We start from the raw sequence: 49,221 nt of genomic DNA, 5'->3' as shown, positions 1-49,221 counted from the left end.
GAAACCGAAGCCAAACGCGGCGGCTCCCTGGTGCAGGTCGCCGGCGTGGTCCTGGTGCGTCAGAGGCCCGGCAAGGGCAACGCCGTCTTCGTCACTCTGGAGGACGAGACCGGCATCACCAACGTGGTCCTGTGGGCGCGGATGCTGGACCAGTTCCGGCGCGAGGTCATGGGCGCCCGCCTGATGCAGGTCGAAGGCGTCGTCGAGAAAAGTCCCGAAGGCGTGGTCCACGTCGTCGCCCGCCGCGTCATCGACCGCAGCGCCGAACTGTCCCGCCTGTCAGAGGACCATGAGACCGACATCCAGCTCGCCCGCGCCGATGTCGTCGCTAACCCGCAACCGCCGCGACGCCCGTCGCACCGGCATCCGCGGGACGTCCGCATCCTGCCGGGATCGCGGGATTTCCATTGAGTGATATAGCACGTAGAGGCGGGTACAGACTTTGGACTGGGCACAAAAACTCCACTGGAAACATCGCCCTGCAGGCGACCAGTGGAGAGACGTATGTGCGAGCCTCAAGCCCTAAATGGTCAGGCTAAGTTCTGACGGAACAGCAGCCCCTCAGTCGCCGTCGCCGTGCATTCGCGGCGCGGCGCCATGCGCGGAGCGCGTGCGGCTCCGACCAACGGCGGCCTTGCCGTTATTATGCGCTCAGCTTGTGAACCTCGATCCGGCGAGACGCCGCCTCGACGCTGATCTCGAAATGCTCCGCCTGCACGACTTCGGTGACGCCGACAGGACGATAGGCGACGATGTTGCATCCGCCGCGATGGCGCAGGCTGTCGTAAAGAAGCCCAGACGCCTGGGACGCCCGCACGCCTTCGCCGAACGCCTGCGCGGCCCCATAGCTGTTTGAGGCGTAGGCGTCGGGCAAGGCGGCCTGTCGGCCGCGAATGTCGCGATAGTCGCCGATCAAGACGGCGGTATAGTTGCGATAGGTCCGCCGCATTCCTTTTACCGATCGCGCCACGGATTCGCGGCGCAGATGATGGCCGACTTCGGCGGCTGCTGTGACGATCGACGCCGCCGCATACCAGGCGCCGAGGTCCGGACCATTGAATCGCATGCCGCCCGGCGCGACGTGGAGGAAAGACGCCATTACGACGCTGGCGTTGGCTCGGCCATACACCCACTGATCGCGCGGCAGGCGGTCGATCCGTTCAGCGACCAAACGGTCATTGGTCCAGCCTGACAGCTCCATCACCGCCGCGGCGTCGGCTGCTGTCGCCACGGTGTCGAACAGGCCGATCGGCGGAAAGCGCGATGGCACCAGCCGGTGGGCCGGACGGGGCGCAGCGACGAGCTTCTCCATCAGCTGAAGACGATCTCGCGGTCGTCATAGGCGTCAAACGCCGCATCAAGGGCGTTGGGGGCCATGTAGGCTCCGCCCCGCGCAGCGTCGAGGAAGCGACGCACCGTCATCAAGCCATCCTGGGTCCCGTTGGTCACGAAGTTGATGGGCGGATGCCCGCCGAACACCGCCGCATCGTGCGGTCGGAGCAGCCAATGGACGCCTTCATGCTCATCGGCGAACAGGACGCCCAGGGCCTGATGGATGCCCAGCAGCGCCGAAATGCGCGTCAGCACATCGACGTCGAGCGTGATATCGCCATGCTCGCGGGCCTGTTTGCACCAGCTCTGATAGGTCGAGCGCGACGGATAACCGAGGATCAGGCGGCGCTGCTCCTCGTTCAGGCCCCAGAGATCGGTGATGGCGGTGAATGTGCGAAGCGCGGGCGCGCTCAGACGGCGACGGTTCGCCGGAGCGAAGCGCGCCACATCGATGCGCGGCAGTTCCACTTGCGGATCGCGACCGGAAACGATGCCTATCGCCATGACCATCTCCTAACAAATCTGGACATAGTCCATATCCGGTCGATTATCAACCGCTGAGCCTCGGGTCACGCGCCGTTCACGACGACGAGCCGCCAAGGCCGATACGCTCATCACGCAGGATGACAGCGACGCTCTTGCGCCCCGCGCCCAGCTCTGGCGGAAAGCTTGGCCGCGGCCGACATCGACAACCGTTCGCTGGAGATCGGTGGCGCCGCGGCCGATCTTCAGGGCTAGATGGCCGCTACTCCTGCAAGGTCGGCGGTGGCACATCGCGCCATGTCCTCAGGGACCCAGCGCGAGCACGACCTGGCCTGGTCGGCAGGCTGATGTCAGGCGAGGCCCCCTTCTGTCGATCGCGGCCGCCGCCACTGTGAAAGCGGGCTGGACTGATCTTAGCGGCACAGGCTCCTGCTGGAGCTACCCCTACGAAGGGATGGGCCGCGCAATCGCGAGGCCGAAAAGCGCTCCACGGGCGCCGGACTCCACAACTGACTGAGGCCGTGAGAGGATTCGCCCATGTGCAACAACTACCGCCTGCACATCCCCGCCAATCAACTCGCTGCGCCGTTCCGCGACGCGGGGCGGACGCTCGTCTTTCCGGGCGGTCTGCCCAACCTGGAGCCAGCGGATTATAGCATCGGCGACGCCGCCCCCGTCGTCACCCAAGGCCCCGATGCCGCGCAATTGCTTATGACGCGCTGGGCATGGAAAAGCCCGACGGGCAAGCCGGTCTTCAACTTCCGGTCCGACGGCCGGTCTTTCGGCGACTCGATCCGCTGCCTGATCCCTGCCGACGGTTTTTACGAGTTCACCGAGCCAAAGGTGCAGGGAAAGAAAACGAAATGGCTCTTCACCATGGCAGGCCATCCGTGGTTCTGGATCGCCGGAGTCATCAAGAATGGAGCCTTCGCCATGTTGACGACTGCGCCAGGCCCGGACGTAGCGCCCTACCATGACCGCCAAATCATCCTGCTGCCGCCCAGCGCCGGTGCCCATTGGCTGAACCTGAGCGCCCCAGAGGATTTTATCCTCCAGCCCTGCCCTGCCGGGACGCTGGTCGTACAGAAAGTCTGGCCAGAAACCACATGACAGAAGCCGATCTCGACAGGGCCGCCCGTTTCGAAGCCGAAGCCAGGGAACTCCACCGCCGTTCCCGTGCGGCCGCCACCCTGCCGGGATCGATCTTGCTGCGTTTCCGGGCGCTGTGGAAGGAAGAGGCGGCCAGACTGCTGAGACAGCGCAACCGCTAAGCCGCAGGTTCGCCAGCGGAAGCCCGATTGTGGAATCTTTTCTGCACAGCACTTCGCCCTCAGGACGTCATGCAACCCTCCCGCCGGGGGCGCGGGGCGTCGAGGGGGTTGCGCCCAGATCGGCCGAGTCGCTTTTCCCGCCTGACGAACATGAGAAGGCTCAGCTGGGTCGCAGCGACAGCAGCCTCCGGCGCCAGCGTCGCCCCGTCGTCGGCACCGAGGGCCGATGACTGTTCGGCCACGTCAGTGCGGGCTTGCTCCCATTTGGCGATGACGCCGGCGGCTACGGCGTTGCCAACCACGTTGGTGGCGCTGCGGCCCATGCCGAGGAACTGGTCGACGCCCTGGACAGTGATTGAGGTTGGGCGCGCCAGCCCGGCTAGTCCGCCTCGCAACTTGTAGAAGAGACGACAAGTTGCGGGCTGCGCACAAAAACTCCGCTAGAAACATCGCCTTCCAGGCGACGGTAGAGAGACGAGCGCCCAGAGCCGAAAACCTAGGTTCTCACCGCAGAGTGTACATAACCGCTGAGCCATCGTGACGATACGGCTATTACGACAGCCAGCGGTCGCCTCTTTTCGAAATCGACGTTTTGTCTGTCCTGAGCACCTTCCAGTTCTGTCCGATATGCTTGGCGATCGCGTCTGGTCTGGGGTGACGATAGACATTGGCGTATCCTACGGAAATGATCGCCGGATCCTGGGGCGCCATCGGCGCCGGCGGCATCCCGTCGAAGTCCGCGCCATGATGGGTCACCACTAAGCCGTTTAAGGGCGCCGCTCGCAGTCGAAGCGGCACATGTTGATAGTCGGCGTCTCCGACCAGCAGTGCGCAGTTGCCGCTGGTCAGAGCGACCCTCATCGCGAGCCCGGTCTGATTGGGATTTCCTGCGGGGCCACGACAAATCCCAACCAAGGCGCCGGGGCGCGCGATTGAACGATTTAAACCAAGGAGCAGGCCCTTATCGTTAAGCTCATTGGCCACCTTCAATGCCCCAGGCCCAAGATCCTGCACCGGTGTGACCCAAGTGCATGACGCGAGGTCGTGAATCCGGTGATACGCGTGCAGATGATCCCAATCCCAGTGAGACAGGATCACGGGTGCCGTCGTGCCGATGTTTACGGGACCGGCAATCGGCGCACCTTTGTAGTTGAACCCGAGAGGCCAGCCTGCGTCGAAATGGGCGATAGGCGCGTCTTGATCATCCAGCAATGTTACGAAGCTGGCTTGGCCCACATCCCGCACTTGGATTTTGGATGCGGTCAGGTTTCCAAGGCGCTTACGGATTTGGTGGGGCGGCTTGATCGCACTTCTCGGAAAGCGCGTGAGGACCCTCACCCTGGCTCTCTTGGCCGCCTTGGGCGAACCCGCTCCTAGAGATGCCGGCATCGGCTCGCCCTGTCTGTCCACCAAATCCAGGCCAGCGACGTAGCCCCGGGACAGATCCGTATAGCCGCCTTCCGTCAGTTGGACCTGCCACGCCGGCAGGCTATCCCACGTCTTGATGACGTCACGCGAACGAGTTCTGAACAGGATCCAATCCCCCTCGCGTGGGTTGCTCCCCAGCACTTGCCTGAACCGGCGAGCGGTAGTGACGATCCTGACTATGGCATAGGCCTCGTTTCTGGGTGGAGAGGTCGCCTTCTGCACCAGAGCCACAGAAGCGCGCTCCTCAATCGCGTCAATTTCGTACGACGTCCGCCCGTTCTCGACTTTGCTCAGCCGTTCGATCCGTCCTATCCGCCCGAGCATAAGGCGCTCCGGCATGGCTAGGCCGATCTTGAACTCTCCGATACTCACGTCTTCTCCCGATGCTGCGGTCCTTTGCCGAAGGGCTAACCGCAAGAAATACCGCCGCTATGTCGGGCGCGTCAAAGGCTCTTATCTTACGGCTCGATACGAGCGAGGTGTGACGCCCGCGGATTCGTCCTGGAGGCTCAGCAGCCCCCATCCGGCCCTCAGCCTTCGTGCCGTCCCGTTTTCTCGCCGACCTTAACCAGTCGCCTTCGCAACGGTGCGCGACTACCGCAGTAACGCGCCTCTTTCGCCCAGACATATATCGCCGGTCGCTTTACGAACGCCACTTCGTGCGCTTACCTCTTTCGTGGAGGGGCGTTGTGGACGAATCTGAAATTACGGCAGAAATCGCTGCAGCAAAGCGCTCGGGCGACGCTGCTCGCTTGAGAACCATTGCGGCGGGCCTTGATGGCCGCACCGGAAGTTGGGTCACCTTGGCCAAGATCAAGGCGATCGCAGCCAGTCGTGCTCTCGAGGCTGCCCAAGCGGGCGGACAACCACCAACAACGAATATTCCGGATCAATCGCACTGGCTGAGCCGATACGGCCTGCCGCGACCGAATGGTCGCCCTCTTCACCGTTATGCCCTGAGTGACGCGGCGTTCGCGCAGATCGAGGTGGATCTGAGGGCCAGGGCGGACCGTATCAATGCGGAACGCTCCAGCGACCACGATGCGGCCCTCTTCGTCCTCTGGGCAGCCGAATGGTTTCGCCGCAACTATTCGGGCGGGCTACAGCGTTGGGCGGATGTCGGCCGTCCGATCGATGTAGGCTTGGAACAGTCCTCCTGGCGGAAGCTGGCGGATCGCGGCCTGAGGTACTGGCGTTTGCCCGAACTCCGACTGAACGGCATGCATCGTCGACTCGCCGCGATCGCCCGTCAGGGAGGATTTCCGGTCGCGGCGATCGGCGCTCAGGACGGATGGGCTGCAAACTTTCTGCAGAAACTCATCGTGCAGCTTCTGGAGCATCCGGCGCCGACGACTGGAGTGGCGGAGGAGCTCGCCCGAGAACATGAGCTCGCGATTCCCGGATTATGGCGACACGAAGAGATCTTTGCGGTCTCCGCGGAGCTCGCCATCGCCATCGTTGAACTGCGTCGTGAGGCCGAAGCAGGCGGCGTGACGGAAGGTGTCTTGATCTCAGCATGGCTGGACAAGACGCATCCCGACTGGCGCCGGAACCTGCCTCTGGCGGTCGATAGCGCGGGTGCCCGCCAGCTGGTCGACGGGCTGATAAGCGTCGAGCGCCTTAAGGGCGGAGCGGGAGGAATCCGCGCTCGTCGTTTTCTCTTGGCTCAAGGGAGCGTTTGGCGCGAACAGGTAGAGCTCCACCTGGATGGAAATCTCGTCAGCGCCGACCCGTCTGATGGCTTCAAGTCGCTTGCTGGGGACTGGAGCCGTCTACGGCTGTTCGCCTCGGACGAAGCAGCCCAATACATCTCGGGCGAACTGGCGGTCGTCGAGCCCTCTCAGGACGGTCGGTGGACCTGTATGGCGTCGCGTCCTTCGCTTCGATTTGATGTTCCTGCCCATGTGCCGCTGACGGCCGAACTCCGCGGCGAAGGCGTGCGTGTCATGGCCCCGTTCCTTCTTCCCGGGGGGGAAGCCGGCGGAAGAGAGCTCAGGGTCTGCACCGCTGAAGATGTCGCGCCGGATGGTTCACCAACCCGGCTTGAGCTCATCGGTTACGGCAGCGGCGGCTATCGCGCCGAGCCCATCTACCTGGAAGCTCCCGTAACATGGGTTGCGGAGCCGCACGGAACCGACAGCGCATGCCGCAATCTGAGCTCGGACGCTAATTCCGGCCGAAGACTCTGGGAAGTCTTCGGCGCCGTCGTCGTAGGAGGAGAGGACGGCGACCAATTCCTCGTAAGGGCGGGACAGACGGGTGATCAACGCGACCAGATTGTTTTAGACGGCGCAGCGCCGGAAGGCTGCGTTTCAGGCGATGGCCGCGCATTGTACTGCGGGGTCCCCACGATCCGTCTTCGCCAGGGGCCTCAAATGCGCATGCCGCGAGGCCGGGAAATCTGGTGGCGGCTGAAGGGCGAGAAGACATGGAGGTCACATACCCAAGGCCGCCCCTTGGGGCCCTGCGAGTTCGCGTGGAGGGACGAGGTCACGCTCCATGTCCGGTGCAAGGCCGAGGCGATAATTCTGCCTGCCGACTTCGGGGTTCGCCGAAGCTTGTCCGGCCCTTGGGTTATGATGACCATCGACGGCTGGCCCCACGACGTGACGGCGACCTGTGGAGAGCCGAACGGCCGGCTCGAGTGGCGTTTCCATCGCGAACACACGGCCTTCAGCCATTTCGAGTTCGACCTGCGGTTTCCTGGCGGAAGTGAAACGGCACGGATCCGCGCCCCGCTCAAGGGTCATGCTTGGATATATGAGTGGACCGGACGACGGCTGCCGCGGGATGGGCGGCTTTCATTGGCGACGCTGAACCAGTTCGTCGCCCGCACGCCGAGCCGTATCGAGCTGTGGGCCGAGTTGCTAGACGCCAACAGACGCCCGGTTCCTCAGGCCAAAGCCCGTTGGACCATCGACGACGAACTGCCCATGTCGGTGATCGCCGACGACCTGGCTTTCATGCTGCGATCCAGTGGCAGGTTGGACGCCAGGGTGCGTCTGGACTTCAACGACAGCCAGGACCATCAATGGTACGTCTCCGAGTTCGCCCATGAACTCGATAGCGATCCTCGAGGGCTGACGCCGCGCCCCGCGGTGTCGGATCTTCTGGCCCGCATAGTCGGTCGGCCTTTCGCCGATGCGGCCCGAGAGACCGATTTCGGTCCGTACGGCGAGTTCGAACAACTCAATCCTCGTCCTATAGATCTCAACCCCGGCCCGGGCGCTTGGTTGATCTATCTACGAGCCAATGACCGCGTTCTAAGCCGGCCCCGCGTCTTGAACGGATCGGAAGCCCCGCGGATGCCGCCGACCGCCTTAGGCCGGGCGATGTTGAGTGATCCGTCAGAGCGATCCGCCGTCCTGGCTGCGCTGGTGGACCACGCTCTGGCGGATCCGGGTCATGAGGACTCGCGTGAGATCATCCGATCCATCGCAAAGCTCGCAGTTTCGCTCAACGGCCTCCCGCCCAGCACGTTCGACGTCTTCAGGCTGCTGGAGACCTTCCCTCTCCTCGGTCCGATGATGCTCTACGGCGCCGCGGCCAATGAGATCGAACCGATCCTGCGCCTGGCCGATAACCTGAGAATGGCTTGGTGTCTGGTGCCCCAATCCTATTGGAAGGAGGCTTGGGAGGTCTGGGGTGAACATTTATCCGCGACCTTCCCCGACAATCTCGGTGACGTCGCGAAGCTGATGACAGGCAAGCGGGCCGCACTGCTCCACCATGAGCCCTCGCTGGCGCCACTTCTCGGCATGTCCGGCTCTTCCGAGCCGATCGCCGTCATCGCCAACAGCTTTCTCAACCGATCAGGAGATCGCATCCGCACGGACGTCTCCAATCCTTTCCGGCCGCGCTTCGAAGCGCTGCTGCCGAATTGGCCGTTCGGACGACAGTTCTGGCGCGCTGCGGATGCCCCGATCCTGGCCGCCCGCATCGCGCGCGGTGAAATGACCGAACCCTTGGGCGACGACGAGCTCACCGCCATCAAAGATATAGCCCGCGCTCATCCGCGGTACTTCACAGCCGCCTTCGCGGCCCAATTCGGAGCCTGGTGAATTGTCGTCCAGCTTGAGCCCTGCGTCTGTGCCTTCTCCCCTGGTGATTGACCGCCGTCTTCGTGAACGGATCGCCGATGCCGTGATCGCACAGGCGAACAGTCGTGATGCAGATCTGAATGCCTTTCTACGCGAACGGCTGTCGGGACGGGACATCAGCCGCGGCGCCTTGCTGTCAGAGCCCGTCTTCGAGGGGGCGGCCGGTTACCGGTCTTCCGGCCTCACGCCCCAAAGCCTGGCGGGAGAGTTGCTGCATTCCGACGTCGCCGCAGCCTTGGAGGCGGGTGCGCCGGGCGACGACTACCGTTTCGACTATCCGGCCTACGAGCACCAGCTCGCAGCTTGGAAGCTGCTGACCGCAGAGCGGAGGAACTCGGTGCTGGTTTCCAGTGGCACGGGTTCGGGCAAGACCGAATGCTTTCTGGTGCCTTTGCTCAACGATCTCGCCATTGAGAGCGCTCAATCGGGTCGGCTTTCAGGCGTGCGCGCACTCATGCTCTATCCGCTCAATGCGCTCATCGCGAGCCAGGAGGAGCGGCTTCGGCAATGGACCCGTCCGTTCAACGGCCGCATCCGTTTCGGTCTCTACAACGGGCTGATGCCCGACCGTCGGAAGTCGGATCGCGAGCGCGATGAGGCGTCCACGCCCGAGCAGGTGCTCTACCGGACGACTCTCCGCGCCGATCCGCCGCCGATCCTGGTCACGAACAGCACGATGCTGGAATACATGACCATCCGTCGGCAGGACAAACCTCTGGTTGATCGGTCCCGCGGAATGCTCCGCTGGATCATTATCGACGAAGCCCACAGCTACGTCGGGTCCGCCGCCGCTGAGGTCTCGCTTCTGCTCAGGCGGGTTCTGCAGACCTTCGGGGTGACAGCCTCCGACGTCCGGTTCGTCGCCACCTCAGCCACGATCGGCGGTTCGGATGATCAGGCGAAGCGTGACCTGCAACGGTACCTCGCCGATCTCGCCGGCGTCGATACCAATCGGGTTCATGTGGTCTTCGGCCACCGCGAAACCGTGGCTCTGCCGCCACCGGGTCCGCCATGCGAGCTGACGCTAACCGGAGGCTCGAGCGAGTTGGCGCGGAACCCTGCGGTGCAGGCCGTCGTCAGACAGGCGGAAGCGGGGGCTATCGCGTTGTCCGACGCCGTCCGACATGCCGGTTCCGCAGGAACAACGGCCGAGGCGCTCTTGGAAAGCATCGCCGCCAAGCCCGAGGATGAAAAGCGTCCTCTGCTGCCGATGCGGGTTCACAACTTCGTCCGCGCCGTTCCAGGGCTTTGGTCCTGCCTCGACACGGAGTGCCCGGGCGACAAACCTGTCGGCTGGCCCTTCGGCGGTATCCTGTTCGATCGATCCGATGTCTGTCCGCATTGTGCTGGAGCCGTTTTCGAGCTCCTGAACTGCACGGAATGCGGCGAGCCGTGGCTCAACGCCTATGACTACGGCGACCGCCTTTCGCCGCTCGCGACCTCGGTCGGCGAGGACGATTTCGCGACCGCCGGGGCAATGAGCACGGGCGCCTTCGAAACGGACGAGGACGGCGATGTTCCGGCGGCGGCCGAAGCCTCGATATCACTAGGGCGCAGACGGCTTCTGGGGCTTCGTCCTTTCACCGGATGCAGGGAGGTGGCGGTCGATCCGAAAACGGGAACATTGCTCGAGCGACGCACGGCAGGCAGCACCGTGTGGGCAAGCCAACAGTTGGTCGACGACGCCTGCCCGAGCTGCGGCGTGGGCGCGACCGCCGAGACCCGCTCTCCTCTGTGGCCCTTCCGCTTCGGAGCGCCCTTCCTGCTCCAGAACGCCACGCCCACGCTCCTGGAGGGCGTCGCTGCCCATCCGTCGGATCAGAAGCTGGTCCCGGGCGAGGGCCGCCAGCTGCTGTCGTTCACCGACAGCCGTCAGGGCACGGCGCGGTTTGCGGCCAATATCGAAACCCAGTCCGAGCGTGGATACGTGCGGGCGTTCGTCTATCACATGGCTCAGAAGGCGCTTGCCAACGATTCGGATCCACAAAAGCGCGCCGCACTCGAACTGAACATCGCTAAGCTCGCACCGTTTGCGGCGAACGATCCCGACTTTGCGCAGATGCTGCATCAAGCGCGCGAAGATCTCGCCGCTCTGGACAAGGTGCAACCCGTTGCCTGGAACAATGCTGTCCAGGGGCTCGCCGACGATCCGACGGTCAAGCAGTGGATTCGAAAAGTCTGGTCCGGGCGGGACGAGCGCTACCGGGACTCTCCCGAGGCGTTCGCTGAATTCCTCATGCTTCGCGAACTCGCCCGCCGACCGCGGCGCGCGAATGCGGTCGAGACCATGGGCCTGGCGCGATTGAGCTTCGCCTCGATCGAGGGGCTCTCGGAGCCCGCCCTTCCCTCTCAATTCCGAGAAAAAGGCCTCAACCTGCAGGATTGGCGGGACTTCCTCTATTTTCTGATCGACGTCTCCATCCGTAATCTCTTCGTCGTGCGCATGGACCGACGGGACGCACGTTGGCTGCTCCCGAGAAAGGCCTTCCTAAAGAACATCGTCGGGCCCAACGATCTTCCGGCAAACGCCTCGGATCGCTCATGGCCCACCGCGCGGGCGGGTTCCGCCAAGTCGAACGCCGTGAAGCTGTTGGAGCGCACGCTGAAGCTGGACGCCGCCGATCCGGCCGACAGAGCCGTCTTGAACGAAGTTCTGGAGCGGGCATGGCAGGGCGTGCGTCCGGTGCTCGAAAGCAATGCCAGCACCTATGCTCTCGACTTCTCACGAGCCTCGCTAGAACCTGTCCTGGACGCTTGGCTTTGTCCGGTGACCAACAGGGTTCTGCCCAGGCCGGCTCTCGGAATTTCGCCCTATGCTCTGCGGAGCACCCTGCCGGCCGCGCAGAGGACACCCGAGCCGATCAGGATGCCGATACTGCCGATCGCATTCCCGCGAAACGCCGAGGATCGGAGCCTGATCGCGGATTTCCTGCGGGAAGACCCAGTCACAGCCGAGCTTCGCGATCGCGGCGTCTGGAGCAACCTTCACACGCGTGCGGCGACCTTCGCGCCCTACATCCGGGCCGAAGAACACTCCGCCCAACAACCCCCCAGCCGACTTCGTGGATTTGAAGAGGAGTTCAAGCGTCATGAGATCAATCTGTTGGCCTGCTCGACGACCATGGAGATGGGCGTCGACATTGGCGCCGTCGAAGCGGTCCTGAACACGAACGTCCCGCCGTCCATCGCCAACTATCGTCAGCGGGTCGGCCGCGCCGGTCGCCGCGGGCAGAGCTTCTCCACATCACTCACCTTCGCTCGGGACACGCCCCTGGATCGAGAAGCCTTCCTCAAGCCGATCGACTACCTGAAGCGTGAGCTGCGCGCGCCGCTCGTGAAGCTCGATTCCGTCCGCATCGTGCAGCGTCACGTCAACGCGCTTCTCCTGGCGCGCTGGTTCGCCGAAGCTGACGGCCAACTGGTGAAAACAAAGAGCGGCGATTTCTTCGGCTGCCCCCCCATGCTGGCCGCGGAGAAAGTGGTCGATTCCCCGGTGGCGCTGTTCGCCCGCTGGCTCGATGAACCGAGCACCGAGCAGATCCTGCGGCCATCGATTGCCGCCCTTACCGTGGGCACGATCCTTGAGTTCCGGCGCGACCTTCTGGAAGTCGCCCGGGCCGCGTTTCTGGATGCCGCGACCGCGTTTGAGAAGAGCTGGACGACGCTCCAGGAGCAGGCCCGTGACGTTGCGCCGGAGGCCGTCGCCAGCTTGGAGAAGCGGATTCGCCGGATGTGCGGAGAATCGCTGCTCAAGGAGCTGGCCAACCGTTCGCTACTTCCCGGTCACGGTTTTCCCACCTCGGTGGTGCCGTTCGTTAACGACTGCGCAGAGACGCGGGATCAGGACCGTGCCGTGCAGGACGGCGACGACGATCGGCGTAATGACCGCCGCTACGACTATCCGAGCCGCAACGCGGATGTCGCCATCCGCGAGTATGCTCCCGGCGCCGAGGTCGTCATCGACGGACTTGTCTGGACATCAGCCGGCGTGACCCTGAACTGGCAGCGGCCCGCCACTGATCTGGAAGCGCGGGAGGTTCAGAGCCTCCGCTGCTTCTGGCGCTGCGAGAACTGCAAGGCTCCCGGCTCCGGCCATTCGCTTCCGGCTTCCTGCCCGGAATGCGGGACTGACGGTCTGACGTTCCGACGGTTCCTGGAGCCTTCAGGATTCCGCGTCGCCTGGTCGGACAAGCCTCATGCCCACACGGATTCGGCTCAGTACATCGAGCCAGAGCCGCCCTCGGTTTCAGCAGGCGGCGTGGCCTGGGCTCCGCTGCTGGACGCCGATCTGGGCCGATATCGGTCGAGCCACGAAGGAAGAGTCTTTCATCTGTCCAACGGCCCCGCGAAGGCGGGCTATCGCGTCTGTCTAGAATGCGGCCGCGCCGCTTCGGACTCCGGCCCCGGTCTGGCCGAGCATGATGCGCTCACGCCTCGTAAGGGAACCTTCGGACGCTGCTCCGGCAATGATCGCACCTACGCGATAACCGAACCGATAGCCCTGGGCCACGAGGTTCTGACGGACGTCGCCGAGCTACAGCCGTCGGGTCTGTCGGATGCAGGAACCGCTTGGGCGCTGGCTTCGGCATTGCGGGAATCCCTGGCTCGCTCGCTCGGCATCGAGACGCGGGAACTCGGGCTAGCCGTGGAGCCTCGGTCCGGACTCCTCGGCGATCGCACCCACTCCATCTTCCTGTTCGACCAATCATCGGGCGGGGCCGGCTATGCACCTCAGCTTTTCGCCGACATCCCGCGGCTCCTCGCCGCCGTGGCCCAACGGTTGGATTGTCCCGCCCGCTGCGAACGAGGGTGTTCGTCCTGCGTCCTCGCTTCCGACCTCTTCGCACAGCAGGAGATCGTCGATCGCAAGGCGGCACTGGAATTTATGAAGCAGCTGCGGGGAGAGCTGGCGGCGCCGAAGGACGACGACAAAGTCGCCGCGGACGCTGCGCTGAGCGCGCCCGTCGCAGACGCCATCGTGCGGAAACTGAAGAGCGACCAGATCATAACCCTGCTCATGCCAGAGGACCTCGACGTATCGGCGCTGTATCAGCCGCCGCTGTCGAGCTTGTTCGAGAAAGCTCACCGGCTCGGCGCGGAAATACGACTCGCATTGCCTCAGGCAGCGTTCAGCGCCATGGATGATGCGACCCGCCGCGGCCTGCGGAACGCTTCACACCGCTTCTGTTTCGTGCCGGTCATCCTGGATATGCAGCCGGCCGCCAACGGCGCCTGGTTGGTCGCCTCGACCGAGGATCGCGAGGGCGGTCTCGGCTACTATTGCCGCGATCCCCTGAGCCGCGTGGCCGGAGACCGATGGGGCGTCGGCATCGAACATCCGATCGTGACGGTGCGCATGCAACCCCCGTCAGGCGTTCCGATCGGAGAGGAGGATCTCGAGCGGACCGAAACGACAGGCGATCGCGTAAGGGAACTGAAGGCAGCGCTTTCGCGGCCAGCGTACCAGTTCGGCGAGGGGCTGGTGAAGAACCTTCTCAAGCCCGAGCTCGAAGCGGCCGACCTCTGGAAGCCAGGGCGGCTTACCTCCATCGAATACACCGACCGATACCTTGTCGCGCCTTTGCCGGCCCTGCTGATGGCCCGCACGCTTGCCGTGTTTAGCGATCAACTAGCCCCGAGAGACGCTTCGCCGGAAGTGACGATCATCACGGCGCCGATGCGCAAAAACAGCTTCCGGGGGCCGCCGACACAGTTGAACAACAACTGGCTCAATGAAGAGGATCGGGAACAGACCATCCGCGCGCTACTTGCGAACTTCAACCTCGATGCCCGCTACATGGGACAGGGGGCCGCTCATCACCGCCGGCTCATGCTCGAATACGACGACGGCTCCACGGCCGTCATCTTCTTCGACCAGGGTTTCGGCTACTGGCGGGCGGCCGGCGCCCGGCACGACTTCAACCGAAGTCCGGCTGCACAAGCTAAGGCGTTGAGGGAATGTTCGGCGTTCATCAGCGGTCAGGGGGAGAGTTTCGTCGCCGTCACCCGTCGTCGGTGACGGCGCCTCCCGTTTCATCTGGGCCTTACCGGACTGCTCCCCAAAGCCCGGTTCGCTCGGTCTTCCCGCGGGCGGCGCCGTCTATTCAGGCGGCCGCTGCTTGTCGGGGAGGCAACCTGAAGCGGCCCTCGCAGCCCCAGTCTGAGAGGCCGGGGAACGTCCTTTATCGCTCGTCCGGGCCGGTCGGACCTATGCGGTTTGCCGCTCGGGCGTTCCGAGCGCGAGGTCTTCGCCCCTTCGCCGACACCTCGGCGGCCAGGGCACAAAGGGTCCGGCGGCGCTATTCCGGATCTATCAGTCCCGCCCTGACGGCGACGGCAACCGCTTCGATCCTCGTTCTGACGCGAAGTTTGGCGCAGACCTTTTCAAGATAGCTATCCACCGTGCGCGGCGAGAGACCGACGATGGCGCCGACGTCGGAAGAGCTCTTCCCGCGACTGACCCATATCAGGCATTCGGCTTCACGCGGGCTCAGGCCCGGCGCATCAAGATAATCATCATTCGGACGGACGTTCATCTTCACCTCCCCGAGTACGTCAGTCCCGTAACGCGCGACTCATCCGAACGGCAACGACAGTGAATTGCGGATCGCCCGCCAGGTTTTTGCGGAGATCAGACTGCCTACGTGCAGGACTTGCGACGCCTGCTGGGCGATCGTAGACGCATTGATGTCGGGCGCCGTGAGATAGGCGTGCAGCGGGAGCCGGGGTCCGTCTTCAAGGCGGAGGCGGCGCCGCAGGCCGAAGCAGCGGGCCTCGCGAACGCAAAGGATTCCAACGCCCGACCCCTCCCGCTTGCGCACCGATTCAGTTTGATTCATGCTTGCCGCCGCCGACGCCAGCGTCGGGAGGGGCTTGGAATCCCCTGTGCGACACCCGACTTCGACCCGCCGCCCTGCGTGCGGGTTCTGAGGCCTTTTGCGGGGCTCCGAGCACGCGCGCGTGCTCGACGCTGCTCGTCCACGTCCCGGATTCCGAGGCTCTCGTTCTGAGGCCGGAGAGGCACGTGACCGAAACGGAGCATATGGGAGGAGACGCCGCCGACGGATTGAACCGTCTTTATCGGCGTTACGCGGCTTGGCTAAACCGACGCCTGCGGGCGCGTATCGGCTCCGATGCGGCCGAAGACGTGGTGCAGGAGACCTATCTCCGGATTGCGCCCCATGCTGCAGACTACATCCGGCACCCCAAGGCCTTCCTTCTCACAGTGGCCATGAATCTGGTGCGTGACGAGCATCGCCGAGAGGTGCGACGCAGCCGTGCGCTGGAGCTGAATCGTCCTGCGGAGTCGGAGAACGCGCCGCAGATCGACCAGATCATGCTGGGCGTCCCGACGTAGGCGTCCGCATCCTCGCCGCCGATCGGAAGGGCGTAGCGAAGGCTGACCGCATTGTAGAGATCGACGACGGCGCTCACCGGGGGAAGATTCCCATCCCGCTGCGCCCGCTTGCGCAAGGCCTCGACCGAGCAGGGCGTCCGCTGCGGCTTGCCGCCGAAGGCGCGGTAAGCGTCCCGCCAGGCGTCCAGGTGCGCCTCAGCCCACTCAGGCTCCTGCACCCGACACGCCAGACGCAACTGTTCTACGCCATAAGGATCGCTCGGCCCATTGCGCGCGCCAGCGACAAGGATGCTGAGCGCGGCGAAATCCGGGCGCAGGACGTAGATTTCCGGAGTGATGACTGGCGGGTCCATGGGGACCTCAATGTTCTGAAATGGGGTCAGGCGAAGACGCCGCGCACCAGGACCGCGGCGATGACGGTCATCATCAGGCCCGTGACGACATCCAGCACGCGCCAGGCGAGCGGGCGGGCGAAGAGCGGCGCCAGAAAGCGTGCGCCGAAACCGATGGACGCAAACCAGACAGCGGCGAAGGTTGAAGCTCCGATGATGAAGAACAGCCGCTCACTGTCAGGCAGACTGGACCCGACCGCTCCCATCAGCATGACGGTGTCGATGTAGACATGCGGGTTCAACAGCGTGAAGGCGGCGGTGGCTGCCAGCGCCGCCCCGAGCGAGAGACTTGCGCCGTCTTCGATGAACAAGGCCTCTGAGCGCATCGCCCGTCGAAAGGCCCCGACGGCGTACCAGGTGAGGAAGGCCGCGCCGCCCAGGCTCAACGCTATCGACAGGCCGGGAACCGCCGCCAGCAGCTGGCCCAGACCGTTCACGCCCGCGATGACGAGAACGGAATCCGCCACGGCGCAGAACAGGACGACCGGCAGGACATGCTCGCGCCGCACCCCCTGCCGCAGCACGAACATGTTCTGGGCGCCGATGGAGACGATCAGGCTGGCCGACAGGGCGAAACCCTTCGCCAGGGGCGGAAGAATGGAAACGATCATGGGGTGCTGATCGCATAGCGCGAGACCGTAGCCGAACTAATCATGCTTAGGCTAGATTAGCTGACCTAATGCTAGACTACCCCGCCCTCGCCGCACTGGCCGCCGTCGTCCGCACCGGTTCCTTCGATGCGGCCGCCGAAGCCCTGTCGGTCACGCCCTCGGCTGTGTCCCAGCGCGTGAAAGGATTGGAGGAGCGGTTAGGTCTGCCCTTGGTCATTCGCGCGACGCCGTGCCGACCGACCGAGGCAGGGGCGCGGCTGGCGGCCCACTTCGATCAGGTGGCTCTTCTGGAACACGACATGATGGCGGGCGATCCCGTCTGGGCCGCCGCGTTCGGCGGCGCGCGCCCGATCTTGAAGATCGCCCTCAACGCCGACAGCCTCGGCACTTGGTTTCCTGGCGCGGCCGCCCGCTTCGCCGCCGCCCAGCCGAACACCCTGTCTCTGGTGCTCGACGACGAAGCCGACACCGCAGAGCGCCTGCGCGCAGGCGAGGTGATCGCCGCCGTGACCACGGCGGGAAAGGCCATCGCAGGATGCCGCACCCTGCCGCTGGGCTCGCTTCGCTACGTAGCCGCAGCGACGCCGGACTATCGCGATCACTATTTCCCGAGCGGCGTGACGGCGGCGCTGCTGACGGAGGCGCCGGTGCTCCGCTTCAGCCGCCGTGATCGGCTGCAACTCCAGTGGGCCGAAAAGGTCGTTGGAAGTCCGGTCGAAGGCCCGACCCATTGGGTGCCGTCCACCCAGGGGTTTCTGGACTTCACTTTGGCGGGCGTCGCCTGGTCCCTGACGCCGGAACGCCTTGCCGCTCCGTTGATCGCGTCAGGCCGCCTAGTCGACCTTGTCCCCGGCATTATCGTCGACGTGCCGCTCTTCTGGCAGCATCTACGCATCACCACCCGCCTGATCGAAGACCTGACGAGTGCGGTTCGCGCCGGCGCGGCCGACTGGCTACAAACCGCCTGACGGCAATGCGCCGCCAGGAGCGGGCATCTGCTTCTCGACCGACAGCTGACATTCATCCTTGCGTGGCGCTCCCGGCTTGGTTGACGACACCATTGATTCTATTATTTTGGAATTATGGAATCAGCAGCCGCCATCCTCGCTCTCGCCGCCCTGGCCCAACCGACGCGCCTTGAGGCCTTTCGCCTGCTGGTACGACGCGAACCCGAGGGCCTGCCCGCCGGAGAGATCGCAGACACGCTGGCCGTACCCGCCAATACCATGTCCGCTCATCTCGGGGTTCTGTCCCGCGCCGGTCTGATCAGTTCGGAGCGTCGAAGCCGGTCGATCATCTACCGCGCCGATCTGGACCGCCTTCAGGCGCTGGTCTTGTTCCTGCTGAAGGACTGTTGCCAGGGCCGCGCCGAGTTGTGCGAGCCGCTGTTGGCCGAACTCTCACCCTGCCGCGCCTGAGCGCCATCATGGACGTCATCATCTATCACAACCCCGCCTGCGGGACGTCGCGCAACGCCCTAGCCCTGATCCGTCATGTCGGGCTCGAGCCGCACGTCATCGAGTATCTGAAAACGCCGCCCAGCCGCGCCATGATCATGGGACTGGTCGAGCGTATGGGCGTCCCGCTGCGCAGCCTTCTGCGAGAAAAGGGCACGCCCTTCGCGGAACTGGGCCTCAGCGATCCTGCCCTGACGGACGATCAACTGCTCGAGGCCGTCGAGGCGCACCCTGTCCTGCTGAACCGTCCCATCGTCGTCTCGCCGCTGGGCGTGCAACTGTGTCGTCCGTCCGAGGCGGTCCTCGATCTCCTGCCGCCCGAGAGCCTGAGACCCTTCACCAAGGAGGACGGCGAGGTCGTCATCGACGCCGAGGGCCGGAGGGTCTGCTGATGGTCGATGCCGTGATGACTGAACAGCCGCAGCGCCGCCTGTCCTTCCTGGATCGCTGGCTGACATTGTGGATTTTCGTGGCAATGGCGCTGGGCGTGCTGCTGGGCACGCTTGTGCCGGGGCTTCCCAGCTGGATCAACGGCCTGTCAGTCGGGACGACCAACATCCCCATCGCCATCGGTCTGATCCTGATGATGTATCCGCCGCTGGCGCGAGTGAAGTACGAGGAACTGCCGCGTGTTTTCGCAGACAAGCGGGTGCTGCTCCTATCCCTGTTCCAGAACTGGGTGCTGGGGCCGGTGCTGATGTTCGCCCTGGCGGTCGTCTTCCTGCGCGACCAGCCGGAGTACATGACCGGCGTCATCCTGATCGGCTTGGCCCGCTGCATCGCCATGGTGCTGGTCTGGAACCAGTTGGCGCGCGGCGACAACCAGTATGTGGCGGGTCTGGTCGCCTTCAATTCGATCTTCCAGATCGCCTTCTTCAGCCTCTACGCCTGGCTGTTCCTGACCGTACTGCCGCCCCTGTTCGGGCTGGAGAGCAGCGTGGTCGACGTCAGCATCTGGACCATCGCCGGGGCCGTTCTGGTCTATCTTGGGCTGCCCTTCCTCGGCGGCTTCCTGACCCGGCAGACGCTGGTCGCAAGGAAGGGGAACGACTGGTACGAGACGCGCTTCCTGCCGCGCATCGCCCCGATCACCCTGATCGCCCTGCTGTTCACCATCGTCGCCATGTTCAGCCTGAAGGGCGGCGAAGTGGTCGCCCTGCCGCTGGACGCCCTGCGCATCGCCATCCCGCTGACGATCTACTTCTTCGTCATGTTCGTGGTCAGTTTCCTGATGGGGCGGTTGATCGAGGCGGACTATCCGCGCACCACGGCCCTGGCCTTCACCGCCGCCTCCAACAACTTTGAACTGGCCATCGCCGTCGCCATCGCCGCCTTCGGGCTAGCCTCGCCGGTCGCCTTCGCAGCGGTTATAGGCCCGCTGGTCGAGGTGCCGCTCCTGATCTTGCTGGTGTCAGTCGCCCTGTGGCTGGGCCGACGCTACTTCCCCGCCACAGCCCCGAAGAAGGACGCCTGCTAATGAGCCGCCTTCGCGACCTGCCCGATCCGGACCACCTGCCCGCGCTCGACCCGGCCTATCTGTCCAGCCAGCCGGCGCTGGGCCTCGGCCCGAACGATCATCCGCCGCGCATCCTGCTGCTCTACGGCTCGCTGCGGGATCGGTCCTTCTCGCGCTTGGCCGTCGAGGAGGCCGCTCGCCTGCTGCGCTTCATGGGCTGCGAGACGCGCATCTTCGATCCGTCTGATCTCCCGCTGACGGATCAGGTCGACTACGACGATCACCCCGCCGTCCACGAACTGCGCGAGCACGCCCTGTGGTCGGAAGGCATGGTCTGGAGCAGCCCTGAGCGCCACGGCCAGATTTCCGGGATCATGAAGCTTCAGATCGACCACCTGCCGCTGAACATGGGCGGCATTCGCCCGACCCAGGGCCGCACCCTGGCGGTCATGCAGGTGTCGGGCGGCTCGCAGAGCTTCAACGCGGTCAACACCCTGCGCCTGCTCGGCCGCTGGATGCGGATGATCACCATCCCCAACCAGTCCAGCGTCGCCAAAGCCTTCATGGAGTTCGATGACGACGGCCGGATGAAGCCGTCCAGTTACTACGATCGTATCGTTGACGTCATGGAAGAACTGGTGCGTTTCACCGTCCTGACCCGCGCCCATGCAGGTCAGTTGGTGGATCGCTATTCAGAGCGGAAGACGTCAGGCGTGCCGATCGAGGCGGCCAATGATCTGTCAGCGATCGCGATCAGGTCTGCATAGCGTCAGACTGGATTGTTAGAAAATGGCCACGGAAATCAGCGGCGAATCCAATGAAGCCCACAGGCGCCCGAGCACGCCCTTGAAGGGCTCGCCGGCAGAGGTCTTCACTGCCTTCTTCAAGCTGGGCCTGACGTCGTTTGGCGGCCCCGTAGCGCACATCGGCTATTTCCGGGACGAGTTGGTCGTACGACGCGGTTGGATCGACGAAGCTGAATACGCCGAACTGGTCGCCATGTGCCAGTTTTTGCCAGGGCCAGCCTCCAGCCAAGTGGGCTACGCCTTGGGATTGTGGCGCGCCGGCCCATTGGGCGGCGTCGCGGCATGGTGTGCTTTCACATTGCCGTCCGCCGCACTTCTGGTCTTGTTCGCCATGGGCGCAGCCTCGCTCCACGGGCCGGTTGGAATGGGACTGCTTCACGGACTGAAGCTGGTGGCCGTGGCTGTGGTCGCTCAGGCGGTCTGCGCGATGGCCCGCACCCTGACCCCCGACTGGCAAAGAGCAGTCATCGGACTGGCTGCTGTTGTGATCCTGACATTGCTCGGCGGAGCGATAGGTCAGGTCGTCGCCATCGTCTTCGGCGGTTTGGCGGGGCTGCGCCTCTGCCGCACGACGACCGCCGCGTCAGCGTCAGCTCCAAGCTTCCCGATTTCACGGCGCGTCGGCGCAGGGGCTCTGCTTCTGTTCCTGCTGCTGCTGGCGGGCTTGCCGCTCGCCTCCATGGCGACAGGGCTCCACGGGGTCGCCTTGCTGGACGTCTTCTATCGAACCGGCGCCTTCGTTTTCGGAGGCGGTCACGTCGTTCTGCCCCTGCTCGAAGAAGGCGTAGTGCAGCCCGGCTGGATCGAAACCGATGGCTTTCTTGCGGGCTATGGCGCGGCCCAAGCCGTCCCGGGGCCGCTTTTCACTTTCGCCGCCTATCTGGGCGCCGTGATGGAGCCTTCTCCGAATGGATTGGCCGGGGCCGCCCTTTGTCTTGTAGCGATCTTCGCGCCGGGCCTGCTGCTGGTGACAGGCGTGCTGCCGTTCTGGAGCTTGTTTCGCGGCCGACCGGCGGCCCAAGCGGCGATGCGCGGCGCGAACGCGGCGGTCGTCGGCATTCTGGCTTTCGCCCTCTATACCCCAGTAGGAACCAGCGCGATCCTGAGTCCGATCGACTTCTTCGTGGCGTTGACGGGCTTCGTCCTGCTGACGGCGTGTAAATGCCCACCATGGATTGTCGTCGCGCTGACCGCCGCAAGCAGGGTTGTCTTCGCATTGATCTGAGTCCAGCCCGCGCCCGTCGCGATGTATCCAGGACTCCTGCATGTTGAACAAGGCAGACCTTGCATTCAGAGCCCTGTAGCGGCATGCATGCCGTCGTTCACCTTGGACTCGGCGCCCTTGGGCTGCCGGGTGGCTATCCCGTCCGCCCATCCGTCGGGAAACAGAGCCGCCGCACGCGGCTCGTCCAGATGAAATCCTGAATGTCCATCATTGCTTCCGCGCGCCAGCAATGGCTCGCCAACCCTCGCCGCGACTTGCTGGCGGGCACCGTCGTAGCGCTGGCCTTGATCCCGGAGGCCATTGCCTTCTCCATCATCGCCGGCGTCGATCCCGCCGTGGGCCTTTACGCCAGCTTCGTCATCGCCGTGAGCATCGCCTTCGTCGGAGGGCGACCCGCCATGATCTCGGCCGCGACCGGCGCCATGGCCCTGCTTATGGTTACGCTCGTCCATGACCATGGCCTGGAATATCTCTTCGCCGCTTCAATCCTGTGCGGCGTCTTCCAGATCATCATCGGCCTGATGAAGCTGGGTCGCTACATCCGGTTCGTCAGCCGCAGCGTCATGACCGGTTTCGTCAACTCTCTGGCCATCCTGATCTTCCTGGCTCAGATGCCGGAACTGATCGGCGCCAACTGGCAGACCTTCGCCCTGGTCGGCGCTGCCCTGGCCGTCATCTACGGCTTCCCGCGCCTGACAAAGGCCGTGCCGTCGCCTCTGGTCGCAATTGTCTTGATCAGCGGCTTCGTGATGATGACCGGTCTGGATGTCCGCACGGTCGGCGACATGGGGCAGATGCCTTCATCCCTCCCGATCTTCCATCTGCCGGTCGTCCCGCTGACCTGGGAGACCTTCGCGATCATCGCCCCGGTCTCGGCCACCCTGGCCTTCGTCGGTCTGCTGGAAAGCCTGCTGACGGCGAACCTGATCGACGACCTGACCGACACGCCTTCGGACAAGGGCCGCGAGACGCGCGGTCAGGGCATCGCCAACATCCTGTCGCCTCTGTTCGGCGGCATGGCGGGCTGCGCCATGATTGGCCAGTCGATCATCAATGTGACCTCCGGCGCGCGGGGCCGCCTGTCCACGCTATGGGCCGGCCTCTTCCTCTTGTTCCTGATCTTGGTGCTACAGGATTGGGTCGCGCAGATTCCCATGGCGGCTCTGGTGGCGGTGATGATCATGGTGTCCATCGGAACCTTCGACTGGGGCTCCGTGCTGAAACTGCGGTCAACGCCGTTCCAGTCATCCATCGTCATGATCACCACGACGGCGACTGTCCTAGCCACCCATGATCTGTCCAAGGGCGTCGTCCTGGGCGTGATCCTCTCGGCCGTCTTCTTCATGCGCAAGGTCGGTAAGACCGTGGTCGTCGAAGAGATTGAAACACCGGAAGACGGCGTGTTGCGCTACCGCGTATCTGGGCAATTGTTCTTCGCCTCGGCCGATGTCTTCGCCGCAGCCTTCGAACACCACGGGAGCCCCAGGCGCGTGCAGATCGATATGACCGACGCCCACTTGTGGGACCTGACAGGCGTCGCTGCTGTCGACAAGGTCGTTTTCCGTTACCGGAATCAGGGGGCCGAAGTCGAGGTCATAGGCATGAACGCTGCTGGAAAGACTCTGGTGGAGCGGGTGGGCCGTCACGACAAGAGCCATCTTCCCGTCGGGCTGTCGCACTGATGAGCCCTCCTAAGAGGGTTCGCCATTCTTGCCCCAGTGGAAGGCTTTTCGTCGGCCTATGGTTAGGTGTCCTCGCCTATCCGCGATGATGTCGGCGACGCGCCATGAACGGACATCGGCCGCCGTCCGCGAAGCGGACTTCCGAACAAGCCTGAGCCAAACTACGATAGACTTGAGCGATCAATAGCGTTTTGCTGCCGCTCTCGCGTCACAAAAGCCGTAGGATTGAATGTCTCTGAGTTCGGATCGGTCAACCGTTGCCCGCCTCCAGAAGGATTTGAATGACCTTCAGCGCAAGCAGGCTGACGAGATGCGAAAGGTCGCGCAAGCAACCAAGAACATGAACTCGGCCATAGGTTCAGCATCTCGGGCTAGCAGTCCGTCGTCGGCAAAGAGTTATCTCAGCACCGCTGATCGCGAGGCCAAGAATGTCGAGGGCGCTCAAGATAGGGCTGCTCGATACGGTATCGACATTTCTCGCAAGATGGCGGACCTCACAAGCGCGCAGGAACGCGTATTCCGCGGTGAAGAAAAGCAACGCAAGGATCAGGCAGTCACTCACGAGCGGCATCGGAAGGCCGATGAAGACGCCCGCCAGAAGCTGCGGGCCGCCAATGTGTCTCTGGCCAAGGATTTGGCCAGCCTGAAAGCGCAGCTAACGGCGGCCATTGAGCGTCAGGCCGAAGCCACTCAGCCGTTTGTCGTCGAAAACGCAGAAGGCCAGTCGACGCCCTACGATCTCTTTGTCTCGCATGCGACGGCAGACAAGAAAGACTTTGTCGATGGGCTGGTGAGCCGAGCGGAGGCCGCTGGCCTACAAGTTTGGTACGACAGTTCCGAGTTGGTTTGGGGCGACTCTATTCGCCAAAAGATCGACGATGGCCTACGGCGCTCATACTTCGGCGTCGTCGTGCTTTCTCCGAACTTCTTCGATAGGCCTTGGACGCAGTACGAACTCGACGCCATCGTACAGCGAGATTTGTCTGGTTCGGGTCGACTGCTCCCAATCTGGCACCGTCTTTCGCAAGACGATGTCGTCAGGATCGCGCCATCGCTGGCCGGTCGATTGGCCTTACCGACATCTACATACTCCACCGAGCAGATCGTAGGCGAACTGGTCGCCATGCGCGAGCGGATCAAGCCGCTCGCACGGTAGCGGCCGCTGAGCCCCAATGGATAGGTTGTCCGGCGCCACAAGCAGACATGGACGGCCCGTCCGAAAGGCGACCTTCTGATCCTCGCGCGTTTGTCCGGTTTCCGGCAGTGTGCCTAGGGCCCGGCTCGCCCGTTGCGGACCTTTGCTGCTTCACGCTTATGGTGTGTTCATGAACACCACTACCGTTCCGGCGCCACCCGATGATGGGGGCACCGACCGCAGAGGGATTTTGGTGAGCGCCGCAGCGCGCCTATTCCCTCGACGATGAGAAATGCCTTCGATAGGCGTGCTGGCCAAATCGGATTTCTTAAGCGGTCGCGCCCGTAGGAACTGCCGTGAAAGCCCGCCCGACCTGCTCACGAAGAGGCTGGAGACGGGTGAATCCCCGATTGGTAAGAATGACAAGCACGGCGTCCTGATCCGGCAGTTGCTCGAAGTCAGCGATATAGCCGTTAGTGCCGCCGCTGTGCCCGACCATGGTCTGACCAGCCGCCGAGGAAACTACCACGCCCAACCCATACCCCTTGGGGCCAACCACAGCCTTGCCGTCCCGGCTCACGACCGGCGCCGCGCGCATCTCGGCCAGGCTTTCCGGCTTCAGCAATCGGCCTTCCTCCAAGGCGCGGTCGAGCGCAAGCATGTCTGCAAGGTTGGCGCGAACCGCCCCCGCGCCAAGTTGAATAAAGGCCCAATTCTGGGCCTGGGTAAGAGCGCCGGGCGCGCCGTTATATCCGATGGCCAAACCTTCTTCCTGCACCCCCACCGGATGACCAGCGACCATATTTGGCACCTCGACGCTAGCGGTCGTCATACCTGCCGGTTTGAGGACTAGCTCTTCGAGGATGTGGCCGAAGGGCGCCCCACGGGTCGCAGCCGCTGCATGCGCGAGAAGCTCGAATCCGAAATTATTATACCGGAAGTTCTCGCCAGGTCCTTCCAGAGGATGAGTCGCGTCCTCCGGGAGATCCGTCAGAACCGCCTTCATCGCCGTCGGGTGATCGACGCTGAAACGCGCCAGTATGGCCTCCGTCAGGTCCGGCAGACCCGAGGTATGGTTCAGCAGGTTCCGCACGGTGACGCCGGCCCAGTTCGAAGGCGCATCGGCGAGATAGCGACCGATCGGCGCGTCGAGATCCATCTCGCCGTTTTCACACATGCGCAGGATGGCGATGGCCGTCAGATACTTGCTGGTCGAAAAGATCTTGAACCGGGTTTCGGGCGTGTTGGCGACGCCGTTGACGGGATCGGCTTGGCCACAGGCATGCTGGAACAGCATCTCGCCGCGCCGCGCCACAGCGAGCACCCCGGAAAATTCACCGGCCTCGCACGCCCTGACGAGTTGCGCTTCAAGAGGCGCGAAATCAGGCCGCTCTGCGGCAGAGACCGTCACGGGAGACAAGAGGACCAATGAGGCCAATGCGCCGGCGGTAAGACTATGCTTGATAGGGATCATGACCGCAGCCTATAGAGAGAGGCCCCTCCTCACCTCAAGTGAAGCTTGAGTCAGGTTGCGGCCATTCTCGTGACGAACGCCGCCCTCCAAAATGCGCTGCCGGATGCCCAGCCCCTTGCCGACTAATAATCCGCCCGCATGATCGAGATTTAACTGGCCGCTTGACGGATCTGCTGACTAACCAGGCCTGAACACTGATTTTGATCCGTCATGCTCCTTCCCCTTCTCGCCGCCCTCTCGCTGACGCAGCAGCTTCCGAACGTTTTGACGCCGAGACGCGCATCAAAGACGCCGTCGCTGTCGTTCGCCCCGTGGCCTATCGCAGCCGGCAGGTCGCCCAATCCAGCCGCCAAGGCCCAGGCCGGAAGCATGTCGATGTCGTCGCGGGCGCCTTCGGCGCGATGGCGCATATCCTCGGCCAGGGCGTCCCACCATTCCTTCGTCCAACCGACCCCCGAAGCGATCGCCGCCTGGGGCGAGCGATACGGCGACCGCCCGCTCAGGGTCGAAATCTCATCGCCCGCTTTAGGCGTGCACTCAGCATTCTCCAGCAGCACGTCTTGGTGGTAGCGAAGTGCTTCGCGGCGATAGACGTCTCGAGCTCGGCGTCGCCTCGCCGTTCGATGCGGAATCATCCACGATCGCTGGCTGGTCGGCGACGTCCGTACGGGCTTGCTCTCAATTGGCGATGACGCCGGTGGCCACGGCGTTGGGACGGACCACATGGCGGTGCTGAACGCTAGTTTGCGCCAGAGGCGTAAGTAGCGGTCCGGTGCGTCGCACGGGGTGCGTGGTTGCGCGCCGGACCGCCGGCATCACCTCAAAGGAATGCGCGGCTTTAAACCACCTAGGCGCCCTATCAGTTCCGACACAACCGCCGCGCGAGACCGGCTCAATGCATCCAGCCTGCGTAGAGGATTCCTATGAAGCCGACGAACAACAGCGTCACGACCAGGAGCGCCGCTTCCCATGCCGCCAGATGCCACCATCGGGGAACAGAGGACCTTTGTTTGCGCAAGAACGGCCCTCCAGCACTCGCCGGACGAGGCGCTGGTCGTCGTAACTATCCAATCTGGGCGTTGTTCCGCCTATCCGCGCTCTCGGCCGACAAAGGGGGATTATCGCCCTTCCGGCGCCAATGTTCCGCGCATTTCTCGCGTAGCTGTCGCCAGGTCGCCTTTCCCTCCAGTCCGTAGATTTCGGATTGGGTATAACCCTCTCTGACGAGGGCCTTTCGAACGTCACTGGGAATGCGAAAGCTCCCGCTTTCTGCAAGTTCGAGGGCCCTCTCAATCACCGGCTTCCTGTGCACGAGAACAACTCCCCTGTGAGGGGAGTCTAAACGCCGTTCATTCAGCGCAGGTTGCTCCCGAGACCGTTCGGGCGTCTCGCCACCGCCTTCTATGATAGATGAACGGTCCAGGCGGCCCCTGCAAAGCAGGACACGCTCAAAAAGACGAGGGTGATCTCAAAGGGCGACAGCCTCCAGATGGACGGCCCGCGACGGGATTTGGCAGACATGGCGGCCTCACAGTTTCCAGAATGATCTTGAGAGCCGCCTCGGTTGCGCCGCTGACGGTTAGCGGTTGGCCGTAGAGGCCACGCCAAAGCGCATCTAGCGTCTGATCTTCTTGTCCCAAGGGCTCCATTCGTGACCCTTGCACGAACGTGGGCCCCGGTCCCCCTCAATTGGCGCGCTTGTCGAACAATGATCGTTTTTCTGTTGCGCTTGAGCCGAGCGTCTCAAGCGGCGGGGCGGGCGCCCATCCTCTCTTTCGATTAGGGCGCCTGGGTGTACCGCTGACGGGCATCGGCGCTCGGTTCGAGAACCGCGGACATCGATCGCGAACCTATCGCTGTGTGTATCCGCCGCTCCGGTCAGGCCAGATCGCGTATGCGCATGACCCCGCTGCTGCTGGTCTGCACCTCAAACCGCCCGGTCGCCCGAATGAGATCGGACAGCTTGGCGTATCCGTAGGTCCGCTGGTCGAAATCCGGATAGGCGTTGCGGAGCCGGTTGCCGAGACCGCCCACGGCCACCCACCCGTCTCCGTCCTCGTCCATGTCGGCGATCACAGTGGCGATCAGCCGCGCAGCTTCCGCCGGTCTCCGCTTGCTGTCGCTAGAGCGGCGCACGGGTTTCGAGGGATCGACATCCCCTTCACCGGGAAGGCTCAGATTCTCGGTGTAGATGAAGCGGGTGCAAGCCTGACGGAAACTCTCGGGCGTCTTCTGCTCTCCGAAGCCATAAACGTCGACGCCCTCTTCGCGAATGCGTGATGCAAGGCGGGTGAAGTCAGCGTCCGAAGAGACCAGGCAAAAGCCGTCGAACCGGCCGGAATGCAGGAGGTCCATGGCGTCGATGACCAGCGCGATGTCCCCGGAATTCTTGCCCTTGGTGTTGGCGAAATTCTGCTGGGGCTGAATGGCGAACCGCGCCAACACCTTCGTCCAGCCGGAAATCTGAGGGCTGGCGAAATCGCCGTAGATGCGGCGCGCCGATGCTTCGCCTAAAGCGGCGATCTCGGTGAACAGGGCTTCAGCGATTTTCGGAGAGGCGTTCTCCGCGTCGATCAGCACCGCCAGCCGCGGCGCGCGGCCTTCAATCGCCATGCTGGGTCGTCGCCTGTGGCGTGGATTCGCGGGCACTCACGCCCTTGGCCGTCCGGCGGGCCGAAAGCCGATCTGGCGAATGCGATGGTGGAGGCGCGTTCAGGGCCTCGGCGACGCCTGAGAGGAAACGCAGGCGCTGTTCAGCCGCTGCCGCTGGATCCTCTCCATAGCGTATCGCACGGCCATCGACCCGGCTCGCCTCGTCCCGAACCCGACTGATCAGGGCGGCGAGATGGCCCTCGCTTTTACGGTCATCCATGACGAGCGCATGGATACGGGCCTCAGTCAGTCGTCGTTGCAGGGCGGCGTCGACGTCCTGGCCCAGACCCGATCTCACGGCCATCTGGACAAAATCCTGCGCGTACAGGCGCACGAAACTCTCTTCGATCATCAAGGGTCTTTCGAAAGCGACGGCAAGGCCGTCTGATGCCCCGACGCTGGCGAGGTCGCCCTTCTCCTGGGCGCACGGACGGGCTTGACCGCAGGCGGCCTGGGAAGAGCGGCTCGCCTGGCGGCCTCGGCGTCGATCAGCGGTAGGATGTCGGCCGCCGCAGCGATCTGCGGCGGCAGTCCATGCTGAACCAGCCGCTGAGCATTGACGCGTAAAGCCGTCAAATCCGCATCGCTCATCAGAGGGATTTTCTCAGCCAGAGGCGACATAGGCGCGTCCTTCGACCGGGGGGTCGGGGCGACGCGTCAAGCGCCACCCCCTCAACTGGTTGAAGCCGATCTCAACCCTGACCTCGTCCCCCAGAACGCTGGTCCTGAGCGGTCGATTAAGGCTGGGCAGGACCGTGATGACATGGCCGTTCTCCAACCTGACCCGGCGTGCTCCCAGAGGAAGCAGGCCGGTCACCACGCCATCGAACGAGATCCTGTCATCGCGAAAGGAGACGATGTCGCCCCTAGGCCGCCACCGCAAGGCGGGCTGCGGATTCCTTACCGCTGCGAGCGTCCAGTTCGACCTCGAAGTCGAGCTTCTGCCCCTCATTAAGAGAAGAAAACTCGGACGCTTCTATTGCGGAAGCGTGCACGAAGACGTCCTTGCCTCCGTCGTCGGGCGCGATAAAGCCGTAACCCTTGATCGAATTATACCATTTTACTGTGCCGGTAGCCACTTTCAGACCTCCATATAGCGTTGGCGGCAGAGAAGACCTCTGAAGCCTGTCGGGTCTGGATGGGATCGGCTTTTGAACCTCTGTGCGTCGTGCAGAAAAGGGCAGCAGCGTTACGCAAGAAGATCGACAGCTTTAATATGGGAGCGGATCATCATCGGCGCAAGGTCAGGAAAATAATAATCGCAACAGTTTCATGATGGAGGCCCGCCGTTGACCAGCGGGCCTGGAATTATTTTGACTGTTTCGATCCGGCGGCTGCCTTATCGATCAAGTTCTTCACGCTTGGATTGGAAGCATTGGTCTTGGGTTTGACCTTCTTCGGCTTTCCCTTGGATTCTTTCATCGTTCCTAGCCTCTCATGTGACCGGAGACCCTAACAGGCCGAGCCCCGGCAAATGAGGCCGCAACCCGCTATCGGCGGAATATGATTTGGCGGCACCGGATAGCGCTTATGGAATCTGCTGTGACGCTGGTTTTGTGCGCGGCATTCCTATTTGTCATAAGAGTCGCCTGCACGCCTTTTCCAGACGGGCGCCGAACCGAGCGGGAGACTTGACCTCTCCCCGTCCCCAATGCCACCTCAAGAAACCGATCTGGAGCGTCGCGTCCTCGCACACGAGCGCATTCTCCAATTTCTCCTGGCGGAGCTGACGCAGGCCGATCCCTCGCTTGCAGATCGCCTCACATCGGCCTTCTGGCCCAAAGGCCGAAACTCCCATCAGCATGACCACACCGATGCTGAGGATTACGCCGAAGCCTTTATCCGGCAGGTGCTCAAACTCAATGAACAGCGTGGCGGCTTCCTCTCTCGCCCTCCTCCTTCGGCCCCGACAACCTCTCGGACAGAACCGCCGATCGCAACCCATGAAATCCCGGTCATCGTCAAACCCCGCAGCGGGGTATGGGAAGTCAGCCGCGCGCGACGGCATATCGGCGACTACATGGATCGAAGCGCCGCCTTCGAAACCGCGCTCGCCATCGCACTCGAAGACATTCAGGCCGGAGTGAAGGCGACGCTCGTCGTCGACGGGGTCGCCGTTCCGATCGGCGCCGTCAGCGCCACGGCGGAGCCCGAAGGACAAGCGAATGACTAGAGTCCACATCACGGCGATGCGGCAACCCCCTCGGGCCTACCTCTCAATAACCATGGCGGCCCATGTGATTGCGCTCCTCCCCCGAGGCGGTCGCCGGGTGCGGCTCGCGAACAATCATGAATTGGATGTTTCGGCCGCTGCCGGCAGACAGGCTATCAGCCTGCTTGGCGATGTCGTTTTCATCGAACGGGTCCCGGGTCAGTTGCACGGCTGGCGGTTAGGCTCAAGGGAATCAACACCCAGCGCACCACACCTCTTTAACGCCTTGCGTGATCAAGCTTGACCTCGGGGCGGACGACTGGATGAACGGCCCACGCTGAGCTTTTCGACGATTATCGGGAGACAAGGCGCATCAACTTGACACACAGCTGGAATGAAAGACGATTTTTTCGCTCCCGCGCCCGAGGAAACTCTCGCGAGTTTAGCGCTATATGACCCCTGGCTACACATGTTTGCTCGAAACAGACGGGCGGCCGCTAGAGGTCGACTTCTGCGCGATCGACGACAACAGCGCTCGCGTAGAGGCTGTTCTTTCCGCAGCCGAAGCTCTGAAAGACTCCGCGATCCGCGGCCAGGTGGTGACACAGCTTCGGGTAAAGGCTTTCAACCCTCTGGGCGTGATGATCCTCGAAACCCATATCCAGATAATGCGCCGGTCAAGCGGGGGAGTGGCGTTTCCACAGCTGACGCCGGCATTTGGACCCACCTAGCGTCCCAAGGCTGGACGGAAGCAAAGCTGGCGACTTTCAGGCGCATCGAATGGTCAATAGATAGGCGGCCGTGGCGCCGTTCGAATACTCAGCATCTCTTTAGATTGTTCGACGGCGCTCACGCCGCCCCTACCGCTTAAGGGGCCGCTCGCCGTCTCACACCGAGGCCCTACCGACACGACGCGAGTTTCAATCCCAGGCCAGATGGATTGGGCGCCGCGCGCCGCGCGCGTCGACGGCGGCCAACTCCCTCGACATTATTAAAGCACAGATGGGCCTTACACACTCGCGACGCACCTGACCCCGGGACCAAGAAAACAACCGCCAATCCGGCCAGTCGCAGGGCCGCGCTGCTGGCGCATCATCACACATCATATCGAGATTGGCCGGCAACGCCGCCGAGAGCTACCATTGCATTTCACTCCGGACTAATCGCGGCAGTGCTCTCCTCGAGCCGGGCATCGCCGTCAGCCCTCAACATCAGCCAAGGGGGACAGTTCGCGCTCAGGCCCGACCGGCCGATGCTGCGTCATGCGCCTTCTACCGGGAAAGGACGGAGCGTTGGCAACCGCCAAACCGGGCCGGCGGGAAGGCTATGCGGCGGCGATAGTCCACCGTCGCACGCGCCCTTCCTAGAGCAGACTTTCCGAATGCCAGGCCTGAGTCAGGTTTGACAGCATCATGACGTCACCGATGCGCCAAATGCCGTACTGAAATGGCTCCCGAGTCCCATCCAGTTCCGTACTTGCGATTTGTTGCGAAAGTACAGGGTTCCTGGCCTTGGCCGGTGCCGAATGGCAAGCCTGTATCGTTGGCGTTTCGGCCAAGCCCGCGCACGCCGATCATCGGCCGTGCAACCGTCACATACTGCGCCCGCCAATCCCTCGCCGCGCAGACGTCAACGCAATATGGTCGGAGCCTTGGATTGGACGCACGGCGTTAGCGACAACGGGCCGCAATCAAGCTGCGCGGCTGACCAGCGAGCGACGGTTGCGCCCTGTCTCAATAGACAGGCAAGCTGAGTGCTTCTTCTGGTGGGAATGGGCGAATGCGCAAACACGTCAGCGATTTGTTCGGAACACTCCTGCTGATTGCAGGCGCCATCGTCCTCTGGCGCGCGGCGATGATGCTGAGCCCTATAGCGCCCTTTCCATTTGCACATGGAGAACGATTGACCTTCGCGCTGATCGTAGCGGGGGGTGTCGTGGGATTCACCGCCGTCATGGCGCGCCTTCAATCATGGCAGGTCCCGTTTGCTCCGTTGAACAGGGTAGCCGTCGTCCAGACCGGCCTTGGCTTGGCGGCATATGCGGGCGTCGCTCTCGTGGCGGTCGGGGCGCTGCTAGTGACAGGCCTTGTCGACATCACCTTCACCAACTCGCCGGATGCAGCGCTCGGCATCGCCTACCTGGTGCTCCTCGTTTTCCTCAGCGAAGCCCTTCCGGAAGAACTCCTGTTCCGAGGCTGGTTGATGCAGGTGTTTGAAGCCCGCCGTTCGCCATGGACGCCGGTTTTAGGTCAAACGGCGATCTTCACCCTCTTCGCCTGGGCCGTAGGCGCCGTGGGGTCGTTGAACGATGCCAGCTTCATCGCTTGTTTTGGCCTGGTGCTTGGAATCGTCCGCGCCGTCACAAGCACGATCTGGGCGTCCGTCGGACTGCACCTCGCCTTCATAATGGCGCAACAGTCCGCATTGCCCCACTGGGCGATCTGGACAGGCGATCCTCAGATGCTGGTTCAGGCTACGGGGCTCACGATTGTCCCCTTTTCGGTGATCATCGCCGTGCTGTTCGGGCGGGTCCGCAGGAGGTCGAGCCTGCCGTCCACGGCCTGACGCGCCTCCCGACGGACAGGCAACCTTGCGCGGGCTCGGATGACGCAAGGGTCGCAAATGTGGTGCGAAGGATGTCGGATCGATTGGTCTCGCCGTTGGCGCGTAGGGTTTGCTCGTTGATCCATGCGCAGGCGACTGAGGCGGAAACCATGCCGGTTCTGCGTTGATCGAAGAGCCCCTTCGAGTAGCCGCTCGAACGCTATATCGGCCGTGATATCGTCCGACCGTCCAGAACGCGCCGCCGTTCAACCTGCCGTCATTGTCTACCGCCAACCGCCATCTCGCGCCTTCGCCTCAATCGTCGCATCCGCAGTCTCTCCAACGATTGCAGCGTCCACGGCCGCCAGCACGGCCTCTGGGGTATCAGAAGCGGCCGTGCGCACCTCGCCGACGACCGAGCCTAGCGGCGCCAGCACCTGGACCTTCCAGTCGTCCTGTTCGCGGCAGGCCAGCCCGGCCATGCCTTCGCTCCGCGCCTGAAAAGTCCGGCACCACCGTCCCTCGCCATCCCGGAAGGTCAGTCCGACGGCGCGTCCGGCGTCATCGACGCCCTCGGCCGCCAATCGTTCGTCGAGCACCCTGACCAGCCTCGCCTCCTGCAGCGTCCCGTCGGCCGCCACGCGCAGACCGCCCCCGCCGCCGCCGAGGTTCGGTCCGATGAGCACCCCCGCCACGAAGGCTGCGGTCGCCAGAGCTCCCCAGGCCGCGACGCGACGCGGCGTAAAAACCTCGACGAGCCGTCGCGCCGGTCCCGCCAACGGCGACGGGCGACGTTCAGGGGCGTCCGCAATGAGCCGGGCCAGATCCCGATCGCGCGGATCGACCGCCGCCGGAAACGCCTCTCGCGTCGCCTTGCGCAAACGCCGCAGGTCCGACATGCGAGCGGCCAGATCCGTATCCGCCAGAGCCGCAGCCTCCAGACGAGCGGCCTCCTCCTGGGGCAACTCGCCGTCGCTCCAGCGCATCAGGGTTTCGTCGTCGGGGCGGATCATCCCGTCACTCCTTGGGCGGCGAGGGTCTGCATAAGGGATTGCCGCCCGCGCACCAGACGACTGGTCAAGGTGCCGGCGGGCACGCCCAGCACCTGGGCCGCCTCGGCGTAGGACAAGCCCTCGATCAGGACCAGGGCCACCGCATGCTTCTGATCATCCGGCAGGGCGTGAATGGCGTCGCGCACCGCCAGGGCGTCCGCGCGCAAGGCCTCATCGGCCTGGGCGGCGTCGGGCGCTAGCGCCGTGCTTTCATCCTCGGGCGAAAGCACGCGGCCCCAGCGGCGGGCCGAACGGGCCTCATCAATGGCGATCCGTCTCATGATGGTGAAGGCCCAGCTGTCGAGTCGCGTCCCCGTTCGGAAGCTGCGCCGCGACGCCAACGCCCGCTCGATCGTTTGCTGGACGAGGTCCTGCGCATCCGCATCACGGGGCCGCAGCACCCGTGCAAAGCGGCGAAGCCGCGGCAGAAGCTCGACCAGCCCCGTCTGAAAACCGTCCAAGCGTTTTCCTCGTCCATACGGGATGAAACGACCGGACCCAGGCGTTTCATCCATGGCATATCGATAGCGGAACGCTCGCGAAGGCAAGGGCGGATCGGAGAAACGCACATGGCGCGGCTGAAGCGAATGACGGCATGGGCGGGTGTGGCGTTCCTGGCGACCGCCGCGCCCGCCTGGGCTCAGATCGGGCCGATTCAGACGCCTGCTCTGCCGGGTCTGCCGGGCGGGGTCGCCGACCGCCTGCCCGCCCTGGACGACGTCGAACGCCTGGCCCGGCCGACCGTGCGCCGCGTGCTTGAGGCGCCGGCGCGCCTCCGCGAACTGATCCGCCGGTCAGGCGGCGCGCTGGAACGGGATCCTTCGGGCTGGCCGGTCGTGACCGGCGAGGTTCTGGCCATGGACCTGTCCGACGCCGCTCGCGCGCAAGCCCAGGGGATCGGCTTCATCCTCCTCCGGGAGGAGCGAATGGAAGCCCTGGACCTGACGATCACGGTCCTGGCTCCGCCGCCAAGGATGTCTCTGGCCCGAGCCGCGGAGCGCTTACGGCGGATCGATCCAGCGGCAGAAATCACCTTCAACCATATCCACGCGCCTGCAGGCGTGGCCGAAGCCGCGACGGTCCGTCGTGGGCCGACGTCAACCGTCCAGGCGTCCGAAGGGTCGGCGACCGGCGCCCGGCTTGGCCTAATCGATACAGGGGTCGACGCGACCCATCCCGCCCTGGCCGGATCGAGGATCATCCAGCGCGGCTTCGCCGGACCCTCTCGGACAAGCCCGCATGGACTGGCGGTGGCGTCCCTGATGATCGGGCGGAGCGGCCCCTTCTCGGGCGGCGCGCCAGGCGCGACTCTGCTGGCGGCCGACATCTATGGCGGACAGGCGGCTGGCGGCTCCTCCACCGCCCTGGCTCAGGCCCTGGCGTGGATGGTCGAACAGCGCGCCGCAGTGGTCAACGTGAGCCTTGTCGGGCCGCGCAACGCCCTGGTCGAGCGCGCGGTCGCGCGGGCCCGCGCGCGCGGCGTCATGATTGTGGCGGCCGTGGGCAACGACGGTCCCGCCGCCCCCGCCCTTTATCCCGCCGCCTACGACGGCGTCATCGGCGTGACGGCGGTGAACGGCCGCAACCGGGTCCTGCCCGAGGCCGGTCGCGGCGCCCAGGTCGACTTTGCGGCGCCCGGAGCCGACATGGCCGCGGCGGCGCAGGGCGGGGGCTGGACCTCCGTACGGGGCACGTCCTTCGCAGCCCCCATCGTCGCCGGCCTGCTGGCGCGCCGGGGCGTCGCCGCCCTGGAGCGTGAGGCGATCGATCTGGGCGCGCGCGGACCGGACCCCGTCTATGGCGCGGGATTGGTCGGCGTCGCCTCCCGTGTCGCGCCCCGCGACATGGGCGCGAGGGGCCGGTTGGCTCGCTGACGTTTTTTTGCGCGCGCCGGGATGAATCGCCGGCGCCGGGTCGTTGGATCCTGCAAGGGCGACAAGCCCGCGACTTGCAGGAGACAGACGATGAAGAAGACCCCAATTACGGCGACCGCCCTAGCCCTGACTCTGACCCTGGCCGGCGCGGCGAACGCCCAGATACTCGGAGGCTCCGGCGGCCTGATCGGCGGGCTGGGCGGCAACCTGGGCGGTCAGGTCGGCGGCCTCACCGGCGGGATCGGCGGCCGCGGCGCGATGACCGGCGGCCTGACGGGCGCGGTAGACGGTTCGCGTCTGCGAGACCGCACGGCCGACACTCTGTCCCGCGCGGAACGCCGCGCCCAACGCGCCCAGGCGCGCGCGACCGCCGCTGCAAGACGCGCCGAGGCTCGCGGTCAAGGCCTTGCCGAAACGGCCCGCGACGCCGTCGGCTCGGCCGTCTTCACCGCACAGGGTCAAGCCTCCGGCGCCCTGGATGGCGGCGCTTCCGGTTCATCGGGTTCGTTCGGAGGCCAGGGCTCGGGGCTGGTGGACGGCGCTATGAATTCCGGCGGCGGGACAGTCTCCGGCTCAGCAGACGGCGGCGCTTCCACTTTCGCCTCGCAGGAGACGGATCAGCCGACCGCCTCGACGGAGCAGCCGCGCCGGAGTCGCGGCGAAGCTCACGCGACCGCCGGCGTCACAAGCTCGGCTTCCGCCGACCGCCAAGGCGCTTCTGCCGCCATCGGCGTTTCGGGGAGCGCAAGCGCCCGTCGCGACGACTGATTAGCGTGTGTGACCTCAGCAAGGCCGCGCCGGCGCGATCGGCGGGCCTCTGCTGTCCCAGGCGATCATAACGCCTTCGCGAACCGGTCCTTGCGGCTCGGTTGGGCTCAAAGATACTTCATCCACCACTGCGAGCTGCGCCGCTTGACCGCGCCGAACCAGCGGCAGGCGAACCAGCTGGGAACCGCGACGGCTAAAGCCAGAAGCCAGATCCAGCCGACCCCCGACAGGCTGAAGACTTCACCCTGATTGGGACCGAACAGCGCCAGCGCGCCCAGATTGAGCAGGTGTAGGCCGTAGAGGTGGATTAGATAGAAGAACAACGGCGCGCCGCCGAAAACGGCGAGGAGGCCGACCAATCTCTGCGGCGCCCGCTCCAGACCCGCCAGCAACAGACAGCCCGCGCCGAGCGTCACAAGAAGGAAGTCGGCCGACGGCGGGTACTTAGTCAGATTCAGCACGCTCATCATGGTACGCACAAGGTCAGCCTGCACTGTCCATGGATGATCGCCATAGAAGTTGAGCGTCCTCAGGACGGCGAATAGCCCCAGCATGAGGAGACCCAGCACGACCAGGCGACGGCGACGCTGTGCCCCGTTCGCGACGAACCAGGGCCCGATCGCGTAGCCCAGGGCGATGACGCCGATCCAGGGCAACAGCGGATAAGAGGTCCGCGCCTGTCCGCCCCAGGGAAGATCGATATAGCTGCGATCATGGAGCACGGCCCAGACCGCATGGCCGGGCGAGCCGTCGACCACAGTGATCGGGTCCAGTAGGTTATGACCCAGCACGATGATGAGGCCCAGAGCGACAAGCACGCCGCGCGGGAGGTGAACAAGAGCCGCAAGGACGATCATCGACAGGCCGATGACCCAGATGACCTGCAGGAAGATGGTTGTCGGCGTCAGGGAGAAGGTCCAGGCGAAACTGACCAGGGTCAGCTCCAGCACGATCAGGAACAGGCCGCGTTTGAACAGGAAGGCCGAGGCCGCCGGTGCGCCGCCCTTCTTCGAGGCGTAGAGCCAGGCGCTCAACCCCGTCAGAGCCACGAAAATCGGGGCGCACAGGTGGGCGGTCAGCCGGGTGAAGAAGAGCGCCGGAGAGGTCGCCGTCACATCCATCGGATCCGAGACCTGGGCGTGGATGAAGAAGAACTCTCGCGCATGGTCGACCAGCATCAGCAAGATCACCAGACCGCGCAGGGCGTCTATGGATTCTATGCGCCCCGAGGCGGCGACGGGGCGGGCAGCCGCAGGATGCCCGGCGGCGGTAATGGTTGACATCGACATGCGCCGGGGACTAGCCGATATGTAATAACATTACAAACGGAGTCGCCGTGCCCCTGCTTTCGAGTTGCGCCAGTCTGTGTCTTCTGGCGGCGGCTGACGCGACATCCCGCGATCAAACACACGGCCAGGCGAACGAGGCCACGACAGTGGGCGAAATCGTGGTTCTGGGTCGCCGGACGCCGCGCGACCTGACCCTGGGCGCGGGGCCTGCGACCGAGCGGATGTCACCGTCCAGCCGCTCTATCGAAAGCGATCTTCTGCACGCCGTCGGCGCGGTCCGCCTCGCCGATGCGCTCGAACTGGTCAGCGGCGTCAGTCAGCAGAACAATCGCGGCGGCGTCATGGACAACTTCGCCATTCGCGGCTTCCTGGGCACGCCGGACGGCGGCGCCGAATACTACGTCGACGGCTTCCTCGCTAACCGGGGCATGGCGCCTCCGCGCGATCCGGCGACGGCGGAAAGGGTGGAGGTCCTCAAGGGGCCGGCCGGCGCCCTGTTCGGCGACATCGATCCTGCCGGTCGGGTCAACATCGTCTCCCGCACGCCGCGCTTCGTCGCGGACGCCGCCTTCATCGCGACCGTGGGGTCGTTCAGCCTGCGACGCGGCGAACTGGATCTGACAGGGCCGCTGTCCGAGACGCTTGCCGGCCGTCTGGTGGTCGCTGGCGAAACCAGCAGCGGCTGGCGCGATTACGTCGGGCTTGATCGGACGACCGTGGCGCCCTCGCTGACCTGGAGGCCGAACGACGACCTACGGGTGACCTATGTGGGGGAGTTCACCATCTTCACCACCCTGTTCGACCGCGGACAGCCGGCCGTCAACGGCGATGCCCTGGCCTTGCCCCCGTCGCGCTACTTCGGGGAGCCCGGCGACGGCCCGACGCGCTTTCGCAATGAGCGCCATCAAGTCACAGGCGATTATCGCCTGAACGACGACTGGACGCTGAAGGGCGGTTTGGCCTGGCGCGGAGGTTCCCTGCGCGGGTTGTCCAGCGATCACTCCCGTCTAGTCGGCGACACCCTGTGGCGTCAGCGACGCGGTCGGGACTTCTCGGTCGAAGACCTCTCCGGCCGGCTGGAGCTCAGCGGCGCGATCCGCGCCTTCGCGGGCGTGCACAACCTCGAGGTCGGCGCCAAGGCCTACAGCCTGACCTATGGCGAGCGCTGGCTGCGCATCAACCCGACGTCGGACAGTCCCTATCCGATTGACGTGCATAATCCGGTCTACGGCGGCTCGGCGCCCACGCCCCTGCCCTTCACCGACAATCTCGAGACGCGAGAAGTCGTCACCCTTTACGTCCAGGACCTGTGGGAGGTGAACGACCGCCTGAGCTTGCTGGCCGGTGTTCGATACGATGACTATCGCCAGACCATCCTCAACAACCGCACCGGCGCTGCGGGCGAGAACGCCGACGCGCCGATCGACTACCGCATCGCGGCCCGCTATCGCCTAAGCGAGGCCCTGACGGCGCACGCAAGCTACGGCCGCTCGTTTGTTCTAAACTCCGGCACAGGGCGCGACGGCGCCGGTTTCGCGCCGGAGGAGGGCCAAGGTTATGAGATTGGTCTTTCCGGCGCCTGGGAAGGGCTGGATCTTGCGGCGACCTTCTTCGACATTGAGAAGAACAACATCCTGACCAATGACCCCGTGGACCCGAACTACCTCGCCCCTGTCGGGCGGTTGACCACGCGCGGCGTCGAACTGGACGGATCAGTTCGCTTCGGGGAGGCTTGGCAGGTCGTGGCGAATTACGCATGGACGGACGCGAAGACCGATGACGCGGCCTTCGCTGGCGAAGATGTCCTCAACGTGCCCGAACAGTCCGGCTCTGTGTTCGTCATCGGCCGTTTCCGTACGCCTCACGGGACGGACTGGTCTCTTACCGCCGGCGCCGCCTATGCCGGCGACCGGGCGGCGGCAATCGACGGCAGCGGGGTTCGCCTCCCCGCCTACTGGAAGGCCAAGGCGGCGGTCGAATATGGACTGACGGAGAGAGTCAGCACCCGCCTGGAAATCGATAACCTCTTCGACGAGCGCTACGCCCAGAGCTCCTACAGTCCGCTCTGGATCTTCCCAGGCGCCCCGCGCAGCATTAAGGCATCGATCACACTGGCTCTGTAGACGTGCGCGAATGATGGAAACGGCCCCGCCTGACGTCGGAGTTGCGCCAATAGCTGCCGTTGGACCAGCTCCAGAAAGACGACCTAGAGGGGCAGATGCACCGAGGGATCGCCATCAAGCGACGCGCAGTTCTGGGGCCGATCTACAAATCTATGGCGTTGGCAAAGCCGCTTCCATCTCCTTCACGAGGATAAAGAGGTCGGCCGGCCAGAGATCGACGTTGATGATCGGATTGCCGTTGTCGGCGTCCGAGTAAGTCAGGTTTCGCCAATGGACTACGGAACTATCATCGATCCGAATGCGCCCACCGTGTGACATCGCATTCCGCACGACACGACCGAAATTCCAAATCGGCGGCCAATTAGTCACCTTGCCATAGGTGGATCTCAGGACCGCCTTACGCCCCTCAACGAAGTTGGTGAGCAACTGCTGGCCAAGCCCGAAGATGAAATGCTCGAAGACGCCTAGATTAAGCACCGACCCCGGCGGGATCGGATCAGCCGAAAATGACTGAAACTCCACGGTCACGGGCCACGCATTCAGGAGCATAGGCACAACGACGTGATGGGGTGACCAAACCAGCCTCACGTCGCAGGCTGCGCCATCAAAGATCGCAACGTCGGTTGGGCGCCACGGCGCAGGTCCTTCAGGACCGGGCTTGTAGATATCGAGCAGACTTACAAACCCATGCAGAGCAGTTAGGTAGGTCGCCATCGGTTCGAACGCCAGTTCGCTCGCTGCGAACACCAGCTGCGATGGTGAGGTAAGGTCCACGTTGCGGCTGCTATCGCCGACAATCATGCGGTTCATCGGGAAAGCCCAACTTAGGTCTCTTAGCAGGAGCAGCTTGAAACGCTCTTTGTCAATGATGAGCGCGTGTCAGAATGCGCCAGGAGCAGAACTTGGGCCCCCAGCCTAGAGCGGGCGTTCCAACTCAAGATGGTTCACTCTTTTGGCGGATCGCCAAGATCCACCTTGTGAAGTACGCGCTTTTCATCGCCCCGGCCGACGACAACCTGCCATCTTGTGAAAGCCGCAGCCCCTTTCCCATCGGGGAGCCCTGACGCCACGGTGACGGGCACGGTACGGCCAAACGAGTGTTGCGCCGTACCGCGAATGGTGAGCTTGGGCCCTTCCCTAACGAGCACTCCCGGGTGATTGCCGTGGACGTCCGGATTGAAGAGACTCGCCTCATCGACCTCGACGCGAATGTTCGGAACGATCATTCCGCCCCACCGATCTGTCCCTTTCGCCTCGAAGAACCGGAACCCGTCCTGCGGTCCGAGGAATACTGCGACCGGTGCCTCCTCACCCTCACAGATCAGCACAACTGACTCGTATTTGCTCCGAGGAAGCACGATACTCCCCGGCGGTGCGTCCTCGACAGTTCCGACAGCAAATTCTTCAGGAGAGAGCATCTCACCAGCCTTGTTGGAGTGGACGGATCAGCATGTCCCAGAAGAACTCCGCACCGCCTTCGAGAGACAGCTTCGGATCGCGCTCTCCGCCCATGAAAGCCATCCCCATCGGGCGGAGATACATAGCTTGGTCATCAGCATGAACGGAGAGTGACTCGTTGAGGGAGTGGCTGTCTGAGGAATGGCCTTGAAGGTAGTTGATGCCGCCGCCGAACGCGCCGCCTCCCATGTAGATGGTGCAGCGAGCGACATCCCGGCCCTCTTTGTAGATGGTAGCAAAAAAGCGGTTCGCATCCACCCGCCGGAATGAGCCCTCTACGCCTTCGTTGCGCCGCCCAAGTTCGTTGAGGGAGTTCTCGAAGAACCGGGCGATGAAATCGAACGCCTCGGCCTGAAACTGGTCTTTGTCCTTCTGGGTGAACGCCTTCGCCAGCCGCAGATTGCTGGAACGAGGAACTGCGAGATCAGCGACCACTCCTGCAGCAGGCGCTGCTGGATTCAGCGTTGGTGGGGCTCGGTCGCCGGCTTTTTTGGTGAGGCTTTCGACCGCACCTCTTACTGCTTGAGCAACTTGTAGGAAGGCGTCGTCGATGTCCGGCCATTGGGTGATCGGTCTACCGTCGCGAGGAGTGGCATTGAGCTTGCCGAATGGCGCGTGATGCCAGTCGCAGGCACGCAGAATCACCGGAATGACGATGGCTTCGCCGGCGTCGTGGCGCTCCATCGCCCGCTTCATCTCGATCTCGTAGCAATAGTCGGATGCGATGAAATCGGGACTGACGAGAAGAAGGATTATCTTGTCGCCGTTGATGTGCTCGTCGATGACGTGGTCGATGTTCCGGCCTGCGCCGATCCGACGATCATGCCAGGTCTCGATCACGCCTTGACGCTTGAGCATAGCCAGCTGCTTTTCGAGCTGATCCCTCAGGCCTTCATCAGCGTGCGAATAGGAAAAGAATAGGCTGGGCAAGGTCGCTCCTGTCTGGCTCGCCAATGTGATGCAGGCGACAGACTACGCAAGCCTAATAGATACCTTCTGACGGCGGCACCGCGCCAGCAGCGGAAATTCAAATCCTGCCCAGATGCCGACATTCACCCGCGCACCCGCAGTAGTTTTGATCCCCGAACGCTGATTGCACTGCAGCGTCTCCGAAGGTCCGCCGGCAACGCAAAGCCGCTCCGTTGCGATGCGCTAATCGTTGAAAATCGGCCGGCGATCACCGACATTAAGGCCAAGCTCAACCTCGGGTTGGTCAAGCAAACCAGAAAACAGGAAATCTTATGGCCGGTCTGGTCCCCATTAAATCCAACGAACTCATCGATCCCCAGGCCCAGCTGCTGGTTAGTTTCCTCGAGGAAATGGGGCTGCCGTCCGAAAACATCATCGCCGATCAAAGTCAGCGCGCCATCATCGGGACCAATCTCGGCGAACTCATCGCCTCGATTCCGGCCGAGCATCGCAAGGATGCGCGGTATCTTTCCAAGTTCGTGATCGGTGCTGGCTTCGGTCTATTCGATTACTCGCTCAACGCCATCTGGAACGAGGTCGTTCTTAAGCTGCGCGCAAAAGCGGTCATGTATGGGCTGGACATCTTCTTCGATGCAGCCGTTGGCGGCAGCAAGGCCCGCGAACTGTATTCGACCGAGGAACATCTGTCAGCGCTCAAGGACTCGGTCCTGCTCGATAGCTGCCGCAAACTCGAGCTGATTTCCGATACCACCTACAAGAAGCTCAAGCACATCCTCGACATGCGGAATGACAACGGCATTTCGCACCCTACGACCTACTCGATCAACGCGTTTGAGTTGCTCGGCTACCTGCAGAACTGCGTCCAGGATGTCCTGAACGAAAATCCAACGGCGGCGGCACTCCAGCTGCAGAGCTTCGTCTCCAATCTAAAGACCTTGAACGGCCCGCTCGACCCGACTGCGAAGGCTTCGATCGAGGCCAAGATTATCGAACTGCCGACCCATCTGTGCGGAAACCTCATCCGCACGGTGTTCGGCCTGTACGTCGCGCCTGACACAGACCCGGCAGTCCGCAAGAACATCACGCTGTTTGCGCCCAAGCTTTGGGCTGCGTGCGATGACGACACCAAGTTCAAACTCGGGATCGTGCTCGAGGGCTACAACGTCAATCTGTACAAGGACAAGCATGCGCTTGGCGCGCAGTTCTTCGAGGTGGTCGGCGGTCAGGCGTTCCGCTCGCCCTCCGAACGCGCCATCATTATCGATGGGTTGATCACTAATCTTCTCAATACTCATAATGCCTGGGATAACTTCCATCACGAACCGTCGGTGGCGCTCGAGCTTGCCTCCTACGTTCCAGACCAAGGGGCGGTTATCGAGCACCTGGCCAACCGGATGTTCACGGTCGTGATGACCTGTCGTCTCGGCAACGGCGTGGCCTACAATTCCGGTGTTTCGCCCGGCGCGAAGGGGTTCTACGACCAGATTCTCGCTATCGCGGGAGATAAATACGCCCCGCATGTAATGGCTTCGCTGTCGTCGTCCTACGAAATCAAGGCGCGGCTGAGCAATGAGCGATGCCGTGCGCAAGCTCACAAAGCTCTCCAAGTTGTTCGAGGCGTCGTCATCAATCAGCGGATCGCCGAATGCCTTGATTACCTGATCGCCCGGATCGAGACGGACGCTTCCTGTGTGAATTCGATCGAGTTCCAGAAGCTCTCCGCCGGCTACATCAAGTGGGGATAGGAGCGGGTTTAAGCGGTCCGACAGTTCGAGTTGGTCCGCCGGAGAGTGATCTGTCCAAAAGCGGCGGCTGTGAACCCAACTGGCGGTTCGCAGTGTGAACCTGACTAGACTGGGTTGAACTGATTCGGCGGCGACATGTATCGGGACACCATCTTCATCTGCCACGCTACTCCGGACGATAACGATTTCGTCCGGTGGCTCGGCGCGAGGCTCACAGGCCACGGCTATAAGGTGTGGGCCGACATGTTCGGCTTGAAGGGTGGAACGCCGTTCTGGAGCACCATCGAGGAAGCGCTTCGAGAACACGCCTGCAAGGTCATCTTCGTGGCGTCGCAGGCCAGCGTCGATCCCCAACGTCAGGGTGTGAGAAACGAGCTCTCCGTAGCCGACGCGATTCGTAAGGCGCTCGCTGATCCCGCCTTCATCATCCCTGTTCGGATCGACGACGTCGGCTTCGCCGATTTCCCCATCCTCGTGCATCAGCTCAACGCGATCGACTTCAGCAAAGGCTGGGGCCCAAAGCTCGTTGAGCTGCTCGACACGCTCGAAACCGCCAACGTGCCGCGCATCGAGCACGACCAGACCGCCGAGTTCGAACTATGGCGGCAGGATGCGGCCAAGACCTCGGCCCTAGTCAACGTCGAGCCGGAGCCCGTGCTGACCAGCCTGTCTCCTGTCAACGCCCTGCCCTCGACCCTGCGCTACCTGAAGGTCAACGCGGACGCCGCTGTCGTCGCGCAGTCGCTGCGCACGAGCGGGATCCCGTTTTCGGTCTTCTACCAACTGCTTCTGACCTTCGCCGATCTGGATGAGGTCAATTCGGCCTTGCCGACCCCGTTTGTCGCCGAGCCCCGAGCCGAGCGTCGGTTGCAGGATTTTCTGAAAGGCCCCTCAGTCGACGTCACGAGCCCTAAGCGCGGCGACGCCCACAATATCGCCACGGCTCTTCTCCGGCAGCATGTTGAGCGGCATCTGTTGAACCGAGGCCTCAAGACTCTGGAGCAGCGGGCCGGATCGGCCTTCTATTTCCCGGCTGATCTCCTCGCCAGCAACAAAGTCACCTACACGGCCGCGTCCGGGAAACGGACCTACAAAAAGGTCGTCGGTCGCAGCGAGCGGAACCGTGTCTTCTGGCATCTGGCGATGAAGGTCACCGTCGTCCTCGGGCCGCCGGCGTTCGTTCGGTTCAAGCCCTATGTCGCCTTCTCCGACGACGGGCAGGTTGCGATCTCGGACCCGAAGCGAACCACGCCGATACGCCGGCGCTTCTGTAAAAACTGGTGGAACCAGCACTGGCGTCAGCTGCAGGAGGCATTTGTCGCGTGGCTGGCGGATGGACAGACGGACTGCGTCATCCCCTTGGACGGCGGCCAGAAATTGATCCTCGCCGGCCGGCTGTTGCAGCTGACCGCTCAGAGACACATCGTCGGAGATCTGCAGTTCCAAGACGACGCCGACGATCCGGACGAACCGGAGGATGATGAGGACGACGGCGTATTCGAGGCCGACGCGGAGGGCGAAGAATGAGCGATTGGACGGTGACCCACATCGACGAACCGCTGCTCAGCTTCGGCTTCAACCAGAAGACCGAGCATCCAAAGGATGGTCTGTTTCTGTTCGGCCCGCCGGCGTCCAACCAGAACCCCGCGCGCATGGATGTGGGCGTGATAGGGACATCGGACGGCATCAGGCGGTATGAAACCTGGGTCAGGGCCTTGGCTTCGACGATCGCAGCTCCGGTCAGCGGCCGCGAAGAGAACAAGACGATGTGGCCAGGGTTTCAGGCCGCGTTCGGCGTGCCTTGGCCCGCGACGCCCTTCGCCAAGATCAAGATCGACGGCGACCTTCTGAGCCGCAGTATCCGCAGCGAGGATCGGCATGACGGGATTTTCCGGGCGGTCGATGTCTATGGCGACGCTTTGCGGAAGTATCTGCGCGAGCAGGAAGGCCGACCGCAGTTCTGGTTCGCGGTCATACCCGAAGAGGTGCATCGCTTTGGTCGTCCAAAATCCGTCGTGCCCCGCGATCAGAGGGAGAAGGCGTCAGGCACCATCGGTCGTCGCGCGGCGAAATCCATCCTGTCCGCAGGCTCACTGTTCATCGAAGAGATGGAGGCCGCCGCGCTCTATGAGTACGAGCTCAACTTCCACAATCAGCTGAAGGCTCGTCTGCTCGACACGGGACAGGTGTTGCAGGTGGTTCGGGAAACGACCCTGACGCCGTCCGAGTTCGAGGAGGGGGCCCGCAGGTCGCTGCAAGATCCGGCCTCGGTGGCCTGGAATCTCGCCACCACCAGCTTTTACAAGGCGGGGGGCCGTCCGTGGCGGGTAGCGGAAGTCCGGGAGGGGGTCTGCTATGTCGGGCTGGTGTTCAAGCACATCGAGAGCGCCAAGGGCCGCGACAACGCCTGTTGCGGAGCTCAGATGTTTCTGGATTCCGGCGAAGGCGTGGTTTTCAAGGGCGCCGTCGGGCCCTGGTTCTCATCCACCGATCACAGCTTCCACCTGAGCCGCGAGAAGGCCGCGGAACTGATGGGCATGGTGATTGCCTCCTACACCGAGATGCACGGCCGCCCGCCATCCAAATTGTTCATTCACGGCAAGACCTGGTTCGAGACGGCGGAATGGGAGGGTTTCCAATCGACGGTGCCGCCGGAGACCAAACTGATCGGCATACGCATCCGCCGTCAGAATGAGCTGAAGCTGTTTCGCTACGGCAGTCGGCCGGTCTTGAGGGGGACCGCCATCCTCGCTTCGGATCGTCGCGCCTATCTCTGGACAACCGGCTTCACGCCTCGGCTTAACACCTATCCGGGCCGGGAGGTGCCGAACCCCATCACTGTGGACATCGTCCATGGCGAGGCGGACATCCGCCAAGTGCTCACTGACCTGATGGGGCTGACCAAGCTAAACTTCAACAACGCCAGTTTCGCGGATGGATTGCCAGTCACGCTGCGTTTTGCCGACCTAACGGGTGAGATACTCACAGCTGGGCCGACAGACGCCACCGCTCCATTGCCCTTCCGATTTTATATCTGATGGCAATCACACCCGGGGAGTCGCGGGCCCGCATGCGCCAGAGGCCGCCCGAAAGCAGAGCTTCCAAAGTTCGCCTTTGAGTCAAAAGCCGTACTGGAATGGGCTCCCGGGCCCCAGGCCCCGACGTCGCGCCACACCACGACCGCCAGATCGTCCTCTTGCCGCCGGGCGCTGGCGTCCACTGGCTGGACGTCAGCGCGGCTGAAGACCTCATGCTGCAGCCCTGCCCGGCCGGATCGCTGACGGTGCAGAAAGTCTGGCCGGAATCGCCATGACAGCCGAGACCGATCTGCACAAGGCGGCCCGCTTCGAAGCCGAGGCCCGTGACCTTCACCGCCGATCGCGCGCGGCGGCCAACCTGCCCGCGTCCATCATCCTGCGCTTTCGGGCGCTGTGGAAGGAAGAGGCGGCGCGCCTGCTGCGGCGCCAACGCTAGGCCCCGACAGGGCGACTCAGCTACACGCGGAGCCATGACGCCCGACGAACTGAACGACACTCTCGACGCTATGGCCGCAGCGGCTGGCGATGACCCCAACCTTCTGCCGGGCCTGATCACGGTCGAGACTGACCACTGGGTCAACGTGCTGTCTGCTGTGCGGGCCAAGTGCACGGCTCTGCACGACGGCCTGCGCCATCGGGACATCGTCATCCACGTCGGATCGCAGCAGGAAACCAAGGTGCTGACCAGAGCCGAGGCAGGCGATCGAGGCGAACCCTATCGAGATCTTCTGCCGGCGGGTTGAGCGCCACTCCGCCGCCAGGATAACAGCGGAGGGCGCTCGTCTCCCCGGAGCGCCGCACGGGGCCAGCAAGCGCGACGCTGTGTGCCAACCGGCCCCGCGCGGAAGAGTTCCGTCCGCGGGAACCGTCTATCGCCTCCCGAGCTTTATCGGCTCGCTCAGGAGGTCGATCATGGTCGTCAGTTCACGCGCCCCCCTGCGCGATCAGGCCGGAGTGAAACTCGTTCGGATAGAGCGCCTGGCCAAGCAGCAGCGCAAGATTTCCTTTCGTCTCTCGTCGCATCGGGACGGCAGCAAGCGCCTGATCATGGATGAGGCAGAGACGCACCGCGCATTCGCGCGCGAAGTCGCCGCCTCCCTTCAGGACCCCGTCGTCCTCGCTCTGATCGAGCGCGGCGTCCTGCAGAACTGAAAACCCCTCGCCGGCGCTTGGGGCATCCGGCGAGGGGCTCGGCGGTTCTACAGAGGGCAGCCCCGAGGATGGGGTAGGCTGCGAAAGGCCAACTGGCGGGCGCTTGCCGGGTTCCAAATGATCGCCAATGGACGTCGCTGCAAAGTCGAATAGCACGGTTCCAGCCCCTCGGAACGCTCAAGCCTCCGATACGTTGGCCGACGGGTGGAGCGATCGAGGCGGAGGCGTCGACGTT

At 63.7% G+C, this 49,221-nt stretch carries 44 protein-coding genes, 1 pseudogene and 1 other annotated feature; of the genes and pseudogenes, 25 read left to right on the top strand and 20 right to left on the bottom strand.

The window, feature by feature from the left end:
- The coding region (locus ACWGL1_RS05515) for an OB-fold nucleic acid binding domain-containing protein (protein ID WP_452111399.1) at positions 1 to 411 on the top strand (411 nt) is incomplete at its 5' end.
- A gap of 232 nt (positions 412 to 643) precedes the next feature.
- Here ACWGL1_RS05515 and ACWGL1_RS05510 read toward each other — a convergent pair.
- Together ACWGL1_RS05510 and ACWGL1_RS05505 are read right to left on the bottom strand one after the other, a co-directional pair.
- A complete protein-coding gene (locus tag ACWGL1_RS05510; protein WP_452111398.1) occupies positions 644 to 1,312 on the bottom strand; it encodes an RES family NAD+ phosphorylase in 669 nt (222 codons plus the stop codon).
- Positions 1,312 to 1,836 carry an MbcA/ParS/Xre antitoxin family protein gene (locus ACWGL1_RS05505; RefSeq protein ID WP_452111397.1) on the bottom strand — a complete coding sequence of 175 codons (525 nt, stop codon included), beginning with the start codon at positions 1,834 to 1,836 and terminating at the stop codon, positions 1,312 to 1,314. Before ACWGL1_RS05505 ends, ACWGL1_RS05510 begins: the two co-directional genes overlap by 1 nt.
- Positions 1,837 to 2,352: 516 nt before the next feature.
- On the opposite strand from ACWGL1_RS05505, the gene ACWGL1_RS05500 reads away from it, so the two are divergent.
- Together ACWGL1_RS05500 and ACWGL1_RS05495 are read left to right on the top strand one after the other, a co-directional pair.
- Entirely contained in the window at positions 2,353 to 2,925 is a 573-nt protein-coding gene (locus ACWGL1_RS05500; protein ID WP_452111396.1) for an SOS response-associated peptidase family protein, read from the top strand.
- Positions 2,922 to 3,086, top strand: a complete 165-nt coding sequence (locus ACWGL1_RS05495) for a hypothetical protein (protein WP_452111395.1) — start codon at positions 2,922 to 2,924, stop codon at positions 3,084 to 3,086. The genes ACWGL1_RS05500 and ACWGL1_RS05495 overlap by 4 nt, the downstream gene beginning before the upstream one ends.
- A gap of 552 nt (positions 3,087 to 3,638) precedes the next feature.
- Here ACWGL1_RS05495 and ACWGL1_RS05490 read toward each other — a convergent pair.
- A complete protein-coding gene (locus ACWGL1_RS05490; protein ID WP_452111394.1) occupies positions 3,639 to 4,886 on the bottom strand; it encodes a hypothetical protein in 1,248 nt (415 codons plus the stop codon).
- A gap of 317 nt (positions 4,887 to 5,203) precedes the next feature.
- Between ACWGL1_RS05490 and ACWGL1_RS05485 the strand changes: the two genes are divergently transcribed.
- Both ACWGL1_RS05485 and ACWGL1_RS05480 read left to right on the top strand, forming a co-directional pair.
- Positions 5,204 to 8,575, top strand: a complete 3,372-nt coding sequence (locus ACWGL1_RS05485) for an STY4851/ECs_5259 family protein (RefSeq protein ID WP_452111393.1) — start codon at positions 5,204 to 5,206, stop codon at positions 8,573 to 8,575.
- A 28-nt stretch (positions 8,576 to 8,603) separates the two neighbouring features.
- Positions 8,604 to 14,633 (top strand): DEAD/DEAH box helicase, encoded by a 6,030-nt coding sequence (locus ACWGL1_RS05480; protein WP_452111392.1) that lies wholly within the window; start codon positions 8,604 to 8,606, stop codon positions 14,631 to 14,633.
- A 280-nt stretch (positions 14,634 to 14,913) separates the two neighbouring features.
- Here ACWGL1_RS05480 and ACWGL1_RS05475 read toward each other — a convergent pair whose 3' ends face one another.
- A complete protein-coding gene (locus ACWGL1_RS05475; protein WP_452111391.1) occupies positions 14,914 to 15,150 on the bottom strand; it encodes a helix-turn-helix transcriptional regulator in 237 nt (78 codons plus the stop codon).
- 39 nt (positions 15,151 to 15,189) lie between these two features.
- Entirely contained in the window at positions 15,190 to 15,453 is a 264-nt protein-coding gene (locus tag ACWGL1_RS05470) for a hypothetical protein (protein WP_452111390.1), read from the bottom strand.
- Positions 15,454 to 15,656: 203 nt separating this feature from the next.
- On the opposite strand from ACWGL1_RS05470, the pseudogene ACWGL1_RS05465 reads away from it, so the two are divergent.
- Positions 15,657 to 15,824, top strand: a pseudogene (locus ACWGL1_RS05465) (RNA polymerase sigma factor); the annotation flags it as partial.
- Here ACWGL1_RS05465 and ACWGL1_RS05460 read toward each other — a convergent pair.
- Positions 15,806 to 16,324 carry a B3/B4 domain-containing protein gene (locus tag ACWGL1_RS05460; protein WP_452111389.1) on the bottom strand — a complete coding sequence of 173 codons (519 nt, stop codon included), beginning with the start codon at positions 16,322 to 16,324 and terminating at the stop codon, positions 15,806 to 15,808. The pseudogene ACWGL1_RS05465 and the gene ACWGL1_RS05460 overlap by 19 nt on opposite strands.
- Before the next feature lie 26 nt (positions 16,325 to 16,350).
- Positions 16,351 to 16,974: a LysE/ArgO family amino acid transporter gene (locus tag ACWGL1_RS05455; protein ID WP_452111388.1), complete on the bottom strand. Its 624-nt coding sequence runs from the start codon at positions 16,972 to 16,974 to the stop codon at positions 16,351 to 16,353.
- A gap of 68 nt (positions 16,975 to 17,042) precedes the next feature.
- Here ACWGL1_RS05455 and ACWGL1_RS05450 point away from each other — a divergent pair, with 68 nt between their 5' ends.
- From ACWGL1_RS05450 to ACWGL1_RS05415, 8 genes are all read left to right on the top strand, one after another.
- Positions 17,043 to 17,942, top strand: coding sequence for a LysR family transcriptional regulator ArgP (locus ACWGL1_RS05450; RefSeq protein ID WP_452111387.1), 900 nt, complete (start codon positions 17,043 to 17,045; stop codon positions 17,940 to 17,942).
- Between the two features lie 114 nt (positions 17,943 to 18,056).
- The gene (locus ACWGL1_RS05445) at positions 18,057 to 18,392 is read left to right on the top strand and encodes an ArsR/SmtB family transcription factor (protein WP_291775379.1); all 336 of its coding nucleotides are present in this window, start codon (positions 18,057 to 18,059) and stop codon (positions 18,390 to 18,392) included.
- A gap of 8 nt (positions 18,393 to 18,400) precedes the next feature.
- Positions 18,401 to 18,823 (top strand): arsenate reductase (glutaredoxin), encoded by a 423-nt coding sequence (gene arsC, locus ACWGL1_RS05440; RefSeq protein WP_291775376.1) that lies wholly within the window; start codon positions 18,401 to 18,403, stop codon positions 18,821 to 18,823.
- The gene (arsB, locus tag ACWGL1_RS05435) at positions 18,823 to 19,908 is read left to right on the top strand and encodes an ACR3 family arsenite efflux transporter (protein ID WP_291775373.1); all 1,086 of its coding nucleotides are present in this window, start codon (positions 18,823 to 18,825) and stop codon (positions 19,906 to 19,908) included. Before arsC ends, arsB begins: the two co-directional genes overlap by 1 nt.
- Positions 19,908 to 20,654, top strand: coding sequence for an arsenical resistance protein ArsH (gene arsH / locus ACWGL1_RS05430; RefSeq protein ID WP_434735046.1), 747 nt, complete (start codon positions 19,908 to 19,910; stop codon positions 20,652 to 20,654). The genes arsB and arsH overlap by 1 nt, the downstream gene beginning before the upstream one ends.
- A 22-nt stretch (positions 20,655 to 20,676) precedes the next feature.
- Positions 20,677 to 21,918, top strand: coding sequence for a chromate efflux transporter (gene chrA / locus ACWGL1_RS05425; protein WP_452111386.1), 1,242 nt, complete (start codon positions 20,677 to 20,679; stop codon positions 21,916 to 21,918).
- A gap of 101 nt (positions 21,919 to 22,019) precedes the next feature.
- Positions 22,020 to 22,081: a sequence feature (sul1 is cis-regulatory element that is thought to sense ions involved in sulfur or methionine metabolism; They are found in Alphaproteobacteria), on the top strand.
- A gap of 37 nt (positions 22,082 to 22,118) precedes the next feature.
- Entirely contained in the window at positions 22,119 to 23,600 is a 1,482-nt protein-coding gene (locus ACWGL1_RS05420) for a SulP family inorganic anion transporter (protein WP_452111385.1), read from the top strand.
- Between the two features lie 229 nt (positions 23,601 to 23,829).
- On the top strand, positions 23,830 to 24,756 hold the full coding sequence (locus tag ACWGL1_RS05415) for a toll/interleukin-1 receptor domain-containing protein (RefSeq protein WP_291783393.1): 927 nt from the start codon (positions 23,830 to 23,832) through the stop codon (positions 24,754 to 24,756).
- A 307-nt stretch (positions 24,757 to 25,063) separates the two neighbouring features.
- On the opposite strand, the gene ACWGL1_RS05410 is transcribed toward ACWGL1_RS05415, so the two are convergent.
- The 5 genes from ACWGL1_RS05410 to ACWGL1_RS05390 form a co-directional block, all read right to left on the bottom strand.
- A complete protein-coding gene (locus ACWGL1_RS05410; protein WP_291783397.1) occupies positions 25,064 to 26,209 on the bottom strand; it encodes a serine hydrolase domain-containing protein in 1,146 nt (381 codons plus the stop codon).
- A 149-nt stretch (positions 26,210 to 26,358) separates the two neighbouring features.
- A complete protein-coding gene (locus ACWGL1_RS05405; RefSeq protein WP_452111384.1) occupies positions 26,359 to 26,766 on the bottom strand; it encodes a hypothetical protein in 408 nt (135 codons plus the stop codon).
- Positions 26,767 to 28,087: 1,321 nt separating this feature from the next.
- Positions 28,088 to 28,789 carry an NYN domain-containing protein gene (locus tag ACWGL1_RS05400; protein WP_452111383.1) on the bottom strand — a complete coding sequence of 234 codons (702 nt, stop codon included), beginning with the start codon at positions 28,787 to 28,789 and terminating at the stop codon, positions 28,088 to 28,090.
- A 22-nt stretch (positions 28,790 to 28,811) separates the two neighbouring features.
- A complete protein-coding gene (locus ACWGL1_RS05395) occupies positions 28,812 to 29,213 on the bottom strand; it encodes a hypothetical protein (RefSeq protein ID WP_452111382.1) in 402 nt (133 codons plus the stop codon).
- A 514-nt stretch (positions 29,214 to 29,727) separates the two neighbouring features.
- Complete coding sequence (locus ACWGL1_RS05390) at positions 29,728 to 29,940, bottom strand: cold-shock protein (protein ID WP_112999684.1); 213 nt, start codon at positions 29,938 to 29,940, stop codon at positions 29,728 to 29,730.
- A 572-nt stretch (positions 29,941 to 30,512) separates the two neighbouring features.
- Between ACWGL1_RS05390 and ACWGL1_RS05385 the strand changes: the two genes are divergently transcribed.
- Positions 30,513 to 31,034 carry a hypothetical protein gene (locus ACWGL1_RS05385; RefSeq protein ID WP_452111381.1) on the top strand — a complete coding sequence of 174 codons (522 nt, stop codon included), beginning with the start codon at positions 30,513 to 30,515 and terminating at the stop codon, positions 31,032 to 31,034.
- A gap of 43 nt (positions 31,035 to 31,077) precedes the next feature.
- Here ACWGL1_RS05385 and ACWGL1_RS05380 read toward each other — a convergent pair whose 3' ends face one another.
- Positions 31,078 to 31,242, bottom strand: coding sequence for a hypothetical protein (locus ACWGL1_RS05380; protein WP_291783412.1), 165 nt, complete (start codon positions 31,240 to 31,242; stop codon positions 31,078 to 31,080).
- Positions 31,243 to 32,792: 1,550 nt separating this feature from the next.
- On the opposite strand from ACWGL1_RS05380, the gene ACWGL1_RS05375 reads away from it, so the two are divergent.
- Positions 32,793 to 33,578 (top strand): CPBP family intramembrane glutamic endopeptidase, encoded by a 786-nt coding sequence (locus tag ACWGL1_RS05375; protein ID WP_452111380.1) that lies wholly within the window; start codon positions 32,793 to 32,795, stop codon positions 33,576 to 33,578.
- Positions 33,579 to 33,841: 263 nt separating this feature from the next.
- On the opposite strand, the gene ACWGL1_RS05370 is transcribed toward ACWGL1_RS05375, so the two are convergent.
- Together ACWGL1_RS05370 and ACWGL1_RS05365 are read right to left on the bottom strand one after the other, a co-directional pair.
- The gene (locus tag ACWGL1_RS05370; RefSeq protein ID WP_452111379.1) at positions 33,842 to 34,570 is read right to left on the bottom strand and encodes a hypothetical protein; all 729 of its coding nucleotides are present in this window, start codon (positions 34,568 to 34,570) and stop codon (positions 33,842 to 33,844) included.
- Entirely contained in the window at positions 34,567 to 35,070 is a 504-nt protein-coding gene (locus ACWGL1_RS05365) for an RNA polymerase sigma factor (protein ID WP_452111378.1), read from the bottom strand. The genes ACWGL1_RS05370 and ACWGL1_RS05365 overlap by 4 nt, the downstream gene beginning before the upstream one ends.
- 108 nt (positions 35,071 to 35,178) lie before the next feature.
- Here ACWGL1_RS05365 and ACWGL1_RS05360 point away from each other — a divergent pair, with 108 nt between their 5' ends.
- Together ACWGL1_RS05360 and ACWGL1_RS05355 are read left to right on the top strand one after the other, a co-directional pair.
- Positions 35,179 to 36,483, top strand: a complete 1,305-nt coding sequence (locus tag ACWGL1_RS05360) for a S8 family serine peptidase (RefSeq protein ID WP_452111377.1) — start codon at positions 35,179 to 35,181, stop codon at positions 36,481 to 36,483.
- Between the two features lie 90 nt (positions 36,484 to 36,573).
- A complete protein-coding gene (locus tag ACWGL1_RS05355) occupies positions 36,574 to 37,251 on the top strand; it encodes a hypothetical protein (protein ID WP_452111376.1) in 678 nt (225 codons plus the stop codon).
- Between the two features lie 107 nt (positions 37,252 to 37,358).
- Here the strand turns inward: ACWGL1_RS05355 and ACWGL1_RS05350 are convergent, their stop codons facing one another.
- Complete coding sequence (locus tag ACWGL1_RS05350) at positions 37,359 to 38,534, bottom strand: DUF1624 domain-containing protein (protein WP_452111375.1); 1,176 nt, start codon at positions 38,532 to 38,534, stop codon at positions 37,359 to 37,361.
- A 53-nt stretch (positions 38,535 to 38,587) separates the two neighbouring features.
- Between ACWGL1_RS05350 and ACWGL1_RS05345 the strand changes: the two genes are divergently transcribed.
- Positions 38,588 to 40,663: a TonB-dependent siderophore receptor gene (locus ACWGL1_RS05345; protein WP_452111374.1), complete on the top strand. Its 2,076-nt coding sequence runs from the start codon at positions 38,588 to 38,590 to the stop codon at positions 40,661 to 40,663.
- Between the two features lie 150 nt (positions 40,664 to 40,813).
- Here the strand turns inward: ACWGL1_RS05345 and ACWGL1_RS05340 are convergent, their stop codons facing one another.
- The 3 genes from ACWGL1_RS05340 to ACWGL1_RS05330 all read right to left on the bottom strand — a co-directional run bounded on the left by ACWGL1_RS05340 (position 40,814) and on the right by ACWGL1_RS05330 (position 43,051).
- Positions 40,814 to 41,473 carry a hypothetical protein gene (locus ACWGL1_RS05340; protein ID WP_452111373.1) on the bottom strand — a complete coding sequence of 220 codons (660 nt, stop codon included), beginning with the start codon at positions 41,471 to 41,473 and terminating at the stop codon, positions 40,814 to 40,816.
- A 134-nt stretch (positions 41,474 to 41,607) separates the two neighbouring features.
- Positions 41,608 to 42,081, bottom strand: a complete 474-nt coding sequence (locus ACWGL1_RS05335; protein ID WP_452111372.1) for a hypothetical protein — start codon at positions 42,079 to 42,081, stop codon at positions 41,608 to 41,610.
- Between the two features lies 1 nt (position 42,082).
- The gene (locus tag ACWGL1_RS05330) at positions 42,083 to 43,051 is read right to left on the bottom strand and encodes a toll/interleukin-1 receptor domain-containing protein (protein ID WP_452111371.1); all 969 of its coding nucleotides are present in this window, start codon (positions 43,049 to 43,051) and stop codon (positions 42,083 to 42,085) included.
- A 311-nt stretch (positions 43,052 to 43,362) separates the two neighbouring features.
- Between ACWGL1_RS05330 and ACWGL1_RS05325 the strand changes: the two genes are divergently transcribed.
- From ACWGL1_RS05325 to ACWGL1_RS05300, 6 genes are all read left to right on the top strand, one after another.
- Entirely contained in the window at positions 43,363 to 44,796 is a 1,434-nt protein-coding gene (locus tag ACWGL1_RS05325) for a hypothetical protein (RefSeq protein ID WP_452111370.1), read from the top strand.
- Positions 44,797 to 44,931: 135 nt separating this feature from the next.
- A complete protein-coding gene (locus tag ACWGL1_RS05320) occupies positions 44,932 to 46,323 on the top strand; it encodes a toll/interleukin-1 receptor domain-containing protein (protein ID WP_452111369.1) in 1,392 nt (463 codons plus the stop codon).
- A complete protein-coding gene (locus tag ACWGL1_RS05315) occupies positions 46,320 to 47,834 on the top strand; it encodes an argonaute/piwi family protein (protein ID WP_452111368.1) in 1,515 nt (504 codons plus the stop codon). The genes ACWGL1_RS05320 and ACWGL1_RS05315 overlap by 4 nt, the downstream gene beginning before the upstream one ends.
- 98 nt (positions 47,835 to 47,932) lie before the next feature.
- A complete protein-coding gene (locus tag ACWGL1_RS05310) occupies positions 47,933 to 48,109 on the top strand; it encodes a hypothetical protein (protein ID WP_452111367.1) in 177 nt (58 codons plus the stop codon).
- Positions 48,106 to 48,270 carry a hypothetical protein gene (locus ACWGL1_RS05305; RefSeq protein WP_452111366.1) on the top strand — a complete coding sequence of 55 codons (165 nt, stop codon included), beginning with the start codon at positions 48,106 to 48,108 and terminating at the stop codon, positions 48,268 to 48,270. The genes ACWGL1_RS05310 and ACWGL1_RS05305 overlap by 4 nt, the downstream gene beginning before the upstream one ends.
- A gap of 34 nt (positions 48,271 to 48,304) precedes the next feature.
- Positions 48,305 to 48,577, top strand: a complete 273-nt coding sequence (locus ACWGL1_RS05300; protein WP_343829361.1) for a hypothetical protein — start codon at positions 48,305 to 48,307, stop codon at positions 48,575 to 48,577.
- A gap of 181 nt (positions 48,578 to 48,758) precedes the next feature.
- Here ACWGL1_RS05300 and ACWGL1_RS05295 read toward each other — a convergent pair whose 3' ends face one another.
- Positions 48,759 to 49,142, bottom strand: a complete 384-nt coding sequence (locus ACWGL1_RS05295) for a hypothetical protein (protein ID WP_452111365.1) — start codon at positions 49,140 to 49,142, stop codon at positions 48,759 to 48,761.
- Positions 49,143 to 49,221 lie beyond the last annotated feature (79 nt).

The sequence above is a fragment of the Brevundimonas sp. NPDC055812 genome, assembly GCF_053616535.1.
The sequence above is the reverse complement of the archived record's forward strand: the minus strand, read 5'-3'. Positions and strand labels throughout refer to the sequence as shown.

Bases quoted from the DNA above. Each gene is read 5' to 3' on its own strand.
- ACWGL1_RS05375 (WP_452111380.1), top strand. From the start codon at position 32,793: ATGCGCAAACACGTCAGCGATTTGTTCGGAACACTCCTGCTGATTGCA.
- ACWGL1_RS05510 (WP_452111398.1), bottom strand. From the start codon at position 1,312: ATGGAGAAGCTCGTCGCTGCGCCCCGTCCGGCCCACCGGCTGGTGCCA.
- ACWGL1_RS05450 (WP_452111387.1), top strand. From the start codon at position 17,043: ATGCTAGACTACCCCGCCCTCGCCGCACTGGCCGCCGTCGTCCGCACC.
- ACWGL1_RS05310 (WP_452111367.1), top strand. From the start codon at position 47,933: ATGGGCTCCCGGGCCCCAGGCCCCGACGTCGCGCCACACCACGACCGC.
- ACWGL1_RS05360 (WP_452111377.1), top strand. From the start codon at position 35,179: ATGGCGCGGCTGAAGCGAATGACGGCATGGGCGGGTGTGGCGTTCCTG.
- ACWGL1_RS05325 (WP_452111370.1), top strand. From the start codon at position 43,363: ATGGCCGGTCTGGTCCCCATTAAATCCAACGAACTCATCGATCCCCAG.
- ACWGL1_RS05305 (WP_452111366.1), top strand. From the start codon at position 48,106: ATGACAGCCGAGACCGATCTGCACAAGGCGGCCCGCTTCGAAGCCGAG.
- ACWGL1_RS05495 (WP_452111395.1), top strand. From the start codon at position 2,922: ATGACAGAAGCCGATCTCGACAGGGCCGCCCGTTTCGAAGCCGAAGCC.
- ACWGL1_RS05470 (WP_452111390.1), bottom strand. From the start codon at position 15,453: ATGAATCAAACTGAATCGGTGCGCAAGCGGGAGGGGTCGGGCGTTGGA.
- ACWGL1_RS05320 (WP_452111369.1), top strand. From the start codon at position 44,932: ATGTATCGGGACACCATCTTCATCTGCCACGCTACTCCGGACGATAAC.
- ACWGL1_RS05335 (WP_452111372.1), bottom strand. From the start codon at position 42,081: ATGCTCTCTCCTGAAGAATTTGCTGTCGGAACTGTCGAGGACGCACCG.
- arsB (WP_291775373.1), top strand. From the start codon at position 18,823: ATGGTCGATGCCGTGATGACTGAACAGCCGCAGCGCCGCCTGTCCTTC.
- ACWGL1_RS05315 (WP_452111368.1), top strand. From the start codon at position 46,320: ATGAGCGATTGGACGGTGACCCACATCGACGAACCGCTGCTCAGCTTC.
- arsH (WP_434735046.1), top strand. From the start codon at position 19,908: ATGAGCCGCCTTCGCGACCTGCCCGATCCGGACCACCTGCCCGCGCTC.
- ACWGL1_RS05350 (WP_452111375.1), bottom strand. From the start codon at position 38,534: ATGTCAACCATTACCGCCGCCGGGCATCCTGCGGCTGCCCGCCCCGTC.
- ACWGL1_RS05420 (WP_452111385.1), top strand. From the start codon at position 22,119: ATGTCCATCATTGCTTCCGCGCGCCAGCAATGGCTCGCCAACCCTCGC.
- ACWGL1_RS05385 (WP_452111381.1), top strand. From the start codon at position 30,513: ATGCCACCTCAAGAAACCGATCTGGAGCGTCGCGTCCTCGCACACGAG.
- ACWGL1_RS05445 (WP_291775379.1), top strand. From the start codon at position 18,057: ATGGAATCAGCAGCCGCCATCCTCGCTCTCGCCGCCCTGGCCCAACCG.
- ACWGL1_RS05355 (WP_452111376.1), top strand. From the start codon at position 36,574: ATGAAGAAGACCCCAATTACGGCGACCGCCCTAGCCCTGACTCTGACC.
- ACWGL1_RS05340 (WP_452111373.1), bottom strand. From the start codon at position 41,473: ATGAACCGCATGATTGTCGGCGATAGCAGCCGCAACGTGGACCTTACC.
- ACWGL1_RS05505 (WP_452111397.1), bottom strand. From the start codon at position 1,836: ATGGCGATAGGCATCGTTTCCGGTCGCGATCCGCAAGTGGAACTGCCG.
- ACWGL1_RS05475 (WP_452111391.1), bottom strand. From the start codon at position 15,150: ATGAACGTCCGTCCGAATGATGATTATCTTGATGCGCCGGGCCTGAGC.
- ACWGL1_RS05300 (WP_343829361.1), top strand. From the start codon at position 48,305: ATGACGCCCGACGAACTGAACGACACTCTCGACGCTATGGCCGCAGCG.
- arsC (WP_291775376.1), top strand. From the start codon at position 18,401: ATGGACGTCATCATCTATCACAACCCCGCCTGCGGGACGTCGCGCAAC.
- ACWGL1_RS05460 (WP_452111389.1), bottom strand. From the start codon at position 16,324: ATGGACCCGCCAGTCATCACTCCGGAAATCTACGTCCTGCGCCCGGAT.
- ACWGL1_RS05500 (WP_452111396.1), top strand. From the start codon at position 2,353: ATGTGCAACAACTACCGCCTGCACATCCCCGCCAATCAACTCGCTGCG.
- ACWGL1_RS05395 (WP_452111382.1), bottom strand. From the start codon at position 29,213: ATGATCGAAGAGAGTTTCGTGCGCCTGTACGCGCAGGATTTTGTCCAG.
- ACWGL1_RS05455 (WP_452111388.1), bottom strand. From the start codon at position 16,974: ATGATCGTTTCCATTCTTCCGCCCCTGGCGAAGGGTTTCGCCCTGTCG.
- chrA (WP_452111386.1), top strand. From the start codon at position 20,677: ATGGCCACGGAAATCAGCGGCGAATCCAATGAAGCCCACAGGCGCCCG.
- ACWGL1_RS05370 (WP_452111379.1), bottom strand. From the start codon at position 34,570: ATGATCCGCCCCGACGACGAAACCCTGATGCGCTGGAGCGACGGCGAG.
- ACWGL1_RS05410 (WP_291783397.1), bottom strand. From the start codon at position 26,209: ATGATCCCTATCAAGCATAGTCTTACCGCCGGCGCATTGGCCTCATTG.
- ACWGL1_RS05415 (WP_291783393.1), top strand. From the start codon at position 23,830: ATGTCTCTGAGTTCGGATCGGTCAACCGTTGCCCGCCTCCAGAAGGAT.